At 29.7% G+C, this 42,877-nt stretch carries 36 protein-coding genes; 26 read left to right on the plus strand and 10 right to left on the minus strand.

From position 1 onward, the window contains the following. Window positions 1-354: 354 nt before the first annotated feature. Window positions 355-756 (minus strand): hypothetical protein, encoded by a 402-nt coding sequence (locus tag B8978_RS16325; RefSeq protein ID WP_084117363.1) that lies wholly within the window; start codon window positions 754-756, stop codon window positions 355-357. A 342-nt stretch (window positions 757-1,098) separates the two neighbouring features. Between B8978_RS16325 and B8978_RS16330 the strand changes: the two genes are divergently transcribed. Beyond that, window positions 1,099-2,076: a metallophosphoesterase family protein gene (locus B8978_RS16330; RefSeq protein WP_084117364.1), complete on the plus strand. Its 978-nt coding sequence runs from the start codon at window positions 1,099-1,101 to the stop codon at window positions 2,074-2,076. 394 nt (window positions 2,077-2,470) lie between these two features. Here the strand turns inward: B8978_RS16330 and B8978_RS16335 are convergent, their stop codons facing one another. After that, window positions 2,471-3,598: an FtsW/RodA/SpoVE family cell cycle protein gene (locus B8978_RS16335; protein WP_084117365.1), complete on the minus strand. Its 1,128-nt coding sequence runs from the start codon at window positions 3,596-3,598 to the stop codon at window positions 2,471-2,473. Window positions 3,599-3,783: 185 nt separating this feature from the next. Here B8978_RS16335 and B8978_RS16340 point away from each other — a divergent pair, with 185 nt between their 5' ends. The 6 genes from B8978_RS16340 to B8978_RS16365 all read left to right on the plus strand — a co-directional run bounded on the left by B8978_RS16340 (window position 3,784) and on the right by B8978_RS16365 (window position 12,517). Further along, a complete protein-coding gene (locus B8978_RS16340) occupies window positions 3,784-5,124 on the plus strand; it encodes a hemolysin family protein (RefSeq protein WP_084117366.1) in 1,341 nt (446 codons plus the stop codon). Between the two features lie 36 nt (window positions 5,125-5,160). Further along, complete coding sequence (locus B8978_RS16345; protein WP_084117367.1) at window positions 5,161-6,474, plus strand: hemolysin family protein; 1,314 nt, start codon at window positions 5,161-5,163, stop codon at window positions 6,472-6,474. A 37-nt stretch (window positions 6,475-6,511) separates the two neighbouring features. Then, complete coding sequence (mmuM, locus tag B8978_RS16350; RefSeq protein ID WP_084117368.1) at window positions 6,512-7,462, plus strand: homocysteine S-methyltransferase; 951 nt, start codon at window positions 6,512-6,514, stop codon at window positions 7,460-7,462. 69 nt (window positions 7,463-7,531) lie between these two features. Then, window positions 7,532-8,776 carry an MDR family MFS transporter gene (locus B8978_RS16355; protein WP_084117369.1) on the plus strand — a complete coding sequence of 415 codons (1,245 nt, stop codon included), beginning with the start codon at window positions 7,532-7,534 and terminating at the stop codon, window positions 8,774-8,776. 101 nt (window positions 8,777-8,877) lie between these two features. Next, complete coding sequence (locus B8978_RS16360; RefSeq protein WP_084117370.1) at window positions 8,878-12,117, plus strand: DEAD/DEAH box helicase; 3,240 nt, start codon at window positions 8,878-8,880, stop codon at window positions 12,115-12,117. Window positions 12,118-12,319: 202 nt separating this feature from the next. Beyond that, the gene (locus tag B8978_RS16365) at window positions 12,320-12,517 is read left to right on the plus strand and encodes a cold-shock protein (RefSeq protein ID WP_084117371.1); all 198 of its coding nucleotides are present in this window, start codon (window positions 12,320-12,322) and stop codon (window positions 12,515-12,517) included. Window positions 12,518-12,627: 110 nt separating this feature from the next. Here B8978_RS16365 and B8978_RS16370 read toward each other — a convergent pair whose 3' ends face one another. Both B8978_RS16370 and B8978_RS16375 read right to left on the minus strand, forming a co-directional pair. After that, entirely contained in the window at window positions 12,628-13,896 is a 1,269-nt protein-coding gene (locus B8978_RS16370) for a ferredoxin reductase family protein (protein ID WP_084117372.1), read from the minus strand. Next, window positions 13,893-14,483, minus strand: coding sequence for a CDP-alcohol phosphatidyltransferase family protein (locus tag B8978_RS16375; protein WP_084117373.1), 591 nt, complete (start codon window positions 14,481-14,483; stop codon window positions 13,893-13,895). Before B8978_RS16375 ends, B8978_RS16370 begins: the two co-directional genes overlap by 4 nt. Window positions 14,484-14,685: 202 nt before the next feature. Between B8978_RS16375 and B8978_RS16380 the strand changes: the two genes are divergently transcribed. Genes B8978_RS16380 through B8978_RS16390 form a run of 3 tightly spaced genes read left to right on the plus strand, consistent with a single transcriptional unit; the run spans window position 14,686 to window position 17,423 of the window. Beyond that, the gene (locus B8978_RS16380) at window positions 14,686-15,162 is read left to right on the plus strand and encodes a hypothetical protein (protein WP_242950583.1); all 477 of its coding nucleotides are present in this window, start codon (window positions 14,686-14,688) and stop codon (window positions 15,160-15,162) included. A gap of 31 nt (window positions 15,163-15,193) precedes the next feature. Next, window positions 15,194-16,360, plus strand: a complete 1,167-nt coding sequence (locus B8978_RS16385) for an amidohydrolase (RefSeq protein WP_084117375.1) — start codon at window positions 15,194-15,196, stop codon at window positions 16,358-16,360. Next, window positions 16,347-17,423, plus strand: a complete 1,077-nt coding sequence (locus tag B8978_RS16390; RefSeq protein ID WP_084117376.1) for a tetratricopeptide repeat protein — start codon at window positions 16,347-16,349, stop codon at window positions 17,421-17,423. The genes B8978_RS16385 and B8978_RS16390 overlap by 14 nt, the downstream gene beginning before the upstream one ends. Before the next feature lie 71 nt (window positions 17,424-17,494). Here the strand turns inward: B8978_RS16390 and B8978_RS16395 are convergent, their stop codons facing one another. Continuing rightward, window positions 17,495-18,157: a hypothetical protein gene (locus B8978_RS16395; protein WP_242950584.1), complete on the minus strand. Its 663-nt coding sequence runs from the start codon at window positions 18,155-18,157 to the stop codon at window positions 17,495-17,497. Window positions 18,158-18,364: 207 nt separating this feature from the next. On the opposite strand from B8978_RS16395, the gene B8978_RS16400 reads away from it, so the two are divergent. From B8978_RS16400 to B8978_RS16410, 3 genes are all read left to right on the plus strand, one after another. Further along, a complete protein-coding gene (locus B8978_RS16400; protein WP_084117377.1) occupies window positions 18,365-18,928 on the plus strand; it encodes an NfeD family membrane protein in 564 nt (187 codons plus the stop codon). Between the two features lie 40 nt (window positions 18,929-18,968). Further along, window positions 18,969-20,441 carry a flotillin family protein gene (locus B8978_RS16405; protein WP_176212735.1) on the plus strand — a complete coding sequence of 491 codons (1,473 nt, stop codon included), beginning with the start codon at window positions 18,969-18,971 and terminating at the stop codon, window positions 20,439-20,441. 150 nt (window positions 20,442-20,591) lie between these two features. Next, window positions 20,592-21,761 (plus strand): MFS transporter, encoded by a 1,170-nt coding sequence (locus tag B8978_RS16410; RefSeq protein ID WP_084117378.1) that lies wholly within the window; start codon window positions 20,592-20,594, stop codon window positions 21,759-21,761. Between the two features lie 108 nt (window positions 21,762-21,869). On the opposite strand, the gene B8978_RS16415 is transcribed toward B8978_RS16410, so the two are convergent. The 4 genes from B8978_RS16415 to B8978_RS16430 all read right to left on the minus strand — a co-directional run bounded on the left by B8978_RS16415 (window position 21,870) and on the right by B8978_RS16430 (window position 26,241). Next, on the minus strand, window positions 21,870-22,973 hold the full coding sequence (locus B8978_RS16415) for an ABC transporter substrate-binding protein (protein ID WP_084117379.1): 1,104 nt from the start codon (window positions 22,971-22,973) through the stop codon (window positions 21,870-21,872). Window positions 22,974-22,999: 26 nt separating this feature from the next. Beyond that, window positions 23,000-23,779: an ABC transporter ATP-binding protein gene (locus tag B8978_RS16420; RefSeq protein ID WP_084117380.1), complete on the minus strand. Its 780-nt coding sequence runs from the start codon at window positions 23,777-23,779 to the stop codon at window positions 23,000-23,002. Beyond that, window positions 23,776-24,858: a FecCD family ABC transporter permease gene (locus tag B8978_RS16425; protein WP_084117381.1), complete on the minus strand. Its 1,083-nt coding sequence runs from the start codon at window positions 24,856-24,858 to the stop codon at window positions 23,776-23,778. Before B8978_RS16425 ends, B8978_RS16420 begins: the two co-directional genes overlap by 4 nt. Window positions 24,859-25,245: 387 nt before the next feature. After that, complete coding sequence (locus B8978_RS16430) at window positions 25,246-26,241, minus strand: sodium:calcium antiporter (protein ID WP_084117382.1); 996 nt, start codon at window positions 26,239-26,241, stop codon at window positions 25,246-25,248. Between the two features lie 379 nt (window positions 26,242-26,620). Here B8978_RS16430 and B8978_RS16435 point away from each other — a divergent pair, with 379 nt between their 5' ends. The 6 genes from B8978_RS16435 (at window position 26,621) to B8978_RS16460 (ending at window position 34,043) form a co-directional block, all read left to right on the plus strand. After that, a complete protein-coding gene (locus tag B8978_RS16435; protein WP_084117383.1) occupies window positions 26,621-28,279 on the plus strand; it encodes a sensor histidine kinase in 1,659 nt (552 codons plus the stop codon). Window positions 28,280-28,283: 4 nt separating this feature from the next. Then, window positions 28,284-29,000 (plus strand): LytR/AlgR family response regulator transcription factor, encoded by a 717-nt coding sequence (locus B8978_RS16440; RefSeq protein ID WP_084117384.1) that lies wholly within the window; start codon window positions 28,284-28,286, stop codon window positions 28,998-29,000. 139 nt (window positions 29,001-29,139) lie between these two features. Beyond that, a complete protein-coding gene (locus tag B8978_RS16445; protein WP_084117385.1) occupies window positions 29,140-30,360 on the plus strand; it encodes an L-lactate MFS transporter in 1,221 nt (406 codons plus the stop codon). 345 nt (window positions 30,361-30,705) lie between these two features. Then, on the plus strand, window positions 30,706-32,022 hold the full coding sequence (gene hisS / locus B8978_RS16450; RefSeq protein ID WP_084117386.1) for a histidine--tRNA ligase: 1,317 nt from the start codon (window positions 30,706-30,708) through the stop codon (window positions 32,020-32,022). Between the two features lie 362 nt (window positions 32,023-32,384). Continuing rightward, window positions 32,385-32,585, plus strand: a complete 201-nt coding sequence (locus B8978_RS16455; RefSeq protein ID WP_084117387.1) for a hypothetical protein — start codon at window positions 32,385-32,387, stop codon at window positions 32,583-32,585. 309 nt (window positions 32,586-32,894) lie between these two features. After that, window positions 32,895-34,043, plus strand: a complete 1,149-nt coding sequence (locus tag B8978_RS16460; protein WP_084117388.1) for a DUF116 domain-containing protein — start codon at window positions 32,895-32,897, stop codon at window positions 34,041-34,043. Window positions 34,044-34,545: 502 nt separating this feature from the next. Here B8978_RS16460 and B8978_RS16465 read toward each other — a convergent pair. Beyond that, window positions 34,546-35,424: a radical SAM/SPASM domain-containing protein gene (locus tag B8978_RS16465; protein ID WP_084117389.1), complete on the minus strand. Its 879-nt coding sequence runs from the start codon at window positions 35,422-35,424 to the stop codon at window positions 34,546-34,548. Window positions 35,425-35,626: 202 nt separating this feature from the next. On the opposite strand from B8978_RS16465, the gene B8978_RS16470 reads away from it, so the two are divergent. From B8978_RS16470 to B8978_RS16500, 7 genes are all read left to right on the plus strand, one after another. Then, on the plus strand, window positions 35,627-36,124 hold the full coding sequence (locus B8978_RS16470; RefSeq protein ID WP_084117390.1) for a ferritin-like domain-containing protein: 498 nt from the start codon (window positions 35,627-35,629) through the stop codon (window positions 36,122-36,124). A gap of 140 nt (window positions 36,125-36,264) precedes the next feature. Beyond that, a complete protein-coding gene (locus tag B8978_RS16475) occupies window positions 36,265-37,179 on the plus strand; it encodes a carbohydrate ABC transporter permease (protein ID WP_084117391.1) in 915 nt (304 codons plus the stop codon). Between the two features lie 23 nt (window positions 37,180-37,202). Beyond that, a complete protein-coding gene (locus tag B8978_RS16480) occupies window positions 37,203-38,024 on the plus strand; it encodes a carbohydrate ABC transporter permease (protein ID WP_084117392.1) in 822 nt (273 codons plus the stop codon). A 42-nt stretch (window positions 38,025-38,066) separates the two neighbouring features. Beyond that, complete coding sequence (locus B8978_RS16485) at window positions 38,067-39,410, plus strand: ABC transporter substrate-binding protein (protein ID WP_084117393.1); 1,344 nt, start codon at window positions 38,067-38,069, stop codon at window positions 39,408-39,410. 596 nt (window positions 39,411-40,006) lie between these two features. Continuing rightward, window positions 40,007-40,750 carry a glycerophosphodiester phosphodiesterase gene (locus B8978_RS16490; protein ID WP_084117394.1) on the plus strand — a complete coding sequence of 248 codons (744 nt, stop codon included), beginning with the start codon at window positions 40,007-40,009 and terminating at the stop codon, window positions 40,748-40,750. A 52-nt stretch (window positions 40,751-40,802) separates the two neighbouring features. Continuing rightward, window positions 40,803-41,243 carry a MarR family winged helix-turn-helix transcriptional regulator gene (locus tag B8978_RS16495; RefSeq protein ID WP_084117395.1) on the plus strand — a complete coding sequence of 147 codons (441 nt, stop codon included), beginning with the start codon at window positions 40,803-40,805 and terminating at the stop codon, window positions 41,241-41,243. A 93-nt stretch (window positions 41,244-41,336) separates the two neighbouring features. Beyond that, window positions 41,337-42,383 carry an AI-2E family transporter gene (locus B8978_RS16500; protein WP_084117396.1) on the plus strand — a complete coding sequence of 349 codons (1,047 nt, stop codon included), beginning with the start codon at window positions 41,337-41,339 and terminating at the stop codon, window positions 42,381-42,383. Window positions 42,384-42,877 lie beyond the last annotated feature (494 nt).

Genomic DNA, 42,877 nt, shown 5'->3' on the forward strand with positions numbered 1-42,877 from the left:
AAACTATCATATTAACACCAAAGGCTACGCCTAAAAGTAAAACCTATGGTTAAAATACATATTATTGTTGTCTCTAAATATTAAGACACATAAATTCATTATTTTTCCGACGTAGGAGGAAAAATTTCCTTAGCCTTTACTGATTTATCAGTAAACTTTTCACCTTTTATACGAGCATAGCAAGGATAAAACCCATCACCTCGCCATTAGGCGACCTTTCACCTTTTAACGTGCGAAGCAATCGTTAAAACCCTTCACTTTGTTTCGCAATTTCTTATTATTATGAATTTAAATATTTTTAGCAATAGCAAAATTGATATCGTTTACACATTGTATTGTAGCTTTCTCAACAAGTCATTTAATAGCAACCCTTACTTTCTTGAAATAGTTTTTTTTATCTAGTATAACCTTGTATCCAGCACTTAGAGTTTTTTCGGTTTCTTCTTCTAAAGGTGTGGAAATCCAAATAGGAGTGGTTATTGAAAAGTCAGCTTCAATTCCGTTTGAATACCAGATTTGCAAAGAAGTAACTATACCATTTTGCTTAATACTAGATTCAACTACAACACCAAAATTATTTACAAAGGATGGATTGTCTGTATACAGTTTCGGGGTTGTAGTTATTAAATGAAAATGAATAGCTGCGTTTTCGTTGTTTTCACCTCTCCCATATGCTCCAACTAATATTAATGCATGTATAGTATCCTGTATTCTTGTCCATCTTTCTACATCATTTATAAAATTTGCAATATCCATGTATTACTCCTTTCTGAAACTTTTAAATCACTTTTTTCTTATCAATATGCTATGACACATTTATTTATGTACTATTTTACCAAATATATTTTTGTTTATGCTAAATTATAAAATTTGAGAAGCTATAATATATTCTATTAGAAGAAACTTTTTTTAAAACCTTTATTATAAATTGTTTTTTTATAATCCTAATATTAGTGTGTGCAATTTAATTATATGTATAGAATAGTAAAATTTCAAATTTAAATGTTAAGGATGTAAATAGAATTTGGAAAATTTAAGTTTGCTATGATAATATATAAGTATACAACTAACTACTATTCATTTGGGGGATGGTGAACTTTGTTAAGGTATATACTTGAAAAATTTATGATTGTATTTAGTGAATTGATTTATTTTATTTTTGAGAGAGAAAAACAAGATAAGTTATCACAAAAGTTTAAACTTAAGTTTAGAAAAGATGGAACTTTTAAGATTATTCAGTTTACAGATATTCATGCACGTCCAAAAAAAAATGAAAAGACAATTAGTCTAATGGAAAGTGTACTTAAATCAGAAAAGCCAGATTTAGTGATTTTAACAGGTGATTGTATAGATGGACGATATTGTAGAAGTGAAGAAGTTGTAAAAAATGTAATTCATAACATAGCTAGTGTTATGGAAAAATATAAAGTACCTTGGTCAGTAGCACTGGGCAATCATGATTGTGAATTTTGCAGCTTGAATAGAGAACAACAATTAGAAATTTATATGTCATATGATTATAATTTGAGTCAAAGGTTTTCAAGGGTAATTGGCAGGGCAGGAGATTATAATTTATTAATAATGGATTCCAAAGATTCTAAAGCAGTCTTTAATATATTTATGATGGATTCAGGTGATTATTGCTTTAGAGGATATGATTATATAACTAAAAGGCAAATACATTGGTATGAAAGTTTATCTAACAAGTTAGAAAAAAATTTTCATAAAAAAATTCCTTCATTTATGTTTTTTCATATACCATTAAGACAACAAAAAATTATAGGTAAAAGTGGAGCCTTTCATGGAAACAGAAATGAAAATGAATGTGTTCAAGCTGTAGATAGAGGATTATTTGATTCGTTAAAAAAGATGGGGAATGTAAAAGCTGTCTTTTGTGGACACGATCATACTAATGATTATTATGGAGATATTGATGGCATAACCTTAGGATATGGCAGGTGTTCAGGATATAATGGATACTGTAAGGAAGGGTTTTCTAGGGGGGCAAGAGCTTTTGTTATAGATGAAAAAAACTTAGAAAAGCTTAATACTTATGTAGTACTTGATGAGTCATAATAGTTAGAAATTACGAAGCAAGTCGGTTAAAGATTTTTCCTCTACTGCGTGAGTAAAAAGGTGAAAGATTGCCAGAGTGGCAAGATTAAAGAATTAACGGCAATACCGTTAATGGTGAGAAAATTTGCTTGCAGCAAAAGGTTTATGATGATTTTTCTACGCTATGCTGCGAAAAATCTTTGAACTTAAATATACAATCTAAAGTATATTTCCCTTCATCTTTTACCTGTTACTCAAGTAACTTCTCTTACCTTTGACGGCTTTAGCCTCGTCAAATCTTTCATCTAGCCGAAGGCTTTCTTTGATCTTTTTATCTAGCTTTAGCTACGATAAAAATCTTTAACTCTGTACTTCGCAATTTCTTTATATTATGAGGTTAAATATCATGTTTTAATTAAAAATTTATTTTTTTCTTTCGCATGCTTACGTTTGAAATTAACCCTATAATAATAAAGTTGGTAAGCAAGGAACTTCCACCAGCACTCATAAAGGGAAGTGTGATTCCAGCAACTGGAGCAAGTCGAATTGTCATTCCTATATTTTGGAAAATCGAAAATGATAAGGCAGAAAAATATCCTATACAAATAAGTTTACCTAAAATATCCTTAGATTGTATTGAGGTTTTTAATATCCTTACAAGTAGAATTACGTAAAGTAAAAATAAAACAACTGCTCCAATAAGGCCCCATTCTTCACCAACAACAGAGAAAATCATATCCGTTTGAGCCTCTGGTATAAAACCACCACTAACTTGAGTGCTGTGAAGAAAGCCTTTACCCAAAATTCCACCAGAACCTATAGCAAGAATGGAATTGTCAACTTGCAGGGTTGAATCGGAACTACTAGCGCTAGGATTTAAGAAACTAGTTATTCTAAGTATTTGATAGGGCTTTAATAAATTCAGTTTCCAAACCAATATACAGGAAAGTACAGCAATTAATAAAACGGTAAATATTATTTTTAAGTGTAAATTGGAAATAAACAACATTCCAAATACAATGCAAAGACAAATTATAGCTAATCCATAGTTCGGCTCTTTAAGTATGAACGCAACAGGAATAGCAGTGTATATTACAATTTGGAGAAGATTTTTAAATTTGTTTACATCACCATCCATATCACTAATTTTCTTAGCTATTAGAAGAATTAATCCAATTTTAATAATCTCGGCAGGTTCTATAGTTATGCCAAATATCTTTATCCAGGATTGAGCACCTTTTGTTACATTTCCAGCAATATCAGTGTAAAATAATAATGCAACACCAACCCAGTATAAAATGTAAGAAAAATTAGAAATAAATATGTAATCAAATAGCAATGAAAGATAAACAAATATCAAACTAAGAAATAAGAATATTAGCTGAGTTATAAAAATATGAGTTCCAGAACTTTTTAAGTTTGCATTGTTAACAGTAGCACTATAAATATTAAGACTTCCAAATAAAGATATAATTACTGGAATTATTAATAATGAAAAATCTAATTCTTTTAATAATTTCCTATCTAACATAAATTTTTTCAATTAATCACCTTCTAGATTTAGTTATTTTATGAGCATAAAAATATTATATCATATATAAATTGCCTAAGCTATGTATCTATAAATTTCCATGTTGTTCATAAAATGTTCATATTTATTTGATATAATTAAAACAGTTTTATAAAAAATAAAATTTATATAATGGAATCTTAGAAGGAGGATTTTTAATGGAACCCGAGCCTGAACCTGAGCCTACTAGTAATATAACGGTTCAACTTATACTAATAATTGTATTGATACTCATAAATGCTTTTTTTGCCGCGGCAGAGATGGCTTTAGTGTCTTTAAACAAAAACAAAATCAAAACTCTTGCCGATGGCGGTAACAAAAGAGCAAAGCTCTTAGAAAAACTTATCGAGTCACCAACAAAATTTTTATCAACTGTTCAAGTTGGTATCACAATGGCAGGATTCTTTTCTAGTGCATTTGCTGCAACAGGTCTTTCAAACCAACTTGCAACATTTTTAAGCAAATATAATGTACCATATACGAGTCAGGTGTCTTTAGTAATTATAACTATTGCATTGTCATATTTTACGCTTGTATTTGGTGAGTTATTTCCTAAACGTATAGCACTTCAGAAATCTGAAACCATTGCTATGCTATCTGTAGTACCAATTCTATACGTTTCTAAAGTAGTAGTTCCATTTGTTAGTTTGCTCACTGTATCTACCAATTTTTTGTCTAAAATAATTGGCTTTGGAAAAGATAATTCAGAGGAAAAAGTATCTGAAGAAGAAATAAAATCTCTTGTTGAAATTGGACAAGAGGATGGAACAATAAACGAAACTGAAAGAGAAATGATAAACAGTGTATTTGATTTTAATGATAAAATGGCCAGAGAAATTATGACACCGAGAACAGATGTATTTATGATAGATATAAACATGCCTATGTCAGAATTTATAGATGAATTATTGGAAGAAAAATATGCTAGAATACCTGTGTATAATGATGATAAAGATAACATTATTGGCATATTGTATATGAAAGATTTTATAATTGAAGCTAAGAAAAATGGCTTTAATAATATTGATATAAGAAAAATTTTACACACACCTTATTTTGTTCAAGAAAGTAAAAAAATAGATGTATTATTTAAAAAACTTCAAACATCTAAAAAACATATGGCTTTACTTATTGATGAATATGGTGGATTTGAGGGAATAGTTACAATTGAAGACATTGTTGAAGAGATAATGGGAGAAATTGAGGACGAATATGATGACGATGAACCAGATATTGAAAAAATTGATGATAATACGTATTTAGTAAAGGGATTACTTACTTTAGATGAATTTAATGAACATCTGGATTTGAATTTAGTTTCTGAAAATTGTGATACAATAGGTGGATTTTTAGTTAGTGTAATGGGAAGCATACCTAAAAAAGGTGAAGAAAAAACTGTTGAGTATGATAATATTATATTTAAGATAGAAGAAGTTAAAGAAAGAAGAATTGAAAAAATAAAAGTATGTTTAACAAATAAAATGCTTCAAGAATGTTAAAAATAATTTATGAGACTGTTATAGGAAGGTTAAAATATGATTACATTTATTAATATTATTATTGTATTGCTTTTAGTTGCAACAAATGGTTTTTTCGTAGCTACTGAATTTGCAATGGTAAAGGTAAGAAAATCTAGAATAGAAACATTAGCACTTGAGGGAAATAAGCTTGCTAAAAACACTTTGAAGGTTATCAACAATCTAAATGCTTATTTATCAGCATGTCAGTTAGGAATAACCCTTGCATCTTTAGGGCTTGGATGGATTGGAGAACCAGCATTTGCAAAAATGTTAATGCCAATATTTAATTTGTTTTCAATACCAGCAACTGTAATACATTCTATTTCAACTGTTTTAGGTTTTTCACTTATAACCGGACTTCATATTGTACTTGGAGAATTAGCCCCTAAATCTATTTCGATTATAAATACAGAAAAAATAGCCATGTTTACAGCAATGCCACTTATTATGTTTTATAGACTAACTTATCCGATAATGTGGGCTTTTGACCATAGTACTAGTATAGTTTTAAAAATATTTGGTATTACACAAGTAAATGAAAATGATCCAGCGCATACTGATGAGGAAATAAAGTTATTAGTTGAGGAAAGTTATGAGCATGGTCTTATAGATAAGACCGAAATGACATTTGTTGATAATATATTTGATTTTTCTGAAAAGACCGTAAAGGAAATAATGATACCTCGTACAGACATGGAATGTATCTATATTGAAGATTCTTTTGATGAAATTATAGAAACAACTTTAAAGGAACAGATGACTAGATATCCGATATGCAGAGATAGTAAAGACAATGTTATAGGGTTTATACACATTAAAGATCTTTACAGAATGAAGATTGAAGATACAAAAGAAAATTTAGAAGAAGTTATTAGAGAAATTAAATTTGTACCAGAGTCAATGTCCATTAGTGAGTTATTAAAGCTTATGCAAAAGGAAAGAGCACAGATGGCTATAATAATTGATGAATATGGTGGAACTGCAGGACTTGTAACTGTTGAGGATATACTAGAAGAGATAGTTGGTGAAATTCAAGATGAGTTTGATGAAGAAGAAAATGAAGAAATAAGTAAAAACGAAGATGGAAATTACATTGTAGATGGAAAAATCATTATTGATGATATAAATGAATTATTAGAAACTAATATAGAAGATGAAAATATAGATACCATTGGTGGGTGGATTTATTCGCAGCTAAATTCTTATCCACAAATAAACGATAAGGTTATATATAAAAATTATGAGTTCATTGTAATGAAGTGTAATAGAAAAAGAATAAGTAAAATTTTAATAAAAAACATTAAAAATGAACAAGATGAGGAAGTTTAAACTGTAGGATATTAAAAGCAGAGGAGCAATCAGAGAGATGAATCCCATAGAAAAAATTTTAAGAGAATACCCATTAATTATTTTAGATGGAGCACTTGCAACTGAGCTTGAAAAACAAGATTTAGATTTAAATGATACGTTATGGTCAGCAAAAGTACTTACAGAAAAACCAGAAGCAATATATAAGGTTCATTATGATTATTTTGTATCAGGAGCTGATTGTGCAATTACAGCAAGTTATCAAGCAACAATTGATGGATTTCAAAAAAAGGGTTTTACCGAAAATGAAGCTATAGCACTTATAAAAAAATCTGTGGAACTTGCAGCAAAAGCTAGAGAAGATTTTTGGAAAAAACCGATAAATAGAGTAAATAGACCGTACCCATTAGTGGCAGCTTCGGTTGGACCATATGGAGCATATCTTGCAGATGGTTCTGAATATCGTGGAGATTATAAGCTTACAGAAAAGGAACTTATGGATTTTCATAGACCAAGAATAAAAACACTTATAGAGGCAGGAGCAGATATTCTTGCTTGTGAGACGGTTCCGAGTTTTGTTGAGGCAAAGGCAATAGCAAAATTATTAAATGAATTTAAAAGCACATATGCTTGGATTAGTTTTAGTTGTAAAAATAACCTACAAATAAGTGATGGAACTGAAATTTCTAAGTGTGCAAAGTATCTAGAGGATTTTGATAATGTGGCAGCCATTGGAGTAAATTGCACAAGCCCCAAATATGTAACTTCATTAATTGGTGAAATAGCTAAAGCTTCATCTAAATTTATTATAGTATATCCCAATTCAGGTGAGGAATACAATGCAAAGAGTAAAGAATGGCATGGAGATTGTTCAAGTGAGGCATATGGCAAAAATGCTAGAAAATGGTATGAAGCAGGTGCAAGATTAATTGGAGGATGTTGTAGGACTAGTCCAGAAGATATAAAGGCTATAGCGTATTGGGGAAGAAACCTTAAAGTTGGTTCATAATATATATATATTCAAACTAAACTTTTAGTGTTAATATTGTATTATTAACTTAATAGGGGGGCTAGATACATGAACAAACTTATCTATAACTACAAAGGACTTCCAAAAGGCATGTATATATTGTTTTTTGCTCAAGTAATTAATAGACTAGGCGATTTTGTCATGCCTTTTTTGGCGTTGTATCTTACACAAAAAATAGGTATGACTTCAGTAGCGGCAGGAATAATAGTAACGGTATCTTCAATAATAACAATACCGGCATCAATGATTGGTGGAAAGATTGCAGATAAATTTGGAAGAAAGAAATCATATATGTATTCACAATTCATATCTGCAGCAGCTTTAATTCCTTGTGCAGTTACTAAAGATCCACATATAACCGTGGTATGTCTTTTAATAAGTACGTTTTTTAATGGTTTTATAAGACCTGCTTTTACAGCCATGATGACGGATATACTTTCACCAAAACAGAGACAAGCAGGTTTTTCCCTTCAATATCTAGGTATAAATGTTGGGGTATCTATAGGGCCAATTATTGCAGGATTTTTATTTAATAATCTATTACCCATGTTGTTTCTAGGAGATGCATTAACTTCATTTTTAGCGCTAATTTTAGTGTGGAGAAATATAGAGGAAACTAAACCTAGTCATATAACAAAATCAAATAATGATAATAATTTTTCGGAAAAAGCAGAAATGGGAAATGTATTTCAAATGTTATATAAGAGACCTCATATTTGCTTCTTTATGATTATAAGTATAGCCTATAGCTTCACTTACAGCCAACATAATTTTGCATTGCCAATAACGTTAAAGGGCATATATGGTAATGATAGTTCTCGCATTTTTGGACTTCTTATGAGTGTAAATGCAATTACAGTACTTGTGTTAACTGTTTTTATAACTGCATTAACAAAGAAAAAACATCCGCTTACAAATATGATTGCTGTTGGAATTTTATATGCAATAGGCTTTGGTATGATTGGACATATAAGCAGTTTTAGTGCATTTGTTTTATCAACTGTAATATGGACAGCAGGAGAAATACTTAGTTCTATAAGCTCAGGAGTATATATTGCTAATAACAGTCCTAGTAACTATAGAGGAAGACTTAGTGGTATTTCATCAGTAGGCTGGGGAATAGGTTCAGCAGTAAGTACTTCAATTTCAGGTGTATACATACAGGCAAACGGATATAAATCTATTTGGACTTTGACACTTTTTGTGGCATTGGTTTCAGCAGCATTGATGTTTTTAGTAAAAGTATTTTCTATAAAACTAGAAAATAAGAAGGTTCCTGAGAGTCTGGTTTAGAAAGGAAAAAACTTAGTATAGCATTTATGGTATAATTAAAGAATATGCAATATAGGGCATATTCTTTTTTTAGTGTGCCTAAGATTTAGGGAGATAATATTATGGATAGAGATGCTTTACTACAAATATTTAATGAAAATACAAGCGGTAAAAATCAGAACAAGGGATTAAGAGTTTTTAATAATGATTTAGTTTCTTCAGTTGAAATTGATTCTGAGGATGATTTAATAAATATAAATTCAACGGTAATATCTGAAAATCTTTTTAATGAATATACAGCACAAATAGAATTAGATACTTTAAACAAAAGTATTATTTCAACTTATTGCAGTTGCAAAGACTTTGAAAGTAATGAATTTAGGAAAGAAAATTATTGTTGTAAACATCTAGTTGCAACATATTATAAAGCATTAGATGAACTTTTGAAGCACCCTCTCTTAAATAAACCAGAATTACAAAAAACATTTAAGCCTAAAACAGGCATGGACACACTGTCTATTTTGCTTGGTGAGGATGAAGGAAAAAAAGAGATTAAAATTGAAATTTATATAAATAGAGGGCAATGGGATAATAAACTTTCTTGTGAATTTAAAATAGGACTTAAATCTATGAGTTCAAATAGTTTATATGTGTTAAAAGATATAAATCAATTTTTGTTTTCAATGTATAACAACACACCAGTTACATATGGTAAAAATTTTATATTAAGTATGAAGGAGGACAAAATAGGATCTGAGGATAAAAAACTTTTAGACTTTATTCAGATGGTTAAGGGTATTGAAAGTGATTTTGGAAATGGAAATAAAAAAAGAGTAACGTATATAGATGGAAAATATTTAAAGATACCTGATTACCTAATAAGAGAATTTTTTCTTTGTATAAAAAATCATAGGGTTTATTTAAATGAAGGATTTTTATCTAGATTCTGTGAGACGGAAATTGTTGAAAGTGAGCCCAATATAGAATTTGATTTAAAGACTATAAAAAAAGACTATGTGCTTAAAATTAATAATGGAATTCCAGAGGTTTTAGGCTCAAGAAATAATGTGTTTTTATATGGAACAACTATATATGTTCCGAGTTATGAATATTGTGATAAAATTGAGGCATATCTTAATGTTTTTAATGAGGCTAGGGTGGTTACATTGCCAGTAGCAAAAGAAGATACAATACTCAGAAAACTTGTACCAGAACTAAATATCTTGTCAAATTATGTTAAACTATCAAAAGAAATAAGAGAAAAGATAGTTACAGAAAAATGTGAGTTTAAATTTTATTTTGATAAGGAAGGAAAAGATATAACATTAATTACAAAAGTAAAATATGGGTCATATGAATTCAATATATTTCAGGACTGCAATGAAAAAATTATATATAGAGATTCCAAAACGGAAATTGATGTTCTTGGTAAACTTAGAACTTTAGGCTTTGAGGAAGTCAAAAATAAATTTTATCTTATGTGGGGAGATGATTATGCTTTTAGGTTTTTTAAAAACGAGATTGGAAAACTTCAAAAAATAGGAGAAGTATTTTATTCTGAAAACTTTAAGGGTATTAAGTCATTGTCGGCGAAGACCATTTCTGCAGATATAAGAAGTGGTAAATACAATTATTTTGAAATGGAATTTAAACTAGGTGATATATCTTCAAAAGAAACTACTGAAATATTAAGAGCATTTAGGGATAATGTTAAATATTACAAGCTAAAAAGCGGTGAATATCTTGACCTAGAGGACATAGAGATTAGAAAGTTCTTAAAGCTTATAGATTCAGTTGCGCCTAAAGTTATAAAGGATAATAAGATAGATATATCTAATAATATGGGGATTTATCTAGATGAATACATGGAAGAAAACAAAATTAGATATATTAAAGGTAGAAAAGAACTTAAGAAAATAAGAAACAAGCTTAAGGATATAGATAAGCTTACATTTAAAGAACCTAAAAACATAAATGGAGAACTAAGAGAATATCAAAAGATAGGTTATAATTGGTTTAAAACTCTGGATTACCTTAATTTTGGTGGAATACTTGGAGATGAAATGGGACTTGGAAAAACCTTTCAGGCCATAACTTTTTTGCTTTCCAGTAAAGGTAGTAAATCATTAATAGTAACACCAACATCACTAGTTTACAATTGGGCAAATGAATTTGAAAAGTTTGCACCAAGTATGAATATAGCTACTGTTAATGGTAGTAGAAGCGAAAGAGAATGTATAATTAAAAATATAGATAAGTACGATGTTATTATAACTACATACAATCTTTTAAAAAGAGATTTAGATATATACTGTAATTTAGAATTTGAATATTGCATTATAGATGAAGCCCAATATATAAAAAATTCGCATTCACAAAATGCCACAAGTGTGAAAAGTATAATTGCAAAGCGAAAATTTGCATTATCAGGGACACCTATAGAAAACTCAGTCATGGAGCTTTGGTCAATCTTTGACTTTATAATGCCAGGATATTTATATGACGAGAAAACATTTAGTGTTAAATACCATAAAAAAATTAAAGAAGAACCAGAGGTTATTGAAGATCTCAATAGAAGAGTGAAGCCGTTTATTTTAAGAAGAAAAAAAAGTGAAGTTATTAAAGAACTTCCAGATAAAATTGAGAAAACTCTTTTTGTTAAACTTGAAGATAAACAAAAAAATGTATATGGAATTTATGCTAAACATGTGTTAGAACTTATAGAAAAGAAGGTTAAGGAGGATGAATTTAAAAATAGTAAAATTGAAATACTTGCATATATAACGAAATTAAGACAATTGTGTCTAGATCCATCTATAGTTATGGAGGAATATGACGGTAGCAATGCAAAGATAGAAGCACTTACGGAAATTCTTAAGCATAGCATATATGAAGGCCATAGAATATTAGTATTTTCACAATTCACTTCAGTTTTAAAAAATATTGGTGGAAGGATAAGTACAGAAGGTATTCAATATAGCTACCTGGATGGATCAATTCCATCTCAAAAAAGGATGGATATTGTTGACAATTTTAATAATGGCGAAAACTCAGTTTTTTTAATAAGCCTAAAGGCTGGCGGTACAGGATTAAATTTAACTTCAGCAGACATTGTAATTCATTTTGATCCCTGGTGGAATCCAGCAGTAGAGAATCAAGCAACAGATAGAGCACACAGAATAGGTCAAAAAAATGTTGTAGAGGTCATAAAACTTGTTGCTAAAGGTACTATTGAAGAAAAAATAATATTACTTCAAGAAGAGAAGAAAAAGTTAATAGATAGTTTACTTGGTGAAGAACTTTCAGGAGAACAAGGTATTTCCGCATTATCAGAAAATGAAATTGTCAATTTGTTCAGGTAATGGAGGAATATAAATTTTTAAAAATACTTGATTTATATAACAAATAGGTCTATAATTAAGGTAACTTAAATTAAGAGTAAATAATGTAACACAGATATGTTTCAATGGAGTACTAATAAAACTAGTATGTTAATATCGAAATTTTGTTGGTGTATTATTACAAAGAGTTTAAGAAAAATAAAATTTCGGAGGTACTTAGTATATGACTGGTACAGTTAAATGGTTTAATGGACAAAAAGGATTTGGATTTATTACAGGAGAAGATGGAAATGACGTTTTCGCTCATTTTTCTAAAATAAATTCAGATGGTTACAAATCACTTGAAGAAGGTCAAAAAGTTTCTTATGACGTAGCTGAAGGCCCTAAAGGACCACAAGCTGAAAACATCACTGTTCTTTAATTAGCGAATGTTTTACCCGATAAAGAGGTTTCTCTTTATCGGGTTTTTTATTTTTAATATATATAATACTCCTATACTTATCGATAGTGAAAAGTATAGGAGTATGAATTTTACTTAAACTGAAAGTGTTCGTAGTGAAAGTCAACAATATTAAGATTACTATCCTTGAATTGCTTTCTTAAGTTTTCTCTCATAGGTTTTGGACCACAGAAGTAAACATCAATTGGGTCTTTAGTTTGTACATATTTAGCTATTTCATTTACAGATAAAAAGCCTTTTTCTTTAGAATTAAATAGATGCAATCTTAAATTCTTATTTTGAGTTAAAGACTTAAGTTCATCTGTGTAAGCACCTTCTTCCTCATTATTATAAGCGTAGAAGAAGTCAATAGAAAAATCATCAGAAGTACCTGCTTCAGTAAAACTTCTAAAAGGGGTTACACCAATACCACCAGCTATCCAAATTTGATTTTTGCTTCCGGTTTTATAGTTAAACATACCATGAGGACCAGAAACTACAAACTCACCACCAATTTTAAGTGAACTAAATAAAGATTGTGTATGATCTCCTAAGGATTTTATTGTAAATTGAATTTCACCATTTCTAGGAGCCTCACTTATAGTAAAGGGATGAGATGGAAATTTGTTATTGTCACCAGGCACTTTTATAAAGGCAAACTGTCCTGGCTTAAAATTCATGGATTTATCTAATGCAGTGCCTGTAATCTCTAAAGTGCCATTTGCGACAGTTTCCAAGTTTGAAATCTTATAATGATACTTAAATGATATTTTCTCATAAAAAAATACACTGTATATAACAGACAGAAGACCTATGAGATTTATAACATTCATCCATATACTATAAGGTGTTAATCCAAGAACAACATAGTTTGCACTTCCATAATAGTGATAAATGCCAAAGGCATAAGGGATAAACATAAATTTGTGAATTACCTTCCATCTCTCATAATTTAATTTTTTTGCTACAAGAGCAATAAATATAAGTAAAATGAACAAATACATACTGAAACTTCCATACATTGCATAAGGGTCTCTAGGAATTCTAGTTCTTGATAGAATTTCACTTCTCTTTCCAATACCTATTGTTATATCATGAACAATAACAAGAGCCAGAACTGAAATACTCAAGTATTTATGGTAGATATATGATTTATCTAAACCATCAAACAAAGAATCCAAAGCAGTATGTCTGGTTGAAATAAAATTTACAAATGCTAGTGAAATTAGAGCAAAAGAAGCTATAAGTTGTGAATATTGCGTTATTTTTGGAATGTTCCTTGTTGGGCTAGCTAACAGCCAGAATAATAGGGTTATTATAAAACTTAATATAATAAGTAATAGTCCTAATTTTTTTTTCATAATAAGTAACCTCCTTTTATTTTTGTCATAATAAGACAGCTTTTTATTCTTAAAATAGAAGAGTAAATTCCAGCCGACATTATGATGTAAAGAACAATATTTAATATATGACCTTGGCTATATGGAAATAAAATTTTATCAAAACAAGCTATAAAAGGTACAAAGAAAAAACTTGCGGACACTAATCTTCCAACTTTATCAAAAACAAAGGGGTGTTTCAAAGATTTATTGTTACGAGTTGCAAAATTTGATGTTATAGAAAACTCTGTAAATTTTAATATTATGAAAACTAAAAACCACATAGGTAGTACACCTACAAATATTAACGATATGTATGAGCTAACTAGAAAAAATAAATCAGCGAACACGTCAAGTTGAGCACCTGTTTTTGAAATAAAACCTGTTTTCCTTGCGATTTTTCCATCAAATATATCCGAAGTACATATTAGTAAATATAGTACAGTTAAACTAATAAATTTGTTTTCGCCATATAAAAAACATTCTAAAATGCAATATGAAAATATAATAGATATAAGAAATCTAGATATTGTAATACTATTAGGTATAAATTTAATAATCTTAGTCATAATATTGCCCCCTAATGAAAATGTTTGATTAATCTATAATAATAATATAATGATGTAAGCTGAATTTAAGCTGAAAGGTTCCTTAGAATTAACTGAGAAAAGAGTAAACAAATTGTAAAATTATAAATGCAGTAGTACTTGTTGATTTTTATAAAACAGTATATGATTTAATAGAACATACATTTAGAAGGAGGTGTTAAATGTGGAGAATACTTCTGATTTTCTTAATAACCTATGTTTGTATTGTGTGTCTAACTATGAAGTTATGAATAGTGCAAGAATTATGTCTAGCTTTATATACCAATGTGGAAGATTATTGAACTTAGATATTATGGCTGTAGAAGGAATTTTGTACGTTGAAATCAATGGCTATAAAAGGCAGTATGCGCATTGCTTTAACACTTATAAATCTAATATAATTGATGCTTCAATATATCAGTACGCGTTAATATATAAAAATGTGGAGAATAAATTTCCACTCTACATATCAGAAAAATTGCCAATTCACATTGAATACAAAATAAGTGATGAAATAAAATACATGAACCAAGTTAAATTTAGCAAACATTTATTAAATAAAGTTATTAATGAAGCTAAGGCGGCTACAAATCTTAAAAAAGAAAGATTTTCATTAATGGAAGATAATAAAAAAGAGAATTTATTTCAATTGATTAGGTGATTTGAAATAATGAAAAGGAAGTGAAAGCTTAATGATATTGATTAAAAACGGTAAAATAATTACAATGGAAGGAAAAAATTATGAAAGAGGAAGTATATTAATTAAAGCTGGTAAGATTATAGATGTAAAAGAAGAAATACCTGTTCCAGAGGGAGCAGAGGTTATAGATGCAAATGGAATGATAGTTATGCCTGGAATAATTGATGCTCACTGCCACTTAGGACTTATTGAAGATTCTATTGGTTTTGAGGGCACTGATGTAAATGAAACAGTGGAACCTATAACACCACAGCTTAGAGCAATTGATGGAATCAATCCTTTTGATGTAAACTTTAAAGAAGCTTATGAAGCTGGAGTTACAACAGTAATGACAGGTCCAGGTAGTGCTAATGTTATTGGAGGGCAATTTGCGGTTATAAAAACTTACGGAAAAAGAATTGATGATATGATTTTAAAGTCACCAGCAGCAATAAAGGTTGCTTTTGGTGAAAATCCTAAGAGGGTATATAATTCTAAAGGGAAAAGTCCTAAAACTAGGATGGCAACAGCTGCTCTTTTAAGAGAAACTCTTACAAAAGCAAAGACTTATCTGGAGAAAAAGGAAAGAGCACAAGGAAGCCTAGATAAGATTCCAGATACGGATTTAAAATTAGAAGCTTTAATTCCAGTTTTAAAAAAGCAAATACCTCTTAAAGCTCATGTACATAGGGCAGATGATGTGTTTACAGCTATTAGAATTGCTAAAGAATTTGACGTTAATATAACACTGGATCATGTGACAGAAGGTCATCTTATAGTAGAAGAATTAAAAGAAGAAAATATTCCACTTATAGTAGGACCAAGTTTTGGTTCAAGAAGTAAAATAGAATTAAAAGAAAAAAGTTTTAAAACAGTAGGTGCCTTATCTAATGCGGGTATAAAACTTGCAATTATGACAGATCATCCAGTAATACCACTTAAGCATATTACTATGTGTGCTGCATATGCTGTAAAGTATGGTATGAAAAAAGAAGAGGCATTAAAGGCAATTACTATAAACGCTGCAGAGATAATTGGTGTTTCAGATAGAGTCGGAAGTATTAAGGCTAATAAAGATGCAGATATAGTTATATTTAATGGGGATCCGTTAAACCTTATGACTGAAGTAAAATGTGTTTTAATTGATGGAAGGATAGTTTATAAAAGTGAAAAAAAATAAAGTGGATTTATACAAAAAAATAGAAGAAGTATATACAAAAACAAAATATAAAAAAGCATTGGAATATTGTAATAGTGCAATTGAAAGCTATAGTGATTATGGTGATTTTAATTACATAAAAGGCTTAATATTGATGGGACTTGAACAATATGAGAATTCTGTAAAGCAGTTTGATTTGGCAATCTTAAAGGGAGCTAATAAAGAAAAATGCATGTACAATAAGGCTTATTGCTATGATATTTTAGAAATGTATGAAAAAGCAATACGTTTTTATCTTGTTGTTTTAAATATTAATTCTAAAAATTTAGAGACTATGGAGAATTTGACATCTATTATGCATGAGCAGGGAAAATATGAAGAAGAATTAGAGTTTTTAAAGAAAATGCAAAAATTACAGCCGGAAAATATTGAGTATATGTATTATCTGGCAGATACACTTATTGAAATTGGAGATAATAATGATGCTAGAGTTTATTTAGATAAGATAATAGAAAAAAACGAAATGTATATGTATGCTTATTTAAAGAGAGGTATAATATTTCAAAATGAAGGTAAGTATGATGAGGCTTTAAAATATTTTAACAAAGCAATAGAACTGGATGATGAGTGTTTAGATTCGTACGTATATAAAGGTCAGGTACTTATAGAAAAAGAAAAATACAAAGAGGCTTTAGAGTGTTTTGAAATTGCTAGCAGCATTGATAATGAAGATCCGTTTCCAGAGTATAATAAGGGAATATTGCTTGAGATTGAAGAAAAATATGAAGAAGCTGAAAAATGCTTTGAGAATACAATAAAATTAACAGATGATTTAGAGCTAGTATATTTTCATTTAGCCTTTGTTTTAGATGAGCAGAATAAATATGAAGATGCAATAAAATTTTATAATAAAGCAATAGAAGTTAATGGAGAAGATTTTGTTTCTTATAATAATAAAGGATATATATATTATAAAATGGGAATTTACACTACCGCGCTTAAAAACTTCAAAAAAGCACTAGATATAAATCCAAAATATAAATTAGCTATGGATAATATGAAGGAAACGCTAAGTAAGCTATAAAATTAATGTTCAGTATTTGAAGGCATGGACTTAACAAAAAAATTGAGGCATAAATACCTCAATTTTTTTTGTTAACATTCATATTTAAAATCTGGTTCAGTTTGAATTGTATAGGCATTTCTAACTTGTCCAATCCAATCCATAAAGGATTCATTCCAAAAGGCAGAATTGAAGAATTCGGCAATTGATTTCTCAGTGCTAATATCAACAACTATAATGTTTAGTGGCAAGGAATTTGCAGCATATATCCCACCAAAATTAGAATTTTGAGTAATGTTTTGACGGAAATTACGTTCAATCATAACCATAAGAGGAAGTCCATGTTGATAAGCCATAGCAGGCTCTATTTGAAGATATGGGCTGCTAACCCAAAAATTTTTGAAGGTTTCCACGTTGGAAGTAGCATTTAAAGCTATAGCTTTTTTTATATAAATACGATTAAAGGCAATAGAAATCATACCATAAGTGCTTAAAATCATCCGCCTAATAGAAGTAAGGTTTGTTTCAGTATATTGATCTGTAGTTCCAAGGGTTCTTGGAAAAAGTAAATTTAATTTCAACATTTTTATAATTTCAGAAAGAAATTTAACTTGTAATTTGTTATAAGGTGTGGCATAACTTAGAAATATAGGTATTTTATACAAAGGGTTGCTTGTATCCTCAACTATTCTTAAAGTAGTATTGAAAATTTCAGTATTAAAAGAAGCAGCCTTTTCATTAAGCGTATATTTCATAATTACAACCTCCTTGAATATATTATATGGGACAATATATGAAATGTGCATAAAGAATTGTATTGTATAAAAATTATTAAAAAATGAGCAAAATAAAATATTTATCTATTGATTAAAATGGAAAACATGCTATAATAATCTATATCATATAAAAAGTTATTTAATACCACATAAAGTGAAGACTAAGGAGGTGAATAAATTAATATTATGGAACATGCATATATCATTTTGTTTTTGGTAGGAGTCATATACACTGTTATTACATTTTTGATAGGAGGTATATTTGATATTGCACATATTGGAGGGGATATTACAGCACATATAGGCGGACATATTGATGGAAATAGTGGCGGCGAAGGGATAATTTCTCCTTTGAAGCCTATAACTATTATGTCATTTATTACTGTATTTGGCGGAATAGGTATTATTGGAACTCACTACAAATTAAATGCAGTAATTATATTCATTGGAGCTTTTGCATTAGCTGCTTTAATCTCATTTTCACTATATAGGTTTATAATTGTTCCTTTAACTAAGGCACAAAATACTAGTGCAGTTTCTCAGGAAGAGTTAATAGGAATGAGAGCCATAGTTATATCTCCAATTATTGATAATGGCTTTGGAACCATATCTTATATAGTTAATGGAAGTAAGTATAATGCACCTGCACAGCATGTTTCTAAAAAATCAGTAAAACAAGGGGAAGAAGTTATAATTTATGCAATTACAAATAACATTTTTTATGTGGAACCATTGAACGACCAGGATTAAATGAGGGCTAAAATAAAAAAACAAAGGGAGTTGTATTGTTATGATAGAAATTTCAACATTTATTATACCTGCTATTATTGTAGTAGTTTTGTTATTATTGATTTTTGGAGTTTTTTCCATGTGGAAAAGGGTTCCTCAAGACAAAGCTATAATTGTTACAGGTCTTAAAAAAAGAGTTATCACTGGTGGCGGTGGTTTTGTAATTCCATTATTCGAAAGAACAGACAAGATTTCTTTAGAAAACATGGAAATTGAAATTCGTATTGATGGTGCTTTAACTGGCCAAGGAGTAGGAATTACTGCTGATGGAGTTGCTGTAGTAAAGGTAAAATCAGATACAAATTCAATATTATCAGCAGCTGAACAGTTTAATACTTCTAATGGAATGCAGCATACACTTGAAGTCATTCAGCATACAACAAAAAATGTTCTTGAAGGCAAACTTCGTGAAATTGTTTCTAAGATGACAATAGAGGAAATTTATAAAGATAGAGAAACATTTGCTTCACATGTCCAAGAGGTTGCAGCAGTAGATTTAGCTCAACTAGGATTAGAGCTTAAGGTATTAACAATTAAAGATATTTCAGATAGAAATGGATATTTAGAAGCACTTGGTAAACCAAGAATAGCTGCAGTAAAAAGAGATGCACAAATTGCTGAAGCAGAGGCAGCAAAGGAAACTAAGATTAAGACAGCAGAATCAGTTCGATTAGGTGAAGCTGCTAAGCTTTTATCTGAAACACAAATCTCAGAATCTGAAAAAGATAAGGAATTAAAGGTACAGGCCTATAGGCTAGAACAAGAAAAAGCAAAAGCAACATCAGATTTAGCTTATGAAATTGAAGCTAATAAGGCTAAAAAAGAGGTTACAGAAACTCAAGTTCAAGTTGAAATTACAAGAAAACAAAAAGAAAAAGAACTTGCGGAAGCAACACTCCAAGTTGAAATAACTAGGAAGGAAAAAGAAATTGAAATTGCTGAAAAAGAGGCATTAAGAAAAGAAAGAGAACTTGAGGCTACTGTTAAAAAAGAAGCAGAAGCTGATAATTACAAGCAAGTCAAGGAAGCGGATGCAATTAAATACAAAGAAATTGCAGATGCTGAGGCAAGAGCTAGGTCAATAGAACTTGAAGGTAAAGCAAAATCAGAAGCATTAAGGCTTCAAGGTATGGCAGAAGTTGATATTATTAGAGAAAAAGGTAAAGCAGAAGCTGAAGCTATGATGAAAAAAGCAGAGGCATATAAACAATATAATGATGCAGCTATGAGCCAAATGATTATTGAAAAACTTCCTGAAATTGCAAAGGCTATTTCTGAACCTTTATCAAAAACAGAAAAGATTGTTATTGTTGATAGTGGTAGTGGAGAAGGAAAGGGAGCATCAAAGGTTACTGGTTATGTAACTGATATTATGGCGGGACTTCCTGAAATAGTTAATGCATTAACTGGAGTAAACATAATGGATTTATTAAAGAAGGCAGCGCCAAAAGATGGAGAAGACGTAGAAAAATAAACTAGGCTAAAGCCGTTAATTCTTTAATTTTGCCATCCTGGCAATCTTTCACCTTTTTACTCACGCAGTAGAGTAAAAATCTTTAACAATTAGAGAATTTATAAAGCATTTTTGCACATAATATATTTATTAAAAAATAAGGAGAATATTATGTGCAGAAATGCTAAACTTTTACTTGTGGTTAGTTCACTGTTTGCTTTTTCAATGGGACTTTCCAATATATTTGTAAATATATTTTTTTGGAGAGAAACAAAAGATTTTATTGTAATAGCCTTGTATAATTTAATAATAAACATTACAACGCCAGTTACTTTTATATTGGCGGGGATGCTTTCAAAAAAGAAAAACGGAATTTGGTCTTTAAGGCTTGGTTTGTTAATATATGCCTTATTTTTTGCACTTATATTGTATATAGGCAATAGAGGAAATGTATATATATACTTATTAGGACTAATATCAGGAATAGCAGCAGGATTTTATTGGCTTCCGTTTAATGTTTTGTGCTTTGATTTTACTAGTGTAGACAATAGAGATACTTTTAATGGTTTAAATGGTGGATTTTCAGGTGTTTCAACTATAATTGGACCAATTACTGCTGCATATATAATAAGTAGATTTACTGGACTTATAGGATATAGGATAGTTTTTGCAATGACTTGTGGAATATTTTTAATTCTGATATTAGTAAGTTCAATATTTAAATGTGAAAATTATTCTGATAAAATTGACTATAAAGTAGCTTTGGGAAATGGGAATGAAGATTGGAGAATAATAAGAAAATCAACATTTTTTTGGGGTTTTAGAGATTCTGTAATGGGTTTTTTAATAAACATAATTGCTATTGAGGTATTTAAAAAGGAGATTATATTAGGTGCCTTTGCGCTGGTTGCAGCACTTATAGTGTCAATTTCATATGTTCTTGTACAAAAAATAATAAAACCACCTTATAGAAAAAGTGCCATATTATTTGGAACTATAGGAGCTTTTATCTCAGTACTACCATTAGTTATAAAGATTAATTTTAATACATTGTTTGCATATGGTGTAATAGATTCATTTTGTCTGCCATTTTTCATGATACAATTATCTTCAGCTACTTTTAATATTATAGATGGACAACAGGATAAACATAGAAGAATTGAATACATGATTAATAGAGATATAGTATTAAACGGTGGAAGAGCCATAAGTGTAAGTATATTAATAATATTGGTACTACTTTTTAAAAATATGTATATACTTAAGTTTTATTTAATGTTTTTAGGAGTGATACCATTGATTTCGGGACATTTTTTAAGAAGGGTAAAAAGAGTTTTATAAATAACAAGTATGGATTATTTTATAATATGAAAAAATTGCCAGGTAAAAGGTTAAAAATCTTTAACCAATTACTTGACAATTATTTTATATTAAGTATTGAGTAAGAGGCTAATTGTTAGCAGGAGGAAGTCCTTTTAGTATTCTATTAGTTTGGTCAGTTGTAAGGTCGTAATTTAAGAAATCTTTATAAAAAGTTTTTGTAATGCTAGCCATATTCATATTCTTGAATTTACTTGGGTAGAGGGTTTTTGCTGCCCATTGAAATTGAAGAGCTTCATCTGCCCCATATCTATCCCAGAGAAAAGCACCAGATGGATTAATATATATTTTTTTGTCTTGAATGGCTTTTACTTGAGACCACTGTGGATTAGAATATAAGTCATTAATATTTTTTACGGCACTTTTTGTATCAGTTAAGGTGTTACTACTTATAATTATTACATCTGGATTCCATTTAATTATCTGCTCCATGGAAGCTTCTTTGTTATTTCCAGTTATTTCAGAAGCAGCGTTTATTCCACCAGCAGCTTTTATCCAAGAATCAATCATAGTATTACTTCCGTCAACAGTTATAGGTGAAAATGAAGTTAAATGAAGAACCTTTAATTTTTTATCCTCAGGGATTTTATCTGTAACAGCTTTAATTTTTTTTAAGTTATTGTCTAAATATGATATGTACTCAGAAGATTTTTTCTCTGCATCACTTCCTAGAACATCGCCAGTAAGTTTGAAGCATTGTTTTAAACTTTCATAATCAGTAAAGTTTAATTGTACAGCCGGTATTGCAAGTTCTTTAATTTTTGCAGCGGATTTTGAATTCAATGGTAGAAAGACAATATCTGGTTTAGTTTTTAAAAGTTGTTCTGTGTCTACATCTTCATTTGTAAAGTCGACTAAAGCTTTATTCATATTTGGATTTACTACATACAACCAAGGCATTGCTTTTTTAGAAAGAATGGTTGAAACTATTTTATTTCCATATCCAAGCATTGTTACAACTTCATTATGAGCTGGCCAGCCATCGGCTATTTTATTTATTTTTGATGGAATTTCAACCTTTTCACCAGCCGCATCAGTAATTATCTTTTTTTGTGTAGATTTTTGTTCAGTAGAATTACTTTGTGATTTAGCATTAGCACTGTTTTGACATCCAGAAAATAATAAACTGATTGATAGAATAGATAAAATTATTATACTTATATGTTTTTTCATACATTACACTTCTTTCTATATAAATATTAATCAAGTAAAGGTACACAGGATTTAATTTTTTCTCCGTTATAATCTAGTGAGGTAATTTTTACATTTATTCCATAAGCAGATTTAAGATTTTCTTCGGTTACAATCTCATCTGCAGTTCCACTTTGAAAAGGTTTGTTTTTCTGCATTAATGCTACTTTACTAGAGCATAAAAATGCGTGATCTGGAAAATGTGATGTCATTATAATTCCAAGGCCATCTTTAGAAAGCTTATTTATTTGTGATAAAACTCTTATTTGATTTCCAAAATCAAGGTTTGATGTGGGCTCATCCATTACCAAGATTTTAGGCTTTTGAGTAAGAGCTCTAGCAATAAGTATCATTTGTCTTTCACCACCACTTATTTCAGTGTAAATTTTGTCTTTTAAGTAGCTTATTTTTAGTGCAGACATTGTTTCTTCCGCAATTTTTATATCAGTTTTTGAAGGTGAAGAAATGGTACTAAAGTGAGCAGTTCTACCCATTAATACAACGTCCATAACTGTAAAAGGAAAAGGGGGATTGTGAACTTGAGGTACATAGGCAATTGCCATAGCAATTTTTTTTCTGTTCCAATTGCCTATATTTTCACCATCAATAGTTATCTCACCACGCTGTAATTTTAAAAAGCCAAGCATTGTCTTAAAAAAAGTTGTTTTTCCAACACCATTAGGACCAAGCAAGCATAAGATTTCGCTAGATTTTATACTCAAAGATATATTTTCAATTATTGTTTTTGAACCATAACCACATGAAATATCTTTTGCTTCTAGTATCATATCCAGCCCTTCTTTCCTTTTAAAAGTAAATAAATAAAAAATGGTGCACCTATTAAGGATGTAAGTATTCCCAGTGGAATTTCCATGGTAAAAAAACTTCGAGCAATATCATCTACTAACAATAAATATATTCCTCCAACAATAAGTGAAGTTGGAATAAGAATCTTATAATTTGGACCTACAAGCATCCGTGATAGATGAGGAATTATAAGGCCTATCCATCCTATTATCCCACCAACAGATACGGATACAGCTGTTATTAATGTAGAGCAAATTATGATTATAAACCTTATTTTTTTTGTGTTTATTCCTAAGGAAGAGGCTTCATCATCTCCGAAAGAGAGTGCGTTTAAATTCCATCTAAGAAGTACCAGTGGAATTGTTCCTATTAACATTGGTATTAGCATAAGTTCTGTATCCTTTACTGTTATTGCTGAAAGTCCACCCATAAGCCAAAAAGTTATTTCAGGGAGTTTGTTGTATGGATCACCAATATATTTTATTAAAGATATAAATGATGAGCATAGGGTAGAAATAATCATACCAGTAAGAACTAAACTTAGAATCGAACCTTCGCCATCACTTATTATTTTACTTATTGTGTAAGATAACATTACAGCGGCTAGTCCAAAACCAAAAGACATAAGCTGAATTTCAAAGGATTTTAATGAAAGTAGAATGGCTAAGGCTGCTCCTAGACCAGCACCTGCAGAAGCACCTAGTATATCAGGTGAAACCATAGGGTTTTTAAAAAGACCTTGATATGAAGAACCTGATATTGAAAGAGCAGCGCCAATCATTATGGCTGAAAAAATTCTTGGAAGACGTACTTTAAATAATACTGTAGCAGCTGTATTCCCATTTATATTTGTGCCTACAAGCCTTGAAAATAGAAGTTTTAAAGTTTCAATAATAGATATTGAATAGCCACCAATACTGAAGGAGATTAAAAAAGTAAGTATCAATATTATTATCAAAAATGTCAAAACATAAAATGGTTTTATTTTGTTATTTTCTAGCCTTAATTTAGGGAATATAATGGAACTGCTTTTCGAATTTAAGCTAATTTCTTTTTTCACTGTGCATATTTACCTCCTTTCAACTTATAAATATTAATAAACAGGTATTAAAGTTAGTATATTATTACAAAATTCATATGTCAATGACAAATTAACAAAATGATAACATAATATATAAAAATGTATAAAGTAATCAAATAAAACAATATTTTGTTATTAATATGATAATAAAATGTAAACATGTGTGGTGTTGTGATATTTGGTTATGTAATGTTAAGAAATTAGATAAAAAGTGTAATAAAATTTATATAAATGATAAATGTATAATTATACATAAAAATAGGATTAAAAGTTTTCCTTCATATCTTTAATAATATGAAAAACTTTTAATCCTATTAAATTTAATTATTATATATATGACATCTTGATACATAGGGGAATTTGAAATTAACTCCTAATAATTATTATACCTACAATAAAAATAACATAAAAAATCGTATTTAAAGATAATTTTTTTGCAGAAATACAACCTCTTTTTAAGTTTATCCATATAGACATAATTGCAATAAATGTTATTATAGCAGAAAGTATGAGTGATTTATCAAATATCCATGGAGTAAAGAAAATACCAAGTGCACTTGGTATTGTAGCCTGAATCATCATAGAACCGCTAATGTTTGCAAGAGCTAAATGTTCTTTTCCTTGTCTTACCCATATAAGTGCATTCAATATTTCTGGTAATTCTGTTGCCACGGGACTTAACAATAGTGATACCAAATGTGGAGCCATTCCAAGAGATATACTTAAGGTTTCTAAATTATGTACAAATAATTGTGAGCCAACAAAAATTAAAATTAGTGCAAAAAGTGTTTGAAGTAATATCATTGATTTTGGGGGAGTTTTACTTTTTGAACAAAACTTTAGAGGTTCTAATTCATCTTGAACGGTTTCTGTTTCCGCACTCATCTCTCTATAAAAATAAAGAGCATATGCTGCTAAAAACAAAAATCCAAGCCATGGCTTTATTGAAAAAGCTACGAGGCCTAACAAAACCTTAAAAGCAAAAATCCCCATGAACCAGACTTGATCTCTAGAGAGTCTAGCACTATTAACATTAATACAATTTCCGGATTTTCTTTTGCCACTAAACAATATTATACTTATTCCAACGATGGCATAAGCAAGAGTGCTTAGAACTAGAGGACCTCCAAGAGCAGCGCCAACGCCAATGTCCTTTTGACTTGAACTAGTTCCAAAAACTACAGCTATAAAAGTAACAATGCTTTCTGGAAGGGCAGTACCAAAGGCTGCAAGAATTGTTCCTACTGCATTTTGAGATATGTTGAATGCTTTTCCAACCCATTCAACTCCGTTTACAAACAGTTCGCTGCTAAAATATATTATCAGCGCAGCTGCAAGCATAACCAAAAGTGATACAATCATGTTTTTTCCTCCTAGGGGATGATGAAACTAATAAAAGTAATAACATCCGAAATGTGAACCAACTTTATTTAATCAATAAAAAAATAAAAGACCCTTGGCGTATTAGAAAAATACGCCAAAAGTCTCGTTTCGCATTTTGCGGATACTGCCAGGCTTAAAGCCAATATGTTGACAATATCTAGTAAACTACTCCCTTTTGTCATTGATTAAAATATAACATTCATTCAATTATACTAAGATATTTTTTGTGTGTCAATATACAAAATAATAAGACTTATTTATATAAGAATTATGTCCTGAATTTAGAATATTTATGCATTTTGCAAATTAACGTTATTAGGTTAAAATAAAGGTATCTAAATGTGAAAGGAAATTAATTATGTTATTGTATATTTTTAATATGTTCACTATGCTTATGGAAAGAGCAATGTGGTTATTAGTACTTTTGTTTATAATGACAAGGATTAAGGGTTTTAGAAAGATATTTCAGAAAGAAAATTATGAAAAAAAAGATATCGCAATTATATGTGTTATATTCTCAGCCTTTGCTATTTTCGAAACGTATTGCGGTATTAATGTGGATGGATCTTTAGTAAATATAAGAACTATAACAATAGTATCTGGTGGTATATTGTTTGGACCAGAGGTTGGTATAATAACTGGAATTGTTGCAGGAACTCATAGATTTTTAATAGATGTTCATGGAGTAACATCACTTCCATGTCTTATAACAAGCATAGTAGCAGGTGTTTCATCAGGATATGTAAATAAGAAAGTTCAAAGAAAATATTTATATATAGCCGGAATTTTACTTGGAATGGTTTGTGAAGTATTGACTATGGTACTTATACTAATAATCACGAAACCATACATGCTCGGATTAAATATAGTTTCTAAAATATCAATTCCAATGATATTAGGTGAAATAAATGTAGGGTTTATTATAATTTTAATTCAGTTTGTAGAAGATGAAAAGGAAATGATAGCAGGACAGCAATCTAAACTTGCATTAGATATTGCCAACGAGACGCTCCCTTATTTTAGAAATACAAACAATGAATCCTTAAGAAAAATATGCACAATTATTAAAGAACATATGCATGCAGATGCAGTATCTATAACTGATAAAATTCATGTACTTGCATATGTTGGAGTTGATGAAGAAATATATAATGTTGAAAATAAAATAATAAATGAGGCTACTAAAAGAGCACTTTTAAAGAATGAAATAATTATAAATAATGATAATGTAAAAGATGACCATAGTAACTTAAAATCTGCCATTATAATACCATTTGAAGATAAAAATGGAGTAAATGGAACTTTAAAAATATATTACAAGTCCTCCAATAAAATAACTTATTCTATTAAAGCTCTTGCAGTAGGTCTTTCACAGATAATATCAACTTTGATGGAGGTATCTAAACTTGAACAAATAAAGGAAAGTGCTAACAAGGCTGAAATAAGAGCATTACAGCGACAAATCAATCCTCACTTTTTGTTTAATGCTTTAAATGCAATAACCTCATTTATTAGAATAAATCCAGATAAAGCAAGAGAACTTATAATAAATTTATCAAATTATCTAAGGTATAATCTTGAAATTAACGATGAGGAGATAGATATAAAAAAAGAACTTAAACAGGTTAAAGATTTTGTAGAAATAGAAAAAGCAAGATTTGGAGATAAAATTAATCTTATTTATGATATTGATGATGTGGATGCGAAAGTACCAAGTCTTATAATACAACCATTAGTAGAAAATGCTATAATTCATGGATTGCTTCCAAGCAAAGGTAAAGGAACAATAAAACTTAGCGTTAAAAACTGCAAAGATGAAAGCATAAAGATAACAGTTGAAGATAGTGGGGTTGGTATAAGTGAAGATATAATAAAAAATGTTTATAGTGGAAACATGCCTGAAAATAAGATTGGTTTATATAATGTTCATTTAAGACTCAAACTCATATATGGTGAGGGTATTAAAATCGAAAGATTAGAAAAGGGTACTAAAATGGAATTTTTTATTAGGAGATGATATTGTGAAATGTATAATAGTTGAAGATGAATTTATTGCAAGAGAAGAACTAAAATATTTTATTAAAAATTTCAGCAATATTGAAATAGCTGGAGAATTTGAAGATGGTATAGAAGTTTTGAAGTTTTTACAAAACAATAAAATAGATGTTATATTTTTAGATATTAATATAGGTTCTGTTGATGGTATTGTAATTGCAAAAAATTTAAGTCACTTTTCTGAAAAACCTTACATAGTTTTTATAACAGCTTATAAAGAACATGCTGTTGAAGCCTTTGAAATAGAAGCTTTTGATTATATATTAAAACCATATGAAGAATCTAGGATTAAATCTATGCTAAAAAAGCTTGAGCTTAGTTACAACTCAAAAAATGGAGAACTTCATACAATTACAAATAGAATAAATTTATTTAAGAATGATAAGATAATAGTTACAAATATAGATGATATATATTACTGTGAAGCAAAGGACAGAGAAACCTGTGTTTTAACTAAAAATGAAGAATATATTGTAAAAATGCCAATATCGGAATTTTATGAAACTTTATCAAAGGAAATGTTTTTTAAATGTCACAGATCGTATATTGTTAATCTTACAAAGATAAAGGAAATAATACCCTGGTTTAATAACACTTATAATCTAAGGCTAAAGGATATTCCAAAAGAGATTCCCGTAAGCAGAAGCAATGTAAAAAATTTCAAGCAGATTATGAACATATAAGTGCATTCTAGGTAGTAATAACAGCATTTCATTCACTAAAACCTCTTAAGACTTATATATGGAGATATAATGTAGTCAAACAAAGGGATGTGGAACAAAGGGTTTAAACCACAACTTTTATATAAGAGGAGTGAGGAAAATGTTAAAAACTGAAAAACAATCTAATAGCAGGCTTTTAATATTAATAGGAACAATAATTACTCAAATAGGTCTTGGAACAATCTACACATGGAGTTTATTTAATCAACCACTTGCAGATAAATTTGGGTGGCAACTAAGTAGAGTATCAGTTACATTTTCAATTACTAGTTTTGCGCTAGCATTTGCAACTTTATTTGCAGGAAAAATTCAAGATAAAATTGGCATAAGAAAACTTATAACCTTGTCTGGAATAATATTAGGTGGAGGACTTATTTTAACTTCTAAAGTAAATTCAATAGGAATGCTTTATTTAACAGCAGGTGTAATTGTTGGAGCAGCAGATGGAATAGCTTATATGACTTCACTTTCAAATTGTATAAAATGGTTTCCAGAGAAAAAAGGACTTATATCAGGAATTTCTGTAGGATCTTATGGAGCTGGAAGTTTAATATTTAAATATGTAAATTCAGGTGTTATCAGTTCAAAGGGTGTTACATTTGCATTCTTATGTTGGGGAATTATAGCATTTATATTAGTATCAGGTGGTGCACAGCTATTAAAGGATGCGCAAGAAGTAACAGTAGTAGATGCTAAAGCTGAGGTGAAAAATGATTACACACCAACACAAATGTTGAAGAAAAAAGAAGCTTATTTATTATTCATAATGATGTTTACCGCATGTATGAGTGGTCTTTATCTTATAGGAATTGTTAAGGATATTGGTGTACAACTAGCAGGACTTAATACAGCAGTAGCAGCAAATGCAGTAGCAATGGTAGCTATCTTTAATACAGCAGGAAGGATTATTTTAGGAGCATTATCAGATAAAGTTGGCAGACTCAAAGTTTTATTATTTACCTTCGCAGTAACTGCAATAAGTGTGTTTGTTATGGATACAGTACATCTTAACTTTGGAATATTCTTTGCCTGTGTTGCCGGAATTGCGTTCTGTTTTGGTGGAAACATTACGGTATTCCCAGCAATTGTAGGTGACTTCTTTGGGCTTAAGAATCATAGTAAAAATTATGGAATCATATATCAAGGTTTTGGAATTGGAGCACTTTCAGGATCAGTCATAGCAAGTATTGCAGGAAGTTTTAAAGCAACTTTCGTAGTTATAGGGGTAATGTGCCTAATATCAATTGTTATTGCACTTACTATAAGGGTTCCACAAGAAAAAACAAGCAGAAGGACAAAACTTGAAGGAAGAACTGCATAAGAAATATATGGTAGAAAGCTAATATGTAGTGACAATTGGCTTTCTACTTTTTTATATTAACAAATAAAATATTGCGATTACTTGAAGGCTTAGTTGGTATATGATATAATTTTAAAAGATTGAATTATTTAATTAGGAGAAAATTTATGATAAATTTAGTTAAAGTAATTGTATCAGTTCACCATCACCATTATTAGACCTTGTATCATGGAAAAAACAACCATAGATGCAGAGGTCTAGTTTAACTGGAATTGTATCTTTGGCGGTGGACACTTTAATTAAATTGTTTGTAGCCGTGCAGGTATGATTCTGCACGGTTTTTTATATATATTAAGGAGGAAAAATATGAATAATAAAATTATTAAACCATCAACATTGTCAGGTTTTATGGAGTTATTACCTAAAGAACAAATAGAATTTAATAGAATAATGGATATTATTAAAAGAAATTATGAGAAAAGTGGCTTTGTTCCTATAGATACACCTATAATGGAAAAAAGTGAAATACTTCTTGCTAAAGGTAGCGAAGAAACTGATAAACAAATTTATAGATTTACAAAAGGTAGCAATGATATATCATTGAGGTTCGACTTAACGGTTCCATTCGCAAGATATTCAGCGCAACACATGGAAGATATTGTTTTTCCTTTTAGAAGGTATCAGATTGGAAAGGTATATAGAGGAGAAAGAAGTCAAAAAGGACGTTATCGTGAATTTTATCAATGTGATATAGATGTTATATCTAAGGGAAATCTAAGTCTTGTAAATGACGCGGAACTTCCAAGTATAATGTGTAGAATATTTAAGGAAATTGGTCTTCCAGCTTTTAAAATACACATAAATAATAGGAAAATTTTAAATGGATTTTTCAAGTCTCTAGATGTTACAGATGCAGTAGATGTATTAAGAATCGTGGATAAGCTAGACAAAATAGGTGTGGATTCTGTTAAAGAAGAGTTGATAACTATTGGAATTCAAAATGAAACTGTGGATAAAATTATAGATTTTATTAGTATAGATGGAAAAAAACAAAAGGTTTTAAATGCTCTTAAGGCTTTAAACATTGAAGAAATAACATTTAATGAAGGTTTGGATGAAATTGAAAAAGTAACACACTATCTTGAGTGTTTTGGAGTGACAGAAGAAAATTATGTTATTGATTTAAAAATAGCTAGAGGATTAGACTATTATACTGGAACTGTTTATGAAACAATAATTGATGATTTTAGAGGCATAGGGTCAATATGTTCAGGTGGACGTTATGACAATTTAGCTGAGTATTATACTAAAGAAAAACTTCAAGGCGTAGGAATGTCCATAGGAATTACAAGATTATTTTCTCAACTTAAAGAAATTGGTGTTTTAAAGGATGATGGTTTAAAGGCCTCCTTATCAAAAGTTTTAATAGTGCCTATGGATGAAGAAATGGATTATGCCATTGATATAGCTAAAAAATTAAGAGAAGAAGAAATAAATTCAGAAGTATACTTAGAAAAAACTAAATTTGGTAAAAAGCTTAATTATGCTAATAATACTGGAATTCCCTATGTAATTATTATAGGAGAAGAAGAAATAAGAAGTGGCATGTTAAGTTTTAAGGATATGACAACTGGAAATCAAGAAAAACTCAGTGTTGAAGATATAATTAAAAGATTCAAGTAAAAATATGACTTAAGTTTATAATATAAAGAAATTGCGAAGCATTGGTGAAGGGTTTTAACGATTGCTTCGCACGTTAAAAGGTTAAAGATCGCCTATGGGCGAGGTGATGGGTTTTATCCTTGCAAGGCTCGGATAAAAGGTGAAGTGTTTATGGACAAAGCCATAAAGGCTAAGGAAATTTTTCTTCCTACGTCAGAAAAATAATGAATTTAAATTTACATATCTTAATATTTAGAGATAACGCTATTATATATTTTAACCGTAGGTTTTGTTTTTGGGCGTAGCCTCGGGTTTTTGACAGCTTTATAAGTAAAGTTTATTTAACGTTACATTCTCCTATTATTCGTAAATGACAGGTTGAAATGGATCATAATACAATAGATACTACTCTAATTGATCAGGAAGCTGCATTTGATGGATTTTATGCGGTTTGCACCAACCTAGAAAATGAGGCTTCCACTGCTATAAAAGCAAAAAACATTACTTGTTTTTTGATTATAACAAAAAGCTTGAAAACCATTGATTTTAATATGCTAATAATACTTATTTATGCAACACCATGACCTTCGGTAAAAAATGAATGTCAATATACTTTAGATTATATATTTTATGTTCAAAGATTTTTCGCAGCATAGCGGAGAAAAATTATCCATAGTTTTTTCCCACGGAAAACCCATCACCTTTGACCAGCAAAGCGCATGTCAAACCCTTCACCTATGCTTCGCAATTTATCACTATTATGAAAAAACAATAATCCATGCATTCCTCACGATATAAGTATAATATTTGAACTATGTAATATTGTGCAATTAATGATATAATAAACTTACATTGGTTTGTGCTACCTAAAAATAACTAATTAGGAGTAAATTATGAAAAATATTATTACCTATTCACTTCCCCAACAAAACATAAACTCAAATCAATATTATTGTGATATTAAATTTTTAGCAGATGAAACGCTATTTTATGGAGAAAAAAATCTTAGGCAAGTTATTAAGGATTTTACGAATTATATTAGTGCAAATAAATTTGAAACATTAAGAAATATAGAAGAATACATCTTAGAAGCTTTAATAATTGGAGTACTTTGGGGAGTATATTCTAATAATGCGAAGCTATTAACAAAAACTAATGAAAAAATTCTTCTTAGATTATTAAGCTTAAGAGAAAATGAAGGAAAAATGAAAATATATGCAGATATTATTAGAGGTTTTTTTTCTACGATTTTTCTAACCCAAAAATCCGATGATGAAATTGATGTATCATTTTTAAATTTTAAAAAGCTTAAAGGTTGGTTAATTGCTTCAGGTGAATTCAATGAAGAAACAAAAAGATTTTCAAATTGGGAGAGCTATTTTAAAATTTTGCCAGAAGAAGAATTAGTTAATATACTAAAATCATTAATAAACTATGGTAAATGGTTTAAAAATAAAAGTGAACAGGTAGTAGGTAAATACACATCAAATGTAGAGTCATTTCTACAAAAACAAAACCACACACATAAATTTAAAGAAGATATTATTTTTACTGGAAGGCAAAGAATTGAGTATCACCTAAATATGGTTGGAGCTGAAATACTCAATAGAGCTTATAAAAACGATTTTTTTAAAACAAAAAATAAGAAGCTCCTTGTTCCAATTTGTATGAGATATAATGATGAAAAACAATGTAAAGCTACAGTAGCAGAAGAAGGGTATATCTGTAGACATTGTACGAAAGAATGTAATGTTAATAAACTGAGTGAAATGGGGACAAGATTTGGATTTGAAGTTTTAATTATACAACATGGTTCTTCAGCGTTTAAAGATAAAGATGTTAAGTATGGGGAAGTGGGAATTGTTGGAGTGGCTTGTCTGTTGAACCTATTAGAAGGTGGATTTGCCGCAAGACGATTAAATTTAGTTCCACAATGCATAATACTTGATTATTGTGGATGCAAAAAACATTGGGATAACAATGGGATTATTACAGATATAAATATGAGAAAATTAAAGGAAGTACTTGATATAAAAGAATAACATAATATGAGGAAATTACCAAGCACTGGTTAATGGTTTTAACGATTGCTTCGCACGTTAAAAGGTGAAGGGTTTATGGATAGATCCATAAAGGCTAAGGAAATTTTTTCTCCTTAGGTCAGAAAAATAATTGATTTTGTTTATATGTTTTAATATTTGAAGATAACTCTAATATATATTTTAACCGTAGCCTTTGGACCTTAGGTAGTAGTTTAATATTCTAATAAATACATCTTCATTGAAAACTAGCGACCTACGGTCAAAAATGAAGAGCAATGTACTTTAGATTAGATTATAAATATAAGTTCAAAGATTTTTCGTAGCATGACGGAGAAAAATCATCCATAGCTTTTTCCCACGGAAAACCCATCACCTTTGACCAGCGAAGCGCCTGTCAAACACATCACCTCGACTTGTCGACCCTTCGCCTTTTCACCGCGAAGCATAGGTGAAAAACCTTCACCCGTACTTATCAGTATCTCACTACTATGAACAAACTTCGTTACAGGTTGAATCTTCTTCTATAGTCACATTTTTGACATAAAGGTTCAACTACATTTCTATTAGAAAATCCATCGTATAACGCATTAGCTCTATCATTTTCTATAATGTCCTCAAATTTAGTATGGTTTATATTTCCTAAATTAATTATACCTTCACCATCAAGGCAACAAGGAACTACAGTACCATCTACTAGAATAGCAATTTGATCTCTTAAGCCATAACAAAAACCACAAAGATTATTTTGAGTTTCATTTAAATCAGGCCAATTAAAACGGGAGGCTTGATTCAAATATACATTGTGAGAAAGTTTTATTCCTCTTTGTGTTCCTAGTTTTTCTTTTATCATATAATCTAAATTAAAAGCCTCTTCTATTTGTTTAAGTATATGTCTGTTATGCTCCTCGCTAAGATTAATATTGTTATCTTCACTTAGATTCCACAATCTGAGTGCTGAAATTATATTTGTATTTAATGAAGTTTCTTTTGCAAAATTTAAGATTTCATCTAAATAGTCTTTCATAGTAGTAGTTTTTTCATTAGCATCAAAGCTGTGAAGTGAAAAATTTATTTGCCTAAGAGCAGGTTTGTTAAGTAGCATATTTTTTGTACTATTTAGGAGTGTTCCATTTGTTGTTAGATTTACTTTATAACCATGAGCATTGGCCATATGTAAAAATGCTTCAAGGTCAGGGTGCATTGTTGGTTCCCCCTTAACATGAAAATATATATGATTAGAATAATCTTTTATTTGATTTAATATCTTTTCAAATAGTTGAATTTTCATAAACTCGGGATGTCTAGCAGACTTTGGGCAAAAATCGCAATTTAAATTACAAACATTTGTGATTTCTATATATGTTTTTTTGAATTTTTTCATTAACAGAATCTCCTCGTGTTGAATAAGTTTAAAGTTATACCACAATATATATTAAAAATATAACTTGCTTTTAAACTTATATTATAAGAAATATAAGTTATATTATCAAGAAAATATTTATGAGAGCTGACTATACAGGTACATCTAGCATTTTATAGCAATATTATAATATTGCTATGAGATGCAAAGGAGATGAATTTATATGGACAAATCATGTTATAGGGCAAACTTACCATATCCCGAAGTTTGTGTTGAGCATAAAAACAAATTTTATGCATCTTTACTTTTAGATGATTATGCATCTTGCACAAGTGAGTACACAGCAATAGCGCAGTATGTTTATGCTCATGTAAAAACTGAAGATGAGTGTATACAAGATGTGTTTTTAGGAATTGCAATAGTTGAAATGTGTCATTTAGATCTATTGGCAGATGTAATTATTCAATTAGGAGCAAATCCAAAATTTTATGATGGTTGCGGTAGGTTTTGGAGAGGTGAATTTGTGCCTTACGGGCACAGTACTAAGGATAGATTAAAATTAGCTATTGAATCAGAATATGCAGCAATTCTTCAATATGAGAAACACATTCAACAAATAAAAAATTGTGATATTCAAAGACTTCTAGAGAGAATTATAATGGATGAAAAAATTCATGTAAATATATTTAAGCAAATATTATGTGAACTGCAGGACTACTGATTGAATAAATAAGACATTTCAAAGCAAAATAAAACTTTTGAAATGTCTTGTTTTTTAACATGCCCTTAGTTTTAGTGTAACATGAACTTAACATCATTTATGTACAATTTATATAGAATTAAATTTGTGGAGGTAAAGCTATGCAAGAAGTACGAAGTATAATTGTTGATAATAAACATGAAAAAGCAGTAAAAAGAAATATTTTTACTGTGGCGGAACCTTATTTATATCTAGTGCCATGTTTATTGATTTTTATAATATTTACTTATTTTCCATTTATAAAAACTATATATTTAAGTCTTGTCACAACAAATGCTATAGGAGAAGTGAGTAGTTTTGTTGGACTATCAAATTACATTGAACTCTTTAAGTCTGAAGCTTTTATAAATAGTATAGTAGTAACATTAAAATTTGTAATAATTACAACTATACCATCAATTCTAATAGGATTATTCACAGCATTACTTACAAATAATAAACTAAAATTTAAAGGCTTTTTTACAACTCTTTATGCTATGCCTATGGCAGTGTCATCAGCATCAGCTGCAATAATTTGGATGTTGCTTTTCAATCCTAGTATAGGTCTCATAAATTATATATTAGGAGTAAAAATAGGATGGTTTACCAGTTCATTTTGGGGGCTAATGGCAGTATCAATTGTAACTATATGGCTTAATGCTTGTGTAAACTATATTTTTATAACTACGGGACTTAAAAATATACCAAAGGAATTATATGAAAGTGCTAGCATAGATGGTGCAGGTTATTTTCGTGTGTTAAAAAGCATTATTTTACCATATTTATCACCAACTCTTTTTTTTGTAATGATTATAAATATAATAAATGCATTTCAGACTTTTGGACCAATAAATATTATGACATCAGGTGGTCCTGGAAATGCAACTAATGTACTTGTCTTTTCAATATATAGAGATGCCTTTTTTAACAATAAATTTGGAGCAGCTAGTGCAGAGTCAATTATTCTTTTCTTAATAATGCTCGTAATAACATTGTTTCAATTTAAATATGAAAAAAGTAAAGTTTTTTATCAATAGTAAATTAAGATGGGAGATTCAATATGCAGATAAAAATGAAAAAAATAAGTCTTTATGTGGCAAACATAATCTTTGGACTAATTACAATTTCGCCACTATTATATGCATTACTTATTAGTTTAATGCCTCCAGATCAAATATTTAGTTTTCCACCAAAACTAATTCCGAAGAGCATATACATTCAAAATTATAAAGATGCATTAAATACAGCTCCGATACTTACCTTTATATTTAACAGTTTTGTTGTTTCCCTATTAATAACTATAGGTCAAATAGTGACTTCAAGTATGGCTGCCTTTGTATTCGCGTTCTTTAAATTTAAAGGCAAAAACATATTATTTATTGCAATGTTAGCTACCATGATGATACCTGGTGAAACAACAATAATATCAAACTATCTTACAATAGGTTCACTAGGATGGCTTGACAGTTATAAAGCTTTAACAGTCCCATATCTTTCCTCAGCTATGGGAATATTTATAATGAGACAATATTATTTGACACTTCCAAAAGAATTATATGAAGCATCAAAATTAGATGGATGCAGTAATTTTAAGTTTTTTATAAAAATAGTATTACCATTATCTAAACCTGTAGCAGGATCGCTTGGAATTTATTCCTTTCTTGTTGCATGGAATCAATATCTATGGCCGCTACTTGTAACAAGCAAAGATACATCAAGAACAGTACAAATAGGTATAGGTATGCTTCAGTTTGCAGAAAATCAATCCTTTGGTCTTATTATGGCCGGAATTGTAATGGTATTACTACCTTCTATTTTAATATTTATAATTGGCCAAAAACAACTAATAGATGGAATGACATCTGGTGCTGTAAAAGGCTGATAAAGTATATAAATATAATTGCTATTTTGAAAGGGGAAAAAAATGAAAAAGAAAATTATTAGCTTAGTATTAACAACAGTAATAGCAGTAGGATTTTTATCAGGATGTGCTACTAACGGTAGCAATACCACATCAAATAAGCCAGTGCAAATTACCTTTTGGCATGCTATGAGTGGTAAAAACGGACAGGCACTTACTAAAATGGTGAATGATTTTAATAGCTCTCACAAGGATATAAAGGTTACAGCACAATTTCAAGGTAAATACGATGAAGAAATAAATAAACTTAAAAGTGCAGAAAAGGCAAATGGTGCACCGGATATTGCACAGGTATATGATATTGGAACTAGATTTATGATTGACAGTAAATGGGCAGTACCAATGCAGACCCTTATTGATAATGATAAATATGATACTTCAAGTTTGGAACCAAATTTATTATCATATTATACAGTAGATAAAAAGCTTTATTCAATGCCATTTAACTCATCAACTCCAATTGTATATTATAATAAAAATGCTTTTAAGGAAGCTGGTCTTGATCCAAACAAGCCACCAAAGACATTTGAAGAGTTAGAAAAAGATGCAAAAGCTCTTACTAAAAAAGATTCTTCTGGAAATGTTACTCAATATGGGTTTTCTATGGCTATATATGGTTGGTTTTTCGAACAATTTTTAGTTAAACAAGGAAAAGATTACGCTAACAATGGAAATGGTAGAACCTCATCGGCTACAGCAGTGGATTTTGACAAAAATGGAGGTGGACTTAATGTATTAAATGAATGGAAAAAGTTAGTTCAATCTGGTTACGCTGGAAACTTTGGAAGAAACGAAGACGATACAGAAAATGCGTTTATTGCAGGTAAAACCGCTATGTATATTGAATCAACTGCAGATTTAACATCTGACTTAAGTGCAATAGGAGGAAGATTTGACCTTGGAACGGCAGCACTTCCATCCTTCGATGGAATAGACAATGGCGGCGTATCTATAGGTGGAGCTTCTTTATGGGTTTTAAAGAATAAAGATACTGCAAAACAAAAAGCAGCATTTGAGTTTATAAAATACATGGTATCACCAGAAGAACAAGCTTATTGGAATACTCAAACAGGATATTTCCCAGTAACAAAAAAAGCTTATGACCAGCAGATTGTGAAAGATAATTTGAAGAAAAATCCACAATTTAAGACAGCTATAGATCAACTACACTCATCACCTAAAACAGCAGTAGGTGCACTAATGGCTGTATTCCCTGAAGCAAGACAGGATGTTGAGTCAAACATAGAGCAGATGCTTCAGAATAAACAAACACCACAGGAGGCTGTTGATAATTCAGCAAAAGCAATAAATGAATCTATCGATAATTATAATAAACAGAATAAATAAGGTTTGTTACGTAATATAAAGAAATTGCGAAGTAAGGTGAAGGGTTTTAGCGATTGCTTCGCACATTAAAAGGTGAAGGGTCGCCAAATGGCGAGGTGATTGGTTTTATCCCTGCTAAGCGAGGATAAAAGGTGAAGTGTTTATGGATAGATCCATAAAGGCTAAGGAAATTTTTCCTCCTTAGGTCGGAAAAATAATGAATTTATGTGTCTTAATATTTAGAGACAACAATAATATGTATTTTTAACCATAGATTTTACTTTTAGGCGTAGCCTTTGGTGTTAATATGATAGTTTAATATGCTAATAAATACGTATTAATTGAAAACTGGCGACCTTCGGTAAAAAAAATGAATGTCAATATACTTTAGATTATATATTTTAAGTTCAAAGATTTTTCGTAGCATAGCGGAGAAAAATCATCCATAGCCTTTTCCCACGGAAAAACCATAACCTTTGACCAGCAAAGCGCCTGTCAAACCCATCACCTCGCTTTAGCGACACTTCGCCTTTTCACCGCGAATCATAGGTGAAAACCCTTCACCCGTGCTTCGCAATTTATAACTATAACGAACAAACTAAAAAGAGGAGATAATAATGTCAAAAGTATTAAATATTGCACATCGGGGTTTTAGTAGTAAGTATCCTGAAAATACTATGATTGCATTTGAAAAAGCAGTAGAAGAAAATTGTGATGGTATTGAAACAGATTTAAACATGACTAAAGATGGAGTTATTGTCATATGTCATGATGAAACTTTAAATAGAACTACAAATGGTAGTGGGTATATAAAAGACTATACTTATAAGGAATTAAGCAAATTGGATGCAGGAACAAAATTTAGTGATAAATTTAAAGACCAAAGAATTATAACTATCGATGAATTATTAGATTACGTGAAGGACAAAAATATTCTTTTAAACCTAGAACTAAAGAATGACTTAATACATTATGAAAATCTAGAGGAAAAAACTATTGAAAAGATATATGAATATAGACTTCAAGACAATGTAATATTATCATCATTTAATCATTACTCAATGCTTAAGGTCAAGGAGCTCGATAATAATATAAAGACAGGACTTTTATATTGTGGAACTATTTATAATGCATATGAGTATGCTAAAAAATTAAATGCAGATGCACTTCATCCATATTATTCAGCAGTAATGAACAAAAAAATTGTGGATGAAATAAAAGAAAATAGCATAGCTATAAACACATATACAGTTAATGAAGAAATTGTTATGAAAAAATTAATTAAACTAGGGGTAGATGGAATAATAACAAACTATCCAGATAAATTGAATGAAATTTTAAAGAGGGACTTTCTTTTGTAAGGAGGTCCTTCTTTTTTTATGATATAATTATCTTGAAAGTGAGGTGAAGCTCATGAATGACGACATGGAAGAGTTAGTAGAAAAGCTTATTTACCTAGTACCAACTTTAGAAAAGAGAGTAATAAAATCACTGGATATAGGTCTAAAAAGCAATGTAAGTCCACTTCAGTATAGGGCGTTATTTATACTTAATGACGAAGGAATTTTAAGTATGTCTGAACTCTCAAAAAAAATGTTTGTTTCAAAACAACAGGTAACAATGGTAATTGATAAACTTATAAAATTGGAATTAGTAGAGAGAATACTTAATAAAGATGATAGAAGAATAATAAATGTAAAGATTTCTGATAATGGAATAAAAGCTATAATAAGCTTTAAAGATGAAATTATGAAAGGTATTAAACCAAGATTAAGTCTTCTAAGTGAAGAGGATTTTAATAAATTTTTAGTATCCCTTAATTGCATATACAATATAACTGAAAAATTAATATGAAATTAGGAATTAAATTTGTAAATATGCTTAAAATAAGCCTAATTGGAGTTTTTAATAAAAAGATTTATTGCTTCGATATGGAGGGCTTATAAATTGAAAAATAAGGTAATTCATTATTTACTTATAATAAACTTAACACTTTTAGCAATCATGTTCTTAAGTAAAATGAAATTTTTCATAAGATTCATATTTACTGTAGATAAGGCAGTTTTAATTCCATTGTTTGTTTCTATTTTAATATATTACATAATAAGGCCTTTAGATAAAATTTTTATTAGAAAAGGCTTAGGAACAGAAAAAGCAGGACTGCTTAGCTTATTAATTTTTACATTCATATTAAGTGGACTTGTATCATATTTTTGGAGATATGCGTATAGACAATTTTATCAAGTTAGTAGCGATCTTATAACTATAGTTGGAGATAAAAATAAAGTTGATGGTACTTTAAAATTTGTAAACAATTATATTGATGTAAGAAAAATGTACAGCTTATTTACAAACATGGTTGCAAATTATGTAAGTGGTATAGGACATACAGTAAGAATAGTTGCAAAACATTTTATGAATACGTTTTCTGTAATCCTTCTGATTGTGATTATGGTTTATTATTTATTGAGTGATGGTGATAAATTAAAACCTAAATTACTATCTTTTATAAAGGAAGAAAACAAAGAGGTCTTAAATAAATTACTTGATGATTGTGATGATATATTGAGTCACTATGTTACAGGGCAGGCTAAAGTAGCATTGTCCTTAGCAATATTAATTTTTATTGGTTATAAAATAATAGGGATGCCTAATGCAATTGTATTAGCATCTATAACTTTTGTGCTTGCATTTATTCCTTTTGTTGGTTTTTTTATAGCAATGATAATTCCTGTAGTAATATCCATAAGTATGGGAATATACATGATTGTGAAGCTTGCTGTTGTATTCATAGTAGTTCAAACATTAAAAGGGAGGATTGTAGTTCCGCTTGTAATGTCAAAAAGCATGAAAATTCATCCATTAACAGATATAATTTTAGTAATACTTGCAGTAGCATTATTAGGTCCATTTGCAGCTTTTGCTGTGGTGCCAATTTATGCAATCTTAAAAAATGTAATTCTAACCATAAGAAGATATAAAAAAAAGGATTAGAGAAGCTAGTGTTAATGCTTAATATAAAGAAATTGCAGAGCAACGGTGAAGGGTTTTAACGATTGCTTTGCACGTTAAAAGGTGAAGAGTCGCCAGGGCGAGGTGATGGGTTTTATCCTTAATTCCCGCGGATAAAAGGTGAAGTGTTTATGGATAAACCCATAAAGGCTAAGGAAATTTTTCATCCTACGTCAGAAAAATAATGAATTTAAATATCTTAATATTTAGAAACAACTCTACTATATATTTTAACTTTAGGCGTAGCCTTTAGTGTTCATATAATTGCTAATAGCATAATAATCATTTACATGTTAAACAACACAACTTTCGGTCAAAAAATGAGTAACAAAATACTTTAGATTATAAAATCTAAGTTCAAAGATTTTTTGCAGCTTAGCGGAGAAAAATCATCCATAGCTTTTTCCCACGGAAAACCCATCACCTTTGACCAGCAAAGCGCCTGTCAAACCCTTCACCTCGCTTTAGCGACCCTT

Source organism: Clostridium acidisoli DSM 12555 (assembly GCF_900176305.1).
GTDB classification, from domain to species: domain Bacteria; phylum Bacillota; class Clostridia; order Clostridiales; family Clostridiaceae; genus Clostridium_I; species Clostridium_I acidisoli.

Bases quoted from the DNA above. Each gene is read 5' to 3' on its own strand.
- B8978_RS16325 (WP_084117363.1), bottom strand. From the start codon at position 756: ATGGATATTGCAAATTTTATAAATGATGTAGAAAGATGGACAAGAATA.
- B8978_RS16340 (WP_084117366.1), top strand. From the start codon at position 3,784: ATGGAACCCGAGCCTGAACCTGAGCCTACTAGTAATATAACGGTTCAA.
- B8978_RS16345 (WP_084117367.1), top strand. From the start codon at position 5,161: ATGATTACATTTATTAATATTATTATTGTATTGCTTTTAGTTGCAACA.
- mmuM (WP_084117368.1), top strand. From the start codon at position 6,512: ATGAATCCCATAGAAAAAATTTTAAGAGAATACCCATTAATTATTTTA.
- B8978_RS16355 (WP_084117369.1), top strand. From the start codon at position 7,532: ATGAACAAACTTATCTATAACTACAAAGGACTTCCAAAAGGCATGTAT.
- B8978_RS16360 (WP_084117370.1), top strand. From the start codon at position 8,878: ATGGATAGAGATGCTTTACTACAAATATTTAATGAAAATACAAGCGGT.
- B8978_RS16365 (WP_084117371.1), top strand. From the start codon at position 12,320: ATGACTGGTACAGTTAAATGGTTTAATGGACAAAAAGGATTTGGATTT.
- B8978_RS16370 (WP_084117372.1), bottom strand. From the start codon at position 13,896: ATGAAAAAAAAATTAGGACTATTACTTATTATATTAAGTTTTATAATA.
- B8978_RS16375 (WP_084117373.1), bottom strand. From the start codon at position 14,483: ATGACTAAGATTATTAAATTTATACCTAATAGTATTACAATATCTAGA.
- B8978_RS16385 (WP_084117375.1), top strand. From the start codon at position 15,194: ATGATATTGATTAAAAACGGTAAAATAATTACAATGGAAGGAAAAAAT.
- B8978_RS16395 (WP_242950584.1), bottom strand. From the start codon at position 18,157: ATGAAATATACGCTTAATGAAAAGGCTGCTTCTTTTAATACTGAAATT.
- B8978_RS16400 (WP_084117377.1), top strand. From the start codon at position 18,365: ATGGAACATGCATATATCATTTTGTTTTTGGTAGGAGTCATATACACT.
- B8978_RS16405 (WP_176212735.1), top strand. From the start codon at position 18,969: ATGATAGAAATTTCAACATTTATTATACCTGCTATTATTGTAGTAGTT.
- B8978_RS16410 (WP_084117378.1), top strand. From the start codon at position 20,592: ATGTGCAGAAATGCTAAACTTTTACTTGTGGTTAGTTCACTGTTTGCT.
- B8978_RS16415 (WP_084117379.1), bottom strand. From the start codon at position 22,973: ATGAAAAAACATATAAGTATAATAATTTTATCTATTCTATCAATCAGT.
- B8978_RS16420 (WP_084117380.1), bottom strand. From the start codon at position 23,779: ATGATACTAGAAGCAAAAGATATTTCATGTGGTTATGGTTCAAAAACA.
- B8978_RS16430 (WP_084117382.1), bottom strand. From the start codon at position 26,241: ATGATTGTATCACTTTTGGTTATGCTTGCAGCTGCGCTGATAATATAT.
- B8978_RS16435 (WP_084117383.1), top strand. From the start codon at position 26,621: ATGTTATTGTATATTTTTAATATGTTCACTATGCTTATGGAAAGAGCA.
- B8978_RS16445 (WP_084117385.1), top strand. From the start codon at position 29,140: ATGTTAAAAACTGAAAAACAATCTAATAGCAGGCTTTTAATATTAATA.
- hisS (WP_084117386.1), top strand. From the start codon at position 30,706: ATGAATAATAAAATTATTAAACCATCAACATTGTCAGGTTTTATGGAG.
- B8978_RS16455 (WP_084117387.1), top strand. From the start codon at position 32,385: ATGGATCATAATACAATAGATACTACTCTAATTGATCAGGAAGCTGCA.
- B8978_RS16460 (WP_084117388.1), top strand. From the start codon at position 32,895: ATGAAAAATATTATTACCTATTCACTTCCCCAACAAAACATAAACTCA.
- B8978_RS16465 (WP_084117389.1), bottom strand. From the start codon at position 35,424: ATGAAAAAATTCAAAAAAACATATATAGAAATCACAAATGTTTGTAAT.
- B8978_RS16470 (WP_084117390.1), top strand. From the start codon at position 35,627: ATGGACAAATCATGTTATAGGGCAAACTTACCATATCCCGAAGTTTGT.
- B8978_RS16475 (WP_084117391.1), top strand. From the start codon at position 36,265: ATGCAAGAAGTACGAAGTATAATTGTTGATAATAAACATGAAAAAGCA.
- B8978_RS16480 (WP_084117392.1), top strand. From the start codon at position 37,203: ATGCAGATAAAAATGAAAAAAATAAGTCTTTATGTGGCAAACATAATC.
- B8978_RS16485 (WP_084117393.1), top strand. From the start codon at position 38,067: ATGAAAAAGAAAATTATTAGCTTAGTATTAACAACAGTAATAGCAGTA.
- B8978_RS16490 (WP_084117394.1), top strand. From the start codon at position 40,007: ATGTCAAAAGTATTAAATATTGCACATCGGGGTTTTAGTAGTAAGTAT.
- B8978_RS16495 (WP_084117395.1), top strand. From the start codon at position 40,803: ATGAATGACGACATGGAAGAGTTAGTAGAAAAGCTTATTTACCTAGTA.